At 66.3% G+C, this 54,550-nt stretch carries 43 protein-coding genes; 26 read left to right on the plus strand and 17 right to left on the minus strand.

Annotated features, from left to right (window positions below):
* Positions 1 to 184 precede the first annotated feature (184 nt).
* Positions 185 to 1,765, minus strand: coding sequence for an alkaline phosphatase D family protein (locus tag ACK4S9_RS17330; protein ID WP_409728120.1), 1,581 nt, complete (start codon positions 1,763 to 1,765; stop codon positions 185 to 187).
* Complete coding sequence (locus ACK4S9_RS17335) at positions 1,765 to 2,202, minus strand: acyl-CoA thioesterase (RefSeq protein WP_209587055.1); 438 nt, start codon at positions 2,200 to 2,202, stop codon at positions 1,765 to 1,767. Before ACK4S9_RS17335 ends, ACK4S9_RS17330 begins: the two co-directional genes overlap by 1 nt.
* A 62-nt stretch (positions 2,203 to 2,264) precedes the next feature.
* Between ACK4S9_RS17335 and ACK4S9_RS17340 the strand changes: the two genes are divergently transcribed.
* Complete coding sequence (locus tag ACK4S9_RS17340) at positions 2,265 to 4,112, plus strand: ABCB family ABC transporter ATP-binding protein/permease (RefSeq protein WP_409728123.1); 1,848 nt, start codon at positions 2,265 to 2,267, stop codon at positions 4,110 to 4,112.
* A gap of 171 nt (positions 4,113 to 4,283) precedes the next feature.
* On the opposite strand, the gene ACK4S9_RS17345 is transcribed toward ACK4S9_RS17340, so the two are convergent.
* The 3 genes from ACK4S9_RS17345 to ACK4S9_RS17355 all read right to left on the minus strand — a co-directional run bounded on the left by ACK4S9_RS17345 (position 4,284) and on the right by ACK4S9_RS17355 (position 8,027).
* Positions 4,284 to 5,363: a type II asparaginase gene (locus ACK4S9_RS17345; protein ID WP_409728126.1), complete on the minus strand. Its 1,080-nt coding sequence runs from the start codon at positions 5,361 to 5,363 to the stop codon at positions 4,284 to 4,286.
* A 24-nt stretch (positions 5,364 to 5,387) separates the two neighbouring features.
* Entirely contained in the window at positions 5,388 to 6,674 is a 1,287-nt protein-coding gene (locus ACK4S9_RS17350; RefSeq protein WP_409728130.1) for an amidohydrolase family protein, read from the minus strand.
* Positions 6,675 to 6,764: 90 nt separating this feature from the next.
* Positions 6,765 to 8,027, minus strand: a complete 1,263-nt coding sequence (locus ACK4S9_RS17355; protein WP_409728133.1) for a dicarboxylate/amino acid:cation symporter — start codon at positions 8,025 to 8,027, stop codon at positions 6,765 to 6,767.
* Between the two features lie 178 nt (positions 8,028 to 8,205).
* Here ACK4S9_RS17355 and ACK4S9_RS17360 point away from each other — a divergent pair, with 178 nt between their 5' ends.
* The 7 genes from ACK4S9_RS17360 (at position 8,206) to ACK4S9_RS17390 (ending at position 13,481) form a co-directional block, all read left to right on the plus strand.
* Positions 8,206 to 8,931: an amino acid ABC transporter ATP-binding protein gene (locus ACK4S9_RS17360; RefSeq protein ID WP_409728136.1), complete on the plus strand. Its 726-nt coding sequence runs from the start codon at positions 8,206 to 8,208 to the stop codon at positions 8,929 to 8,931.
* Between the two features lie 83 nt (positions 8,932 to 9,014).
* Positions 9,015 to 10,079 carry a dihydroorotase gene (gene pyrC / locus ACK4S9_RS17365; RefSeq protein ID WP_409728139.1) on the plus strand — a complete coding sequence of 355 codons (1,065 nt, stop codon included), beginning with the start codon at positions 9,015 to 9,017 and terminating at the stop codon, positions 10,077 to 10,079.
* A 6-nt stretch (positions 10,080 to 10,085) separates the two neighbouring features.
* On the plus strand, positions 10,086 to 10,889 hold the full coding sequence (locus ACK4S9_RS17370; protein ID WP_409728142.1) for a DUF3025 domain-containing protein: 804 nt from the start codon (positions 10,086 to 10,088) through the stop codon (positions 10,887 to 10,889).
* Between the two features lie 10 nt (positions 10,890 to 10,899).
* Entirely contained in the window at positions 10,900 to 11,916 is a 1,017-nt protein-coding gene (locus tag ACK4S9_RS17375; RefSeq protein ID WP_409728145.1) for a Gfo/Idh/MocA family protein, read from the plus strand.
* A gap of 67 nt (positions 11,917 to 11,983) precedes the next feature.
* Positions 11,984 to 12,322 carry a hypothetical protein gene (locus ACK4S9_RS17380; RefSeq protein WP_409728148.1) on the plus strand — a complete coding sequence of 113 codons (339 nt, stop codon included), beginning with the start codon at positions 11,984 to 11,986 and terminating at the stop codon, positions 12,320 to 12,322.
* A 1-nt stretch (position 12,323) separates the two neighbouring features.
* The gene (locus ACK4S9_RS17385; protein ID WP_409728151.1) at positions 12,324 to 12,689 is read left to right on the plus strand and encodes a glyoxalase superfamily protein; all 366 of its coding nucleotides are present in this window, start codon (positions 12,324 to 12,326) and stop codon (positions 12,687 to 12,689) included.
* A 36-nt stretch (positions 12,690 to 12,725) separates the two neighbouring features.
* Positions 12,726 to 13,481 (plus strand): NYN domain-containing protein, encoded by a 756-nt coding sequence (locus tag ACK4S9_RS17390; RefSeq protein WP_409728154.1) that lies wholly within the window; start codon positions 12,726 to 12,728, stop codon positions 13,479 to 13,481.
* Between the two features lie 14 nt (positions 13,482 to 13,495).
* On the opposite strand, the gene ACK4S9_RS17395 is transcribed toward ACK4S9_RS17390, so the two are convergent.
* Both ACK4S9_RS17395 and recG read right to left on the minus strand, forming a co-directional pair.
* Positions 13,496 to 14,236, minus strand: a complete 741-nt coding sequence (locus tag ACK4S9_RS17395) for a tetratricopeptide repeat protein (protein WP_409728157.1) — start codon at positions 14,234 to 14,236, stop codon at positions 13,496 to 13,498.
* 87 nt (positions 14,237 to 14,323) lie between these two features.
* Positions 14,324 to 16,387 (minus strand): ATP-dependent DNA helicase RecG, encoded by a 2,064-nt coding sequence (gene recG / locus ACK4S9_RS17400; protein ID WP_409728160.1) that lies wholly within the window; start codon positions 16,385 to 16,387, stop codon positions 14,324 to 14,326.
* A 105-nt stretch (positions 16,388 to 16,492) separates the two neighbouring features.
* On the opposite strand from recG, the gene queA reads away from it, so the two are divergent.
* The 5 genes from queA (at position 16,493) to secF (ending at position 22,259) form a co-directional block, all read left to right on the plus strand.
* Positions 16,493 to 17,515, plus strand: coding sequence for a tRNA preQ1(34) S-adenosylmethionine ribosyltransferase-isomerase QueA (gene queA / locus ACK4S9_RS17405; RefSeq protein ID WP_409728163.1), 1,023 nt, complete (start codon positions 16,493 to 16,495; stop codon positions 17,513 to 17,515).
* Between the two features lie 9 nt (positions 17,516 to 17,524).
* The gene (tgt, locus tag ACK4S9_RS17410; RefSeq protein WP_409728166.1) at positions 17,525 to 18,664 is read left to right on the plus strand and encodes a tRNA guanosine(34) transglycosylase Tgt; all 1,140 of its coding nucleotides are present in this window, start codon (positions 17,525 to 17,527) and stop codon (positions 18,662 to 18,664) included.
* A 271-nt stretch (positions 18,665 to 18,935) separates the two neighbouring features.
* Positions 18,936 to 19,268, plus strand: a complete 333-nt coding sequence (gene yajC / locus ACK4S9_RS17415) for a preprotein translocase subunit YajC (RefSeq protein ID WP_409728169.1) — start codon at positions 18,936 to 18,938, stop codon at positions 19,266 to 19,268.
* 67 nt (positions 19,269 to 19,335) lie between these two features.
* Positions 19,336 to 21,234, plus strand: a complete 1,899-nt coding sequence (gene secD / locus ACK4S9_RS17420; RefSeq protein WP_409728172.1) for a protein translocase subunit SecD — start codon at positions 19,336 to 19,338, stop codon at positions 21,232 to 21,234.
* 2 nt (positions 21,235 to 21,236) lie between these two features.
* The gene (gene secF, locus ACK4S9_RS17425; RefSeq protein ID WP_409728175.1) at positions 21,237 to 22,259 is read left to right on the plus strand and encodes a protein translocase subunit SecF; all 1,023 of its coding nucleotides are present in this window, start codon (positions 21,237 to 21,239) and stop codon (positions 22,257 to 22,259) included.
* Positions 22,260 to 22,470: 211 nt separating this feature from the next.
* On the opposite strand, the gene ACK4S9_RS17430 is transcribed toward secF, so the two are convergent.
* From ACK4S9_RS17430 to ACK4S9_RS17455, 6 genes are all read right to left on the minus strand, one after another.
* A complete protein-coding gene (locus tag ACK4S9_RS17430; RefSeq protein WP_409728179.1) occupies positions 22,471 to 23,883 on the minus strand; it encodes an FAD-binding protein in 1,413 nt (470 codons plus the stop codon).
* A 421-nt stretch (positions 23,884 to 24,304) separates the two neighbouring features.
* Positions 24,305 to 24,883: a PEP-CTERM sorting domain-containing protein gene (locus ACK4S9_RS17435; protein ID WP_409728182.1), complete on the minus strand. Its 579-nt coding sequence runs from the start codon at positions 24,881 to 24,883 to the stop codon at positions 24,305 to 24,307.
* A gap of 25 nt (positions 24,884 to 24,908) precedes the next feature.
* On the minus strand, positions 24,909 to 27,251 hold the full coding sequence (locus ACK4S9_RS17440) for a family 43 glycosylhydrolase (protein ID WP_409728185.1): 2,343 nt from the start codon (positions 27,249 to 27,251) through the stop codon (positions 24,909 to 24,911).
* 148 nt (positions 27,252 to 27,399) lie between these two features.
* On the minus strand, positions 27,400 to 28,245 hold the full coding sequence (locus ACK4S9_RS17445) for an HDOD domain-containing protein (RefSeq protein WP_409728188.1): 846 nt from the start codon (positions 28,243 to 28,245) through the stop codon (positions 27,400 to 27,402).
* A 76-nt stretch (positions 28,246 to 28,321) separates the two neighbouring features.
* Positions 28,322 to 28,603 carry a hypothetical protein gene (locus tag ACK4S9_RS17450; protein ID WP_409728190.1) on the minus strand — a complete coding sequence of 94 codons (282 nt, stop codon included), beginning with the start codon at positions 28,601 to 28,603 and terminating at the stop codon, positions 28,322 to 28,324.
* Positions 28,600 to 29,067 (minus strand): MarR family winged helix-turn-helix transcriptional regulator, encoded by a 468-nt coding sequence (locus ACK4S9_RS17455; protein ID WP_409728193.1) that lies wholly within the window; start codon positions 29,065 to 29,067, stop codon positions 28,600 to 28,602. The genes ACK4S9_RS17450 and ACK4S9_RS17455 overlap by 4 nt, the downstream gene beginning before the upstream one ends.
* A gap of 161 nt (positions 29,068 to 29,228) precedes the next feature.
* Between ACK4S9_RS17455 and ACK4S9_RS17460 the strand changes: the two genes are divergently transcribed.
* The 10 genes from ACK4S9_RS17460 (at position 29,229) to ACK4S9_RS17505 (ending at position 44,834) form a co-directional block, all read left to right on the plus strand.
* Complete coding sequence (locus ACK4S9_RS17460) at positions 29,229 to 30,167, plus strand: GlxA family transcriptional regulator (protein WP_409728196.1); 939 nt, start codon at positions 29,229 to 29,231, stop codon at positions 30,165 to 30,167.
* A 313-nt stretch (positions 30,168 to 30,480) separates the two neighbouring features.
* Positions 30,481 to 31,722: an acetylornithine/succinylornithine family transaminase gene (gene astC, locus ACK4S9_RS17465; RefSeq protein ID WP_409728199.1), complete on the plus strand. Its 1,242-nt coding sequence runs from the start codon at positions 30,481 to 30,483 to the stop codon at positions 31,720 to 31,722.
* 75 nt (positions 31,723 to 31,797) lie between these two features.
* Positions 31,798 to 32,829: an arginine N-succinyltransferase gene (locus ACK4S9_RS17470; RefSeq protein ID WP_409728202.1), complete on the plus strand. Its 1,032-nt coding sequence runs from the start codon at positions 31,798 to 31,800 to the stop codon at positions 32,827 to 32,829.
* A gap of 11 nt (positions 32,830 to 32,840) precedes the next feature.
* Positions 32,841 to 33,875, plus strand: coding sequence for an arginine N-succinyltransferase (gene astA / locus ACK4S9_RS17475; protein WP_409728205.1), 1,035 nt, complete (start codon positions 32,841 to 32,843; stop codon positions 33,873 to 33,875).
* Positions 33,868 to 35,349: a succinylglutamate-semialdehyde dehydrogenase gene (gene astD / locus ACK4S9_RS17480; RefSeq protein ID WP_409728208.1), complete on the plus strand. Its 1,482-nt coding sequence runs from the start codon at positions 33,868 to 33,870 to the stop codon at positions 35,347 to 35,349. The genes astA and astD overlap by 8 nt, the downstream gene beginning before the upstream one ends.
* 2 nt (positions 35,350 to 35,351) lie before the next feature.
* Positions 35,352 to 36,695, plus strand: a complete 1,344-nt coding sequence (astB, locus tag ACK4S9_RS17485) for an N-succinylarginine dihydrolase (RefSeq protein ID WP_409728211.1) — start codon at positions 35,352 to 35,354, stop codon at positions 36,693 to 36,695.
* A gap of 120 nt (positions 36,696 to 36,815) precedes the next feature.
* Complete coding sequence (locus ACK4S9_RS17490; RefSeq protein WP_409728213.1) at positions 36,816 to 41,537, plus strand: NAD-glutamate dehydrogenase domain-containing protein; 4,722 nt, start codon at positions 36,816 to 36,818, stop codon at positions 41,535 to 41,537.
* 4 nt (positions 41,538 to 41,541) lie between these two features.
* Positions 41,542 to 42,543: a succinylglutamate desuccinylase gene (locus ACK4S9_RS17495; protein ID WP_409728216.1), complete on the plus strand. Its 1,002-nt coding sequence runs from the start codon at positions 41,542 to 41,544 to the stop codon at positions 42,541 to 42,543.
* Positions 42,544 to 42,729: 186 nt separating this feature from the next.
* Positions 42,730 to 43,833, plus strand: coding sequence for an NADH:flavin oxidoreductase/NADH oxidase (locus tag ACK4S9_RS17500; RefSeq protein WP_409728219.1), 1,104 nt, complete (start codon positions 42,730 to 42,732; stop codon positions 43,831 to 43,833).
* Between the two features lie 125 nt (positions 43,834 to 43,958).
* The gene (locus tag ACK4S9_RS17505) at positions 43,959 to 44,834 is read left to right on the plus strand and encodes a head GIN domain-containing protein (protein ID WP_409728222.1); all 876 of its coding nucleotides are present in this window, start codon (positions 43,959 to 43,961) and stop codon (positions 44,832 to 44,834) included.
* Positions 44,835 to 44,989: 155 nt separating this feature from the next.
* Here ACK4S9_RS17505 and hmpA read toward each other — a convergent pair whose 3' ends face one another.
* A complete protein-coding gene (gene hmpA, locus ACK4S9_RS17510) occupies positions 44,990 to 46,177 on the minus strand; it encodes an NO-inducible flavohemoprotein (RefSeq protein WP_409728225.1) in 1,188 nt (395 codons plus the stop codon).
* A 225-nt stretch (positions 46,178 to 46,402) separates the two neighbouring features.
* On the opposite strand from hmpA, the gene ACK4S9_RS17515 reads away from it, so the two are divergent.
* Positions 46,403 to 47,866: an APC family permease gene (locus ACK4S9_RS17515; protein ID WP_409728228.1), complete on the plus strand. Its 1,464-nt coding sequence runs from the start codon at positions 46,403 to 46,405 to the stop codon at positions 47,864 to 47,866.
* The gene (locus tag ACK4S9_RS17520) at positions 47,867 to 48,505 is read left to right on the plus strand and encodes a CatA-like O-acetyltransferase (protein ID WP_409728230.1); all 639 of its coding nucleotides are present in this window, start codon (positions 47,867 to 47,869) and stop codon (positions 48,503 to 48,505) included.
* A 146-nt stretch (positions 48,506 to 48,651) separates the two neighbouring features.
* Here the strand turns inward: ACK4S9_RS17520 and ACK4S9_RS17525 are convergent, their stop codons facing one another.
* From ACK4S9_RS17525 to ACK4S9_RS17535, 3 genes are all read right to left on the minus strand, one after another.
* Positions 48,652 to 50,817, minus strand: a complete 2,166-nt coding sequence (locus ACK4S9_RS17525; protein ID WP_409728233.1) for a S46 family peptidase — start codon at positions 50,815 to 50,817, stop codon at positions 48,652 to 48,654.
* A gap of 131 nt (positions 50,818 to 50,948) precedes the next feature.
* Positions 50,949 to 52,235, minus strand: a complete 1,287-nt coding sequence (gene cls / locus ACK4S9_RS17530; RefSeq protein ID WP_409728235.1) for a cardiolipin synthase — start codon at positions 52,233 to 52,235, stop codon at positions 50,949 to 50,951.
* A gap of 82 nt (positions 52,236 to 52,317) precedes the next feature.
* The gene (locus tag ACK4S9_RS17535; RefSeq protein ID WP_036212790.1) at positions 52,318 to 52,587 is read right to left on the minus strand and encodes a GlsB/YeaQ/YmgE family stress response membrane protein; all 270 of its coding nucleotides are present in this window, start codon (positions 52,585 to 52,587) and stop codon (positions 52,318 to 52,320) included.
* Between the two features lie 282 nt (positions 52,588 to 52,869).
* Between ACK4S9_RS17535 and ACK4S9_RS17540 the strand changes: the two genes are divergently transcribed.
* Positions 52,870 to 54,381, plus strand: coding sequence for a hypothetical protein (locus tag ACK4S9_RS17540; protein WP_409728238.1), 1,512 nt, complete (start codon positions 52,870 to 52,872; stop codon positions 54,379 to 54,381).
* Positions 54,382 to 54,550: the final 169 nt, after the last annotated feature.

Here is a 54,550-nt window from a genome sequence, read left to right on the forward strand (position 1 = left end):
GTCTTGCGCTCTCGCCGGAAGTCGTAGGCGCCAGTGGCGCGTACGACGAGTTAGGTGCTTAAAGTTTGCTTGTTGGATACGCTTACACCGCCGCCGTTTCCCTAAACCCCTATTAATGTAGAGTTAGCGATTATCCCGGACAGCAGTGGGCCTGCGCCGGGACCCAAGTTCCGTATTGCAGCCGCTAGCCCACCCGCTCCGCGCCCGCCACCCCATCTGCCACGCGGAACGCAGCCAGTTCCGCGATGGCCGATTTTGCATCCCGCACGTCGTCCAGCCCCATGAAGTGCGCCACCGTGTGCTTCGGCGTCACCTCGAGCAGCATGTAGCCCCGCTTGTCGCTGCGCCCGTACAGCATGTGCGGATTGTTCTCCATGTGGGCCAGCGTGCGTTCCTGCGAGCGCGAACTGGAGGTCACCGAGGTTCCCACGAATTCCGTCGCCACCACCGCGTTCTGCTTCGACACCGGCTTCGAGAAATCCGGCCGCAGCGAGGTCGCATAGAAGGTGTGCACGTCGCCACCCAGCACCAGCGGATTGTGCGCGCCCTGCCTGACGATCGTGTCCAGCAGGCGCCGCCGGGCCGCCGGGTAGCCGTCCCAGCCGTCGGTCCAGAAGCGCCCGTCTTCCGGTTTGCGCACCGGCGCGCTGCTCGACTGCGCCATCAGGGTCTGCTGCGCCAGGATGTTCCATCGCGCGCGCGAGGTAGCCAGGCCTTGCTCCAGCCAGGCTTCCTGCTGCGCGCCCAGCATGGTGCGGCGCGGGTCGCGCAGGGCCGCGCAGGCGCGTGCGAACACGGCGTTCGAGCCGCCGCGGGTATCCGACTTGGTGCAGGCCTGCGGCGAGCGGTACTGGCGGTCGTCGAGCACGTGGAAGCGCGCCAGCCGGCCCCAGTCGACGCGCTGGAACAGCTCGACCTGCGCGAAGCCGTCGCGCCGCACGGCGGGCAGGCGCAGCGGCATGTGTTCGTAGAAGGCCTGGTAGGCCGCGGCGCGGCGGCTGGCGAAGTCCTGCGCCAGCCGCTCGTCGCGCAGGCCGGCGTAGTCGTTGGCCACCTCGTGGTCGTCCCAGGTCACGATCCAGGGCGCCGCCGCATGCGCGGCCTGCAGGTCCGGATCACTTTTATACTGCGCATAGCGCCGACGGTAGTCCGACAGCGTGAACGACTCGTCGCTGCGCACTGCGCGCGCGGGGTGGCGCAGCTGGTACGGTCCCCACTCGTAGATGTAGTCGCCCAGGAAGGCGACCAGGTCGGGACTGCTCGCCGCGATGTGGCGGTGCGCGGCATAGCTGCCGAACTCCCAGTGCTGGCAGGAGGCCACCGCCAGCTTGAGCTGGCCAGGCATCTCGTCGCGCGCGGGCGCGGTGCGGGTGCGTCCGACCGGGCTGACGGCGTCGCCCAGCATGAAGCGGTACCAGTACCAGCGGCCCGGCGCCAGGCCCTTCACGTCGACGTGCACGCTGTGGGCCAGCTCCGGCGTGGCCACCGCCGTGCCTTTGGCGGCGATGCTGCGGAAGCCCTCGTCGTGCGCGACTTCCCAGCGCAGCGTCATCGCCAGCGGCGGCGTAGCGTCAGGCTTGAGCGGGTCGCTCAGGATGCGCGTCCACAGGATGACGGAATCGGGCAGCGGCGAGCCCGAGGCGACGCCCAGGCTGAACGGGGAGGGACCTTTCGCGGACGAGGCGCAGGCGCTCAGGCTGGCGGCGGACAGCGCGGCCGAGAGCCGCGCCGCGTCGAGCAGGAACAGCCGGCGCCCGGAGGACATCAGTCGTGGCTGATCAGCGAGTCGAGCGGCGGCAGCTGGCGCGGCTTGCGGTCGGGGCCGGTAGCGACATAGGTCAGCTGCGCTTCGGTCACTTTCACGACGTCCGCCTGCAGGCGGTTGCGCTCGGCATAGACCTCGACGCAGACGGTGATCGAGGTATTGCCGACCTTGACGATCTCGGCATAGAAGGACAGCAGGTCGCCCACGAACACCGGCTGCTTGAACAGGAAGGAGTTCACGGCGATGGTGGCCACGCGTCCGTTCGCGCGGCGGGTGGCCGGCAGCGAGCCGGCGACGTCGACCTGGGCCATGATCCAGCCGCCGAACACGTCCCCATACACGTTGGCGTCGGACGGCGCGGGCATCACGCGCAGTTCGGGCATCTTGCCTTCAGGCAGGCGGGTTCGTGGAGCGGCGGCATTTTGTGGCGTGGTCATCTTGATTTCTCGGTAAAAGCTACAATCGTCCCGAATTGAACCATAAATCCCCCAGCCCTGCCATGCGACGCACTCCCGCCAGTAACCTACCTCTGCCGCCCGACGCCAAGGGCGTGCCCCGCAACGACTGGGCTACCTTGCGCACCCTGTTCCCCTATCTGTGGGTCTACAAATGGCGCGTGCTGGCGGCGCTCGCCGCGCTGGTGGGCGCCAAGATGGCCAACGTCGGCGTGCCGCTGGTGCTCAAGCAGCTGATCGACCAGCTTGCCATCGACCCGAAGGATCCGCACGCGCTGCTGGTGCTGCCGCTCGGCGCGCTGGTCGCCTATGGCCTGCTGCGCCTGTCCACCACGCTGTTCACCGAGCTGCGCGAATTCCTGTTCGCGCGCGTAACGCAGCGGGCGGTGCGGACCATCGCCCTGAAGGTGTTCCGCCACCTGCACGCGCTGTCGCTGCGCTTCCACCTGAACCGCCAGACCGGCGGCATGACGCGCGACATCGAGCGCGGAACGCGCGGCGTCAACTCTCTGATCTCCTACTCGCTGTTCAACGTGCTGCCGACGCTGGTGGAGATCACGCTGGTGCTCGGCTACCTGGTGCTGAACTACGACATCTGGTTCACCGTCATCACCGGCGTGGCGCTGGTCAGCTACATCGCCTTCACGGTGATCGTCACCGAGTGGCGCACGCACTTTCGCCGCACCATGAACGAGCTCGATTCCAAGGCCAATACCAAGGCCATCGATTCGCTGCTCAACTATGAAACGGTGAAGTACTTCGGCAACGAGGAATACGAAGCGAAGCGCTACGACCAGGGTCTGCAGAGCTTCGAGAACGCCGCGGTGCGTTCCCAGACCTCGCTTTCTTTCCTGAACACGGGCCAGTCCCTGATCATCGCCACCGCCGTCACCCTGATCCTGTGGCGCGCCACCGAAGGCGTGATCGCCGGCACCATGACCCTGGGCGACCTGGTGCTGGTGAACTCCTTCATGATCCAGCTGTACATCCCGCTGAACTTCCTGGGCGTGATCTACCGCGAGATCAAGCAGAGCCTGGCCGACATGGAGCGCCTGTTCTCGCTGCTCGACCAGAACCGTGAAGTGGCCGACAGCCCGGGCGCCCAGCCGCTGGTGACGCAGGGCGCCAGGGTCGAGTTCTCGCACGTGGAGTTCAGCTACGAAGCCAAGCGCCAGATCCTGTTCGACGTCGACTTCACGATTCCGGCCGGGACCACGACCGCGGTGGTGGGACACAGCGGCTCCGGCAAGTCGACCCTGTCGCGCCTGCTGTTCCGCTTCTACGACGTGAACGGCGGCGCGATCCGCATCGACGGCCAGGACCTGCGCAACATCACCCAGCAATCGCTGCGCGCATCGATCGGCATCGTGCCGCAGGACACGGTGCTGTTCAACGACAGCATCGAGTACAACATCGCCTATGGCCGGCCGGGCGCCTCGCACGCGGACATCGTGGCGGCTGCGCGGGCCGCCTCGATCCACGACTTCATCGAAAGCCTGCCGGACGGCTACAGGACCACCGTGGGCGAGCGCGGCCTGAAACTGTCGGGCGGCGAGAAGCAGCGCGTGGCGATCGCGCGCACCTTGCTGAAGAACCCGGCGATCCTGATCTTCGACGAGGCGACCTCCGCCCTGGACTCGAAGTCGGAGCAGGCGATCCAGGCGCAATTAAAGGAGATCGCGAAGGACCGCACGACCCTGGTGATCGCGCACCGGCTGTCGACCATCGCGGATGCGCAGCAGATCATCGTGCTGGACCACGGGCGCATCGTGGAGCGCGGCACGCACGGGTCGCTGCTGGCGGCGCGCGGCCTGTATGCGCAGATGTGGGAACGGCAGCTGGCGCGGCCGGATGAGGAGCTGGCGTCGCCGCCGCTGGAGATTGCGAAGTAGAAGTTGCGGTGCGCCGCAGCTTCTTTCATCGCTAGCCTCAGAACGTCATCCCGGCGCAGGCCGGGATCCGATTCCTTCGCATAGTGAGGACGCATGCAGTACCGCTGCGCATGCAACTTGGGTCCCGGCCTTCGCCGGGACGACGGTCTTGAGGCTGGTAGTACTACAAGATCAGTAGGTATAGAACATCCGCTGAATGTCCTTGGTATTGCTGGTCCTGGTCAGCGCCAGCATCAGGAGGATGCGCGCCTTCTGCGGGCTCAGCGTGTCCGCCACCACGAAGTCCAGCTGGTCGTCATTCGCCTCGCCATTGCGCGCCACGATGCCCTGGCCCACACGCGAGGAACGCACGATCACCACACCCTTCTCACGCGCAGCGGTCAAGGCCGGCTTCGTTCTAGCCGGCAGGCTGCCATTGCCCACGCCCGCGTGCACCAGGCCCTTGGCGCCGGCGGCCACCAGCGCCTTCACCGCCACGTCGCCCACGTTGGCATACGCGTAGGCCACGTCCACCTGCGGCAGCGCATCCAGCTTCGACACGTCGAACTCGGTCTCCGTGGTGTGCTTGCGCGTGACCTCACGGTAGAAGAAAGGCTTGCCGCCCTGGATGTAGCCGATCATGCCCAGCTCGGCCGCACGGAAGGTGTCGGCGGTGGTGGTGTTGGCCTTGGTGACGTCGCGCGCCGCGTGGATCTGGTCGTTCATCGCCACCAGCACGCCCTTGCCCGCCGCGCTTGGCGAGCCGGCCAGGTTGACCGCGTTGTACAGGTTGATCGGGCCGTCCGCCGACAGGGCGGTGGACGGGCGCATCGACCCGACCACCACCACCGGCTTCTTGCTTTTCACGACCAGGTTCAGGAAGTAGGCCGTCTCTTCCAGCGTGTCGGTGCCGTGCGTGATGACGATGCCGTCCACGTTCGGCTGTGCCAGCAGGGCGTTGACACGCTTGGCCAGGACCAGCCAGTGCTCGTTGCCCATGTTTTCGCTGGCGATCTGGAACACCTGCTCGCCGCTGACGTTGGCGACCCTGGTGATTTCCGGGACCGCCTGGATCAGCGCCTGCACGCCCACGGTGGCGGCGGTGTAGCCGACCGTGGTGGTGCTGCTGGCGCCGGTGCCGGCGATGGTGCCGCCGGTAGCGAGGATGGTCACGTTGGGCAGCCTGTTTGCCTGCGCCTGGGCCGCCGAGGCGAGCAGGAACAGGAAGGCGAACAGCGCCGCGCATGCACGGCTGGACTTCTGGAACAGCATGTACTTCTCCTTCGATAAAACTGCTTACGGCTTCTTGTAGACGACGCCGTCCTTCATCACGAACTTGACCTGCTCGAGCACCTTCACGTCGCGCAGCGGATCGCCCTCGACCGCGATGATGTCCGCGGCAAATCCCGGTTCGACCGAACCCAGGCGGTTGCCCTGGTCGAGCAGGGCGGCCGCATGCAGGGTCGCCGAACGAATTGCCTCGGCAGGCGACATGCCCGCCTCGACCATGTAGCCGAATTCCTTCGCGTTCTCGCCATGCGGGAACACGCCGGCATCGGTGCCGAAGGCGATCTTCACGCCGGCCTTGTGGGCGCGTGCGAAGGTGGCCTGCAGCTGCGGGCCGATCGCGGCCGCCTTCGGGCGCACCAGGGCAGAATAGTAGTCCGGAATCTTGGCCTTGTCCGCCACGTAGCGGCCTGCCGAGATGGTCGGCACGTACCAGTGGCCGGTCTTCTTGAACAGGGCGACGGTCTCGTCGTCCATCAGGGTGCCGTGCTCGATCGAGTCGACGCCGGCGCGCAGTGCGCGCTTCATGCCCTCGGCGCCGTGCGCGTGGGCCGCGACGCGGAAACCGTAGTCCTTGGCGGTGCTGACGATGGCCTTCAGCTCGTCCTCGGTGTACTGCGAGTTCTGGCCGTTGGCGGCCTGGCTCAGCACGCCGCCGGTGGCGGTGATCTTGATCAGGTCCGCGCCTTCCTTGTAGCGTTGGCGCACGGCCTGGCGGCCTTCTTCCGGGCTGTCGATCACGCCCTTCTCGGGACCGGGAGCGCCGAGTTTCTCGCTCAGGAAGTGCGACAGGTTGTTGGTCGGGTCGGCATGGCCGCCGGTGGTGGCGATCGACTTGCCGGCGGTGAACATGCGCGGGCCCGGGATCTCGCCGGCCGCGATGGCGCGCTTGAGCGAGACGTTCAGGCCGTCGGCCGCGCCGAGGTCGCGCACCGTGGTGAAGCCGGCCATCAGGGTGCGGTGGGCGTATTTCACCGAACGGAAAGCCATGTCCTGCGGGTCGGCGGTGAGGCGGTCGCGGTAGGCATCGACCACCGGCGCGGTCTCGCTGGTCAGGTGCACGTGCATGTCGATCAGGCCCGGCAGGCAGCTATGGCGCGACAGGTCGACGTTCCCTGCCGCCTGGGTCATCGGGCCGACGGACTTCACGACGCCGTTCTCGACCACGATGCTGACGCGCTCGCGCCAGGTGCCGCTCTTGACGTCGAGCAGGCGGCCGCAGTCGATGGTCTGGGTGGCGGCGTGGGCGCTGCCGAACGCGCCCAGCAGCAGGCTTGCCATGGTCAGTTGTTTCATGTCTCGCTCCTCATGTTGTTATAGGTAGTGATGGAAAAAAGGCCCTCCATCGCTGGAAGGCCTTCGGTACTGAAGATGATTCGCGCTGCTTTAGCGCAGCGGCGAGATGGCCGGATCCTTGTTCGGATCCGACAGGTCGCCTTCCCACTTCGCGACCACGGCGGTGGCGATGCCGTTGCCGATCACGTTGGTGGCCGAGCGGGCCATGTCCAGGAAGTGGTCGATGCCCAGCAGGAGCAGCAGGCCGGCTTCCGGAATGTTGAACTGGGCCAGGGTGGCGGCGATGACGACCAGCGAGGCGCGCGGCACGCCGGCCATGCCCTTCGAGGTCAGCATCAGGACCAGCATCATGGTCAGCTGGGTCGCCAGGTCGAGTTCGATGCCGTAGGCCTGGGCGATGAACACCGCCGCGAAGGTGCAGTACATCATCGAGCCGTCGAGGTTGAACGAGTAGCCGATCGGCAGCACGAAGGCGGCCAGGCGGTTCTTGACGCCGAAGCGCTCCAGGCCCTCCAGGGTCTTCGGGAAGGCCGCTTCCGACGAGGCGCAGGTGTAGGCCAGGATGGTCGGCTCCTTCAGTTCGGAGATCAGGCGCAGCACGCGGCGGCCGAGGAAGATCCCGCCGATCAGGATCAGCACCACCCACAGCAGGATGATGCCGAGGTAGAACTCGGCCATGAAGATGCCGTAGGTCGACAGCACGCCCAGGCCGCTCTTGGCAACCACGCCGGCCACCGCCGCGAACACGGCGATCGGCGCGAAGTTCATGACGTAGCCGGTGACCTTCAGCATGATGTGGGCGATGCCGTCCACCGCGTCGATCAGCGGGGTGGCGCGCGCGCCCACGGCGGCGGCCGCGGTGCCGAAGAAGACCGAGAACACCACGATCTGCAGGATCTCGTTCTTGGCCATGCCGTCGAAGATCGAGGTCGGGATCAGGTGGGTGATGAAGTCCTTCATGGACAGGCTGGAGGTCGTGATGCCCGACGAGGCGCCGATCGGCGGCACGGCGCCCGACAGGGCCATCGCGTCGCCCGGACGGAACAGGTTCACCAGGATCAGGCCCAGCGACAGCGAGATGACCGAAGCGATCACGAACCAGCCCAGCGCCTTGGCGCCGATGCGGCCCACTTCCTTGGCGTCGCCCATCTTGGCGATGCCGACCACCAGGGTCGAGAACACCAGCGGCGCGATGATCATCTTGATCAGGCGGAGGAACATGGTCGTGATCAGCGACATCGTCTCGGCGAAGCCGGCCGGGTCCTCGAAGCTGGTGTTGGCCACGTAGCCGACGACGATCCCGAGCACGAGGCCGACCAGGATGTAGGTTGTCAGGCGGTTCTTTTTATCCATAATGCTTCCTGTCTCGTGGACCTGTGCATAACCCGCGGCAGGGATGGCACTGTCGCAAGGCGAATTGTTGGGTATTTTTATCGTAGGAGAACGGTGATTCGTTCTGGTGGGTAAGGCAAGTTCCGAAGTATCCTTGTGGCTAGAAATGCTGTCAAGCACGCTTACACGAGTACAACAGATGATCGAAATCGAGAACGTCAGCAAGTGGTATGGCAACTTCCAGGTGCTGCGCGCATGCAGCACCCGGGTGGAGCGCGGCGACGTGGTGGTGGTGTGCGGACCCTCCGGCTCGGGCAAATCCACCCTGATCAAGACTGTCAACGGGCTGGAGCCCTTCCAGGAGGGAATCGTGCGGGTAGACGGGATCTCGGTGGGCGACCCCAAGACGAAGCTGTCGCAACTGCGCGCCCGCATCGGCATGGTGTTCCAGAACTTCGAGCTGTTCCCGCACCTGTCGGTACGCGAGAATCTGACACTGGCCCAGGTCAAGGTGCTGGGCCGCAGCAAGGACGAAGCGCTGGCGCGCGGCCTGGCATACCTCGACCGGGTCGGCCTGCTGGCCCACAAGGACAAGTACCCGGGCCAGCTCTCGGGCGGCCAGCAGCAGCGCGTGGCGATCGCGCGCGCCCTGGCGATGGACCCGGTGGCGATGCTGTTCGACGAGCCCACTTCCGCGCTCGACCCGGAGATGATCGGCGAGGTGCTCGACGTGATGGTGGGCCTGGCGCAGGAGGGCATGACCATGATGGTGGTGACCCACGAGATGGGCTTCGCGCGCAAGGTGGCGGACCGGATCGTCTTCATGGACCAAGGCAGCATCGTCGAGGACACCCCGGCCGACGATTTCTTCGCCGCCCCGCGCTCCGAGCGGGCGCGCGAGTTCCTGGCCCGTATTATTCATTAGTTAATCACTGGCCCCGGCGCGCTGTCCGGGCGGCGCTGCGGGTAAAATGTCGCGATCTGAACCCGCGCAATCCGAGAGCTGCCATGTCCCCCATCGACACCCCTGACACCATCACCATCACCCGCCCCGACGACTGGCACCTGCACCTGCGCGACGGCGCGGCCTTGTCCAGCGTGCTGCCGCACAGCGCGCGCCAGTTCGCGCGTGCGATCGTGATGCCTAACCTGAAGCCGCCGGTCACCACCACCGCCATGGCTGCCGCCTACCGCGAGCGCATCCTGGCGGCGCTGCCTGAGGACATGGCCCGGCCGGCGCCCCGGTTCGAGCCGCTGATGACGCTGTACCTGACCGACAACACCGATCCGGACGAGATCCGCCGCGCCCAGGATTCCGGCTTCGTCCACGCGGTCAAGCTGTATCCGGCCGGCGCCACCACCAATTCCGATGCCGGCGTCACCGACCTGAAGAAGTGCTACAAAACGCTGGAAGTCATGCAGGAAGTCGGCATGCCGCTCCTGGTGCACGGCGAAGTGACCGACAACGAGATCGACCTGTTCGACCGCGAAGCCGTGTTCATCGAGCGCGTCATGCGCCCGCTGCGCAGCGCCATGCCGGTCCTGAAGGTGGTGTTCGAGCACATCACCACCAAGGAAGCGGCCCAGTACGTGGCCGAGGCCGAAGGGCCGATCGCGGCGACTATCACCGCCCACCACCTGCTGTACAACCGCAACGAGATCTTCCGCGGCGGCATCCGCCCGCACTACTACTGCCTGCCGGTGCTCAAGCGCGAGGAACACCGCCTGGCGCTGGTCACGGCCGCCACCAGCGGCGACGAGCGCTTCTTCCTCGGCACCGACTCCGCGCCGCACGCGGTGCACACCAAGTACGCCGCCTGCGGCTGCGCCGGCTGCTACACCGCGCTGCACGCGATGGAGATGTACACCGAAGCCTTCGCCCAGGCCGGCGCGCTCGACAAGCTCGAAGCCTTCGCCAGCCTGAACGGCCCGGCCTTCTACGGCCTGCCGGTCAACGAAGGGACGATCACGCTCAAGCGCGAGTCCTGGACCCTGCCGGACACCGTGCCCTTCGGCGAACATTCGCTGGTGCCGCTCAACGCCGGCGAGACCATCCACTGGAAGATGGTGTAAGCCTGCATGCTGTCGCAGATCGACTGGTCGCGCCCGTGGTATGACGCGGTGCGGCCGGCCTGGCTGGAAGTCGCGCGCCTGGGTCTGGACGGCGACGACTTCCTCGACGCCTTCAACCGCAACGCGGCACGGCTCGGCCTGCGCAACCACGCCGGACTGCCGCTGCGCTTCGTGCCGCAGTCCGCGCTGCCGGAGGGGACTGCCTACGAGGAATTCATCGGCGCCACCGGCCAGGTCCCGACCCGCGACAACCTGCACGACTTCTTCAATGGCCTGGTGTGGCAGACCTTCCCGCTCATCAAGCGCCAGTTGAACGCCCTGCAGGCCGCCCAGATCGCCCAGGCCGGCATCGGCAAGTCGCGCGGGCCGGCGCGCGATGCCGCCACCATTTTCGACGAGAACGCCGCGCTGCTGATGGTGCGCGAGGGAAGGTGCGGACGGGCGCTGGTGGACGAACTGCGGGCCCACGGCTGGCTGTCCGCCCTTCATGACAAGCGCGCTGTCTTTGCAAGCGATGTGCGAATCTGGCTGTTTGGCCACGCGCTGATGGAAAAGCTGGTGGCGCCGCGCAAGGCGATCACCGCCCATACGCGCGTCGTCTTCGCCAGCGACGATGTGCTGGCGCTGGCCCCTGGCGACCAGCGTGCCTGGCTCGACGCCCACGTGGCGGACGAGCTGGCGCGCGACGGCTTGACGACCGCCGGCTTCACGCCGCTGCCGGTGCTCGGCGTGCCCGGCTGGTGGCCCGGGCAGGACCGCGACTTTTATCTCGACACGACCGTCTTCCGTCCAAAACGGCGGACGACCTGAAAGGAATACGATGGCAAACGCAGTATGCTGGGGCATCCTCGGCACGGGCAAGATCGCGCGCGCCTTCGCCAATGCGTTGAAAGATGTGCCGGACGCCGTGCTGGCGGCGGTTGCCTCGCGCAGCCTCGACAAGGCCCAGGCCTTCGTGCAGGAATTCGGCGGCAATGCCGCGGCCTATGGCAGCTACCAGGAGCTGCTTGACGCTTCCGGCATCGACCTGGTCTACGTCGCCACCCCGCATCCCCGGCACGCCGACAACGCCCTGATGGCGCTGCGCGCCGGCAAGGGCGTGCTGGTCGAAAAACCCTTCGCCATGAACCTGCGCGAAGCCGAGCAGGTGGTCACGCTGGCGCGCTCGCGCCGCCTGTTCCTGATGGAAGCCATGTGGACGCGCTACTTGCCGGCCTTCGACGAAGTGCGGCGCATCATCGCCTCGGGCGAGATCGGCGCGGTGCGCCAGGTGGTGGCGGACTTCGGCATCGCCCCGGATGCCGGCCCCGAACACCGCCTCTACAATCCGGAACTCGGCGGCGGCGCGCTGCTCGACCTGGGCATCTATCCGCTGTCGATCGCCACCGCGCTGCTCGGCCCGGTTGCCGAGATCAAGGCCCAGGCCATGCTCGGAGACACCGGCGTCGACGTGCAGACCGGCTTCACCTTGCGGCACGAGGGCGGCGGCCTGTCGGTGTGCAGCTGCTCCTTCCAGGCGCGCACGCCCTGTGAGCTGACGGTGTCGGGCGCGCGCGGCCATGTGCGCATGAACACCATGTTCCACCGCGCGACGAGCGTCACCGTCAGCCTCGAGGACGGCAGCACACGCACGGTCGATACGCCTTACCTCGGCAACGGCTACGTGCACGAAGTGATCGAGGCGCAACGCTGCTTCAACGCAGGCTTGCCGGAGAGCCCGGGCATGAGGCTCGAAGAGACGCTGGCGCTGATGGGCGTGATGGACGAGATCCGGCGCCAGGTCGGCCTGGCTTACGAGAGCGACCGCAGGAGCCTGCGGCCCGTGCATGCGGCCTGAATTGACAAGCCGGAGCGCTGCGCGAATACTGGAGCGGTATTGACCACCATTCCAGCGGAGTCCCTCCATGCGCAAGCTTGCATCCCTCGTCCTGGCCGCCGGCCTGCTGTCCAATAGCGCGGCCTGGGCCGATCCGGTACCGCTAGATAAAATGGACTACGTCGGCAACTGGCAGGGCAAGGACATGCAGCTGTCGCTGTCGAAGGAAGGCAAGGTCGAATACAAGCGCGGCAGGCCGAACGACCAGGTCAACCTGAGCATCGACCTGAAGGGCTTCAAAGGGAACAGCTTCGAGGCCGGCGTCGCCTTCGTGCGCACCACTTTCGTGGTCAGCAAGCCGCCGCAGCGCGAGGGCGGAAAGTGGAAGATGACGGTCGATGGCGTCGAGCTGACCAGGGTCGACTGAGATGCTGCGCGCCATCGCACCCATCCTGCGCATCTTCGACGAAGCGAAAGCCCGCGAGTTCTACGTGAGCTTCCTCGGTTTCCAGGTCGACTGGGAGCACCGCTTCGAGCCCGGCCTGCCGCTCTACCTGCAGGTCTCGCGCGACGGCTGCGTGCTGCACCTGAGCGAACACCACGGTGATTGCTGCCCTGGCGCCGCGATGCGCATCGAGGTCGACGACATCGATGCCCTGCACGCGGAGCTGTCGGCGAAACAGTACGGCTACGCCCGGCCGGACATCGACGACACGCCCTGGGGCTCGCGCGACATGTCGGTGAAGGACCCGTTCGGGAACCGGCTGACCTTTACCAACGCCATCAGTACCTGATGTAACTGTCCTTGCCTTCCACTGGGAGAGCCGAGTTTGCATACTGATCAACGCGTCGCGGTCCTGATCGATTGCGATAACGCGAACCCCTCCGTACTCGATTACGCCATGCAGTGTGCCGCTGAATGCGGGCGCGTGGTGCTCAAGCGGGCGTATGGCAACCACACCACCCTGGCCAATCGGTGGAAGGAGTCGCTCCTGCCGATGGGCTTCGCCCCCTACCTCCAATTACAGTATGCGACCGGCAAGAACACGGCCGATATCGCGTTGGCGCTGGATGCGCTGGAAGCTTTGCTGGACGGCCGTGTCGACTGTTTTCTTGTCGTGACCAGCGACTCTGACTTCGTGCACCTTTGTCACAAGCTGCGCGAACGCGGCGCTGCCGTGCATGTTGTCGGCGAGGCCAAGACGCCGGGTGCGCTGCGCGGCGCCTGTGACCGCTTTTTCAGATTCGTCCCGGCAGAAGCGGCTTCGCCGGCGCCGCATTCCCTGCCTGCGTCCCCTGCACCAGTGCCGGCGATTACGACAGCGTCTTCTGTGGCGAAAAAGCACCCCAATTTCGTCATCGACGCCATCGCTCAGTTATCGCCAGGGGCCCCAGGCGGCAGGGTGCACTTGGGTGCCTTGGGCAACCATCTCGACAAGGTTGTGCCGGGGTTCAAGTCGAAGCAGTACGGTTATCCGAAGCTGATCGAGATGCTGCGGGCGTACCCGTCACTGGAAGTTCACGATCAGGGAGGCCAGGCTTGGACCGTCCGCCTCGTGCAGGGTTCTAGCCGGAAGGCTGCCTGATACGCAATCCTGCTTCAGGAACGCGCGGCATCCAGCCTGTGCAGCAGCTCGCGGTGCAAGTCCAGCGTGTACTTGCTCATATGCCGGCGCGCGTGCTCGATCTCCTTCAGCTCGCGCTGCGCCACCGCCTCGTCGCGGTTGGCAAGCGCCCACAGCGCCAGTTCCACCCGCGCCTCGATGCTACCGAAGCGTTCCACAAGCGCTGAGAACTGGGCGCCGGCTTCTGCCTGCCGTCCGGTGGCGGCATAGGCGCGGCCCAGCGCCAGTCCGACTTCCTCGGGCCGGTAGCCCGGCTGTTTTGCCTGCAGCGGCGCCAGGAGGCCGATTGCCGCGTCGAGCTCACCGTTCGCCGCTTTCGCACGCGCCGCTCCCAGGATCACCTCGGCGTCATTGGCGAACGGCCCCTGCAGGCAGGCGTCGAATTGCGCCGCCGCTTCCGCGGCCTGTCCCGCTTCGAGCAGCGCACTGGCCAGGCGCATCTGGTTGTGCGCTGTCGGGGTCAGGTCGAAGGCTTGCCGGGCTTCGCGCACGGCGCGGCCCGGGTCGAGCTTCTTCTGCAGTGCGTGCCCGGCCGTCCTGGCCCGGCGCTCCAGGCGCGAATGCGGCAGGAAGACGGCCGCGAAGTAGACCAGGCTGCCGAGCAGGGGGAAGGCGAACAGGATCAGCAGCCAGTACAACTGCCGCCCGGTGCGCACGGCATGGACGGCGAAGAAGACGGCGACGATCAGGTGAAGTCCGAGTCCGAGAATGGGCATGGCCGTACGTGGGTGGTGGGCAAGCCGCCACGATAGCCCGGTTCGGTGGCCCGATGTCTATCGGATTGTCACGGCTTGCGCTGATCCCTAGACCTTGAGGAATTCCTCGCGCCCGCCCAGCCAGCGCGTCAGGTGGGCATCGACGACCGCCATGTATTCGGGCCGCTCGCCGTTGTCCAGCAGGTACTGCGCCACGTCGCGCGCCTTGTCCACGATCCACTGGTCGGTCTCCAGGTCGGCGAAGCGCAGCATCGCCTCGCCCGACTGGCGCGCGCCCAGGAATTCGCCGGGGCCGCGGATTTCCAGGTCGCGCCGCGCGATCTCGAAGCCGTCGGTGGTCTCGCGCATCGTCATCAGGCGCTGCTTGGCCACCTGGCCCAGCGGGCTCTGGTAGAGAAGCAGGCACACGCTCGCGGCCGAGCCCCGGCCCACGCGGCCGCGCAGCTGGTGCAGCTGCGACAGGCCGAAGCGCTCGGCGTGCTCGATCACCATCAAGGAGGCGTTCGGCACGTCGACGCCGACCTCGATCACGGTGGTCGCCACCAGCACGTGGATGTCGCCTGCAATGAAGGCGTCCATGATCACCTGTTTTTCCGCCGGTTTCAGGCGACCGTGCACCAGGCCCACCTGCAAGTCGGGCAGGGCTTCGGCCAGGGTCTCGTAGGTCTCGGTCGCGGTCTGCAGCTGCAGCACCTCGGATTCCTCGATCAGCGGGCAGACCCAGTACACCTGGCGCCCCTCCTGCGCGGCGGCGTGGACGCGCTCGATCACCTCGTCGCGCCGGTTCTGGTCGATGGCGCGCGTGACGATCGGGCTGCGCCCCGGCGGCAGCTCGTCGATCACCGAGACCTCGAGGTCGGCGTAATAGGTCATGGCCAGGGTGCGCGGGATCGGCGTGGCCGACATCATGAGCTGGTGCGGCACCAGGCCGTCGCTGCCCTTGTTGCGTAGCGTCAGGCGCTGGCCGACGCCGAAGCGGTGCTGCTCGTCGACGATGACGAGGCCCAGGCGCGCGAACTGCACCGTGTCCTGGATCAGGGCGTGGGTGCCGATCACCAGCTTGGCTTCGCCGGATTCGATCAGCTCCTTGGCCGCGTCCTTTTCCTTTTTCTTCAGGCTGCCGGTCAGCCAGGCCACCTTCACGCCGAGCGGCTCCATCCAGGCCGCGATCTTGCGGAAGTGCTGCTCGGCCAGGATCTCGGTGGGCGCCATCAGCGCCGCCTGGTAGCCGCTGTCGATCGCCTGGGCGGCGGCCAGCGCCGACACCACGGTCTTGCCGCTGCCGACGTCGCCCTGCAGCAGGCGCTGCATCGGATACGCCTCGCGCAGGTCGGCGCCGATCTCCCGCACCACGCGCTGCTGCGCACCGGTGAGCTCGAAGGGCAGGGCGGTCAGGAAGGACGCGGACAGTTCTCCGACCGCCAGCAGCTGCGGCGCGCCTTTCTCGCGGCGCGCGCGCTGTGCCCGTTTCAGCGACAGCTGCTGGGCCAGCAGCTCGTCGAATTTCATGCGGGTCCAGGCCGGGTGGCTGCGCTCGGTGAGCGCGTATTCGTCCACGTCCGCCGGCGGGTAGTGCAGCAGGCGCACCGAGGGCTCGAAATCCCACAGCTGCAGGCGCGAGAGGAAGGCGTTGGGCAGGGTGTCGCGCCAGTCGACCCGCTTCATGGCGTCGGCGATGGCGCGCCGCAGCACCGTCTGCGACAGGCCCTCGCCGGCCGGATACACCGGCGTGAGCGAGGTAGGCAGGGGCGCGCCCTCGTTGATCACCTTGTAGGTGGGGTGCACCATCTCGGCCCCGAAGAAGCCGTGTTTCAGTTCGCCCCGGGCGCGCACCCTCACGCCTTCGGACAATTGCTTGACCTGGCTGCCGTAGAAATTCATGAAGCGCAGCTGCAGCTCGCCCGTGTCGTCGGAGATCTGTACCAGCAGCTGGCGCCGCGGCTTGTACGTGATTTCGTTCCTGAGCACGACCCCTTCGACCTGCCAGGTCTGCAGGCCGCGCATGCTGGCTTCGCGGATGGAGACGACCTTGGTCTCGTCCTCGTAGCGCATGGGCAGGTGCAGCACCAGGTCCATGTCGGTGCGCAGGCCCAGCCGGGCCAGCCTGGATTCGAGGGTTTTCGGGGCGGATGTGGTTTTTGGGGCGGGCATATTGCGGCATTCAGGCAGATGCTGGCGTAAAATAGAGGGTTCGCCGCACGCATTGCAGCCTCTATTGTAAGGCTGTCAGCATCCATTTTCCCAGAATTGACAACAATGTACTCGCTTTCCGATTTCGATTTCGACCTGCCGCCAGAGCGGATCGCGCAGCATCCGCTGCCTGACCGGAGCGCCTCGCGCCTGCTGCAGCTCGATGGCGACCAGATCACCGACCGCCATTTCGCGGACATCGTCGACCAGCTCCAGCCGGGCGACCTCCTGGTGATGAACAATACGCGCGTGCTCAAGGCGCGCTTCTTCGGCGTCAAGGAAACCGGCGGCCAGGTGGAAGTGCTGGTCGAGCGCGTGCTGGACAACCGCACGGTGCTGGCGCAGGTGCGCGCATCGAAGTCGCCCAAGCCGGGCAACCGCATCCGCCTGGCCGACGCCTTCGACGTCACGGTCGGCGAGCGCGCCGGCGAGTTCTTCACCCTCATTTTCGAGGGCGACGTGTTCGAGCTGATCGAGGCCCACGGCCGCCTGCCGCTGCCGCCCTACATCGAGCACAACGCCGACGAGTTCGACGAGCAGCGCTACCAGACCGTGTATTCGAAGGAACCCGGGGCGGTGGCCGCGCCGACCGCCGGCCTGCACTTCGACCAGCCTTTGCTGGACCGCCTGGCCGAGAAAGGAATCAAGCTGGCGTACGTGACCCTGCACGTGGGCGCCGGCACCTTCCAGCCGGTGCGGGTCGAGGACCTGTCGGCGCACCAGATGCATTCCGAGTGGTACACGATCCCGCAAGAGACGGTGGATGCGGTGCGCGCGGCCAAGGCGGCGGGACGCGACGTGGTGGCGGTCGGCACCACCTCCTTGCGGGCGCTGGAATCGGCTTCGCAGTCGGGCAAGTTGAAGGGCGGCAGCGACGACACGGCGCTGTTCATCACGCCGGGCTATGCCTTCAAGACGGTGACCCGCCTGATCACCAACTTCCACCTGCCCAAGTCGACCCTGATGATGCTGGTGTCGGCCTTTGCCGGCTACCACGAGATCCGCAAGGCCTATGCCCATGCGATCGCCAACGAATACCGCTTCTTCAGCTATGGCGACGCCATGCTGCTGACGACGACCTCACGTTAAACCATACCGATGCTCGAATTTACCCTTCTTAAAAAAGACACCAGCGGCCTGTCGCACGCGCGCCGCGGCCGCTTGACGCTCAACCACGGCACCATCGAAACCCCGATCTTCATGCCGGTCGGGACCTACGGCTCGGTCAAGGCGATGTCGCCGGTCGAGCTGAAGGAAGTCGGTTCGCAGATCATCCTGGGCAACACCTTCCACCTGTGGCTGCGCCCGGGCACGGCGGTGCTCGACAAGTTCGGCGGCCTGCACAAGTTCATGGGCTGGGACGGCCCGATCCTGACCGATTCGGGGGGATTTCAGGTGTTCTCGCTGGGCGCGATGCGCAAGATCACGGAAGAGGGCGTCAAGTTCGCCTCGCCGATCGACGGCTCGCGCCAGTTCCTGTCGCCTGAAGTGTCGATGCAGATCCAGCGCTCGCTGAACTCGGACATCGTGATGCAGTTCGACGAGTGCACCCCCTACGAAATAGATGGGAGACCCGCGACGGCCGAAGAGGCGGCCAAGTCGATGCGCATGTCGTTGCGCTGGGCCCAGCGCTCGATGAACGAATTCAAGCGCGGCGAGAACCCGAACGCGCTGTTCGGCATCGTCCAGGGCGGCATGTACGAGCACCTGCGCGACGAATCGCTGGCGGGTCTGGAAGATATTAATTTTCCTGGCCTGGCGATCGGCGGCCTGTCGGTGGGCGAGCCGAAGGAAGACATGCAGCGCATCCTGGCCCACGTCGGCCCGCGCCTGCCGGAAAACAAGCCGCACTACCTGATGGGCGTCGGCACCCCGGAAGACCTGGTCGAAGGCGTCGCCAATGGCGTCGACATGTTCGACTGCGTCATGCCGACCCGCAATGCGCGCAATGGCTGGCTGTTCACCCGCTTTGGCGACGTCAAGATCAAGAACGCGCGCTACAAGGATGACGAGGCGCCGCTGGACGAGTCGTGCGATTGCTATTGCTGCAAGAATTTCTCGCGGGCGTATCTGCACCACCTGCACCGCTCGAACGAGATCCTGGGCGCGCGCCTGAACACCATCCACAACCTGCACTTCTATCTGAAGATCATGCAGGAGATGCGCGATGCGATCGATGCGGACAGGTTCAATGAGTTCCGGATCCAGTTCCGGGCTGACCGCTCACGCGGGGTGTAAGCGGGCGCTTACTACTGAGTTTGTAGGGGGCGGCTCTGCCGACCGCGCGTTCACATCCTGCATGCCCTGTGGCTGCTCATCACCGAGTTGGCCGCGCGGACGGCGCAGCGTGATCTGGTTCACCGGACCAGATCACGCCTACAGAAATTAAATTTCCAGCAATATCTTGCAATTGGGAATTGCAAACCTACATACCCTCAGATTGTCCCCGGCCCCACCGCCGGTGCTAGAATATACCGCTTATTTTTTAATCCTCACAATCGGAGTCCTTGTGTTCATTTCCAACGCGTACGCGCAAACGACGGCTGCAGCCGATCCTGGCCTGATGGGTAGCCTGACCACCTTCCTGCCGCTGATCCTGATGTTCGTGGTCATGTATTTCCTCATGATCCGTCCTCAGCAAAAACGCCAGCGCGAGCTGAAAGCAATGATGGACGCACTGGCCAAGGGCGACGAAGTGGCGACCGCCGGCGGCATCCTGGGCCGCGTCGTCAAGGTGGCCGACACCACCGTGACCCTGGAAATCGCCACCGGCACCGAGATCGTGGTCCAGAAGAACGCAGTGGTGACGCTGCTGCCGAAAGGCACCCTGAAGGCACTGTAAGGCCAGTCAAGCACCACCAGCGGCCCCCGGGGGCCGCATCGTGCCCAACATTGAACGCTGGAACACTATGAATCGCTATCCCGTCTGGAAATATCTATTGATCGCCGTCGCGCTCCTGCTGGGCGCGCTGTACACGGCGCCGAACTACTTCGGCGAATCGCCGGCACTGCAGGTTACCACCGGTAAAACGACGGTCAATATCACCAGCGCCACCGTCGGCCTGGTCGAAGATACCCTCAAGCGCAATGGTGTTCCGGCTACCGCCATCGCCCTGGAAGGCACCGGCAACAGCACCGCGGTACGCGCGCGCTTTGCCAGCACCGATGACCAGTTCAGGGCCAAGCTGGCGCTCGAGCGCGACATGAATCGCGACCGCGAAAATCCCGACTACATCGTCACCGTCAACCTGGCGAAGAATACCCCGGCCTGGATGGAAGCCATCGGCGCCAAGCCCATGAACCTGGGCCTGGACCTGCGCGGCGGCGTGCACTTCCTGCTGCAGATCGACAGCAAGGCCGTGCTCGACACGAAGGTGAAGGGCCTGCAGGCCAGCGTGCGCAGCCAGCTGCGCGACGCCAACATCCGCCACGCCGGCATCGAGCGCGTCGGCAACAGCATCGAAGTGCGCTTCCGCGAGGCCGCCACCCGCACCGACGCCCGCAATACCCTGGCCAAGCAGTCGCAAGACCTGCTGTTCACCGATGCCGCCGACGGCACCGAGCTGAAACTGGTCGTCTCCCTCAAGCCGGAAGCGGTGCGCCGCACTGTCGAAGAAGGCGTGAAGCAGAACATCTCCACCCTGTCCAAGCGCATCAACGAACTGGGCACCACCGAACCGCTGATCCAGCAGCAGGGCGCCGACCGCATCATCGTCCAGCTGCCGGGCGTGCAGGACGTGGCGCGCGCCAAGGACATCATCGGCCGCACCGCCACCCTGGAACTGCGCATGGTCGACCACACCGTGACGCCGGGCACCGAACTGACCGCCGCGATTCCGCTGAACTCGGAACTGTTCACCGAGGGCCGCGGCGCCCCGGTGGTGGTATCCAAGGACATCATCCTGACCGGCGACTACATCTCGAGCGCCGTCGCAAGCTTCGATTCGAACCAGCAGCCGGCCGTCTCGATCGACCTGAACGGCGACGGCGGCCGCCGCATGCGCCTGGCCACCCGCGAAAACGTCGGCAAGCGCCTGGCGGTCCTGCTCAAGGAAAAAGGCCAGTACAGCGTGCCGACGGCCCCGGTCATCAACCAGGAACTGGGTTCGACCTTCCAGATCACCGGCATCGGCAGCATCGAAGACGCCAACGAGCTGGCGCTGCTGCTGCGCTCGGGCGCACTGTCGGCGCCGATGGAATTCATCGAGGAGCGCGTGATCGGCCCGCAACTGGGCGCCGAGAACATCGAGCGCGGCCTGAATTCGACCCTGTGGGGCTTCGTGGCGATCGCGGTCTTCATGGTCATCTACTACCACCTGGTGGGTACGGTCAGCGCGATCGCGCTGGCGGCCAACGTGCTGCTCCTGCTGGCCTTGCTGTCGATGCTGCAGGTCACATTGACCTTGCCGGGTATTGCCGCAATCGCGCTCACGCTCGGCATGGCGATCGACTCCAACGTGCTGGTCAACGAGCGCATCCGCGAGGAGTTGCGCGCGGGCGCCACGCCGCAGGTGGCGATCAATGCCGGCTACAAGCACGCCTGGGACACGATTTTCGACTCCAACGTCACCGCCCTGATCGTCGGCCTGGCGCTCCTGATCTTCGGTTCCGGTCCGGTGCGCGGCTTCGCCGTGGTGCACTGCCTGGGCATCCTGACCTCGATGTTCTCGGCCGTGTTCCTGTCCCGTGGCCTGATCAACCTCTGGTATGGCCGCAAGAAGAAACTGACGCACATCTCGATCGGCACGGTCTGGAAAGAAGGTTTTACGCCTAACAAGCAAAACGCGACTCAGGGAGCGCAGGACTAAACATGGAATTTTTCAAGATTAAACGGGATATCCCGTTCATGCGTCACGCCATGATCCTCAATGTGATCTCGGTGGTGACTTTCCTGGCAGCCGTGTTCTTCCTGGTGACCAAGGGCCTGCACTGGTCGGTCGAGTTCACCGGCGGTACCGTGATGGAGCTGCACTACCCGCATGCCGCGGACCAGGAAAAGATCCGCGGCACGCTGCGCGGCATCGGCTATGAAGCGCCCGAGGTGACCAGCTTCGGCACCGCCCAGAGCGTCCTGCTGCGCCTGCCGATCGTCGAAGGCCAGGACCAGGCCGGCACCTCGGGCCGCGTCTTCAACGCGATCTGCGCTTCGGAGCAGGGCAAGCCGACGGTCGCCCAGGTCACGACCGACAAGGGCGAGCAGGTCAACCGCACCGCCTGCGTGACCGCGGACAACAAGGAATTGATCAGCCTGCAGCGCGTCGAGTTCGTCGGCCCGGCGGTCGGCGAAGAGCTGGCGCAGAACGGCCTGAACGCGCTGATCATGGTGGTGATCGGCGTGGTCATCTACCTGTCGGTCCGCTTCGAGTGGAAGTTCGCGGTCTCGGCGATCATCGCCAACCTGCACGACGTGGTCATCATCCTGGGCTTCTTCGCCTTCTTCGAGCTGGAGTTCTCGCTGACGGTGCTGGCGGCGATCCTGGCGGTGCTGGGCTACTCGGTCAACGAATCGGTCGTCATCTTCGACCGAATCCGCGAGATGTTCCGCAAGCAGCGCAAGATGAGCGTGACGGAAGTGATCGACCACGCGATTACCAGCACCATTTCGCGTACCATCATCACCCACGGCTCGACCCAGATCATGGTCCTGTCGATGCTGCTGTTCGGCGGCCACGCGCTGCACAACTTCGCCATCGCGCTGACCATCGGCATCTGCTTCGGCATTTATTCCTCGGTGTTCGTTGCGGCGGCACTGGCGATGTGGCTCGGCATCAAGCGCGAAGACCTGGTCAAGCCGGTCAAGGAGAAGGACGAAACCGACGGCGCCGTGGTGTAAACGCACGCTTTCTCCCCAAAAATGCCGCCCAGGCCTTGCCTCGGCGGCATTTTTTACATCTAGATCAAGCCGGTGTGACAATTAGGCAGTTTATGTGCGGTAACGCACGGAAGGCCGCAGAGGCGCTCCCTATAGTGGACCTGTCTCTTTCAGGACATCCCTAGTTTTGGACTTCACCCGCTCCCCAACCGGAGCGGGTTTTTTTTTGCCGCTACAGGTATTTGGCCCACATTTCGTTGGTGAAGCGGCCGTCGGGATCGACGCTGCGTTTGATCGCGCGCAAGGCTTCAGCCTCGGGATAGGCGCGGTCGAACTGGGCGCGGGTGGCATGCAGCTGGTAGGGCAGGTAGTAGCGTCCGCCGAAGGCAAGCGCGGTGTCGATCATCGCGCGCGTCCACTCGGCCGCCCGGCGCCGTGCCGCGGCATGGGTACGCTGCTTGTAGTACACCACGAAGGAAAACACCTCTTCTTTTGCCCAGGGCAGCAGGGAGCTGGCGTCGGCCGGCGAATGGCGCACCGACACATTCAGGACCTGGGCCTCGTGCTGGCGGATGGTTGCCGCCATGGCGCGCGCATAGGCGGCGAAGTGCCGCACCGGGATGAAATATTCTTGCAGCACATAGGTCGAGACCAGGCGCGTGCGCGGCTCCAGTTCCGCCACGTCGAGGCTGGCTTCGTGGTTGCGCCACTTCACGCTGGGGCGGGCCAGCAGCAGCGGGTGAATCAGTTTGCTGCGGATCAAATCGCCGCGCGGCAGTTCGGTCATGGCGAACAATGCATTCTGCTCGAGGCCGTAGGACTGGCCGCGCGGGACCAGCCGGGCCGTCTCGGTCAGAGCCTTGTCGGTCCTGCGCCAGGACACGGCCACCGGCGCATCGAACATCGGCGGCAGCAGGTCGGCGTTGTGGAAAATGCAGTCGCCGGCCCCGTGCAGGCGCCCGAACCAGGCAGGGTAGTCATCGAGCGCCACCGATTCGACGCTGCGCTCGATGCGGGTATTCTGCGCCAGGTCGAGCTCGACTTCGGTGATGATGCCTACCGCGCCATAGCCGCCGGCGGCGGCGGCGAACAATCCGGCGTTGCGGGTGCGCGTCGCTTCCACCACCGTGCCGTCGGCCAGCACCAGCTGCAGGGCGCGTACCGAGTTCACCACCGGCCCATTGCCGACGTAGCGCCCATGGGCATTGACCGATACGGCGCCGCCCACGGTGAAATTCGAAAAGCTTTGCATGGTGTGCACGGCCAGGTCCAGCGGGTCGAGGGCATCCTGCAGGTCGCGCCAGCGCATGCCCGCCTGGACCCGGGCCACGCGTGCGTCCGCATCGAGCCGGACCAGCCGGTTCATGGCGCGCATGTCGAGGTGCAGGCCGCCGGTGATGGCGACCTGGCCGCCCATGCTGTAGCGGCCGCCGCCGACCGCGATCCTGCCGGGCCAGGCGCGCACGGCCTGCGCGACCTCCTCGGTGCTGCGGGGCGCGGCGACGCGGGCGACTTCCACCGGGTACAGCCCGGTGACGTTGGGAATGGCGATTCCTGGGGCGGCCAGGACCTGGGGCGGCGACAGGGCCAGCAGGCCGGCCCCGGCCATGGCCTGGGCGAGGAAGCGGCGGCGTGGTGGATGCATGGGTTCTCGTGCAAAAGGCTTGGGCCGGAAGTGGCGAACCCGGAGCATCCGGCATCGGCTGCTGGCCTGGCAAGCAGCCGATGCGCCGGTAGCACGGCGCGATACCGCACGTATCGTGTAGACATGCCGACAATCTGCTCGCGTAAGTGAATCAGCGCACGGAGCGGATCGAGGCGAAGCCCTAAAGTGGAAGCGTCTCTTTCAGGACATCCCTAGTTTTGGACTTCACCCGCTCCCCAACCGGAGCGGGTTTTTTTTTGCCGCGCCAGGTCGCGGCGACGGTGCGACGGTCTGTGTGAGCCAGCGTACGGAAGCGGCCTCGTGCGCCGCTTATAGTGGAAGCGTCTCTTTCAGGACATCCCTAGTTTTGGACTTTGCCCGCTCTTCGAAGCGGGCATTTTTTTTGTACGTGTGCGCCGGTTCAGGCGGGGATGTTTTCCGTGCCCAGGACCTTCCTTCTGCGCTTGCGCGACAGTGCCAGCCCGCCCAGGGCCGTGCCGAACAGGGCGAGCGAAGCCGGTTCCGGCACGGTGAAGTCATCCATGGCCCATTGCGTGCCGCTGCTGTTGTAGATGACGAGCGTATCGATGTCCTGCCATCCGAGCCCGATCCACAAGGGCGTGGCCGTATCGATCACATAGGACACGGCGGTCGAATAGACCAGGCGGCCGTCGCGCCAGCCGTCGAAGGCGAGTTCCTGCTCGAGCCAGGCGGAAGTGAAAAAGGCGCCGACGAAGTCGAATCCGCCTGCCTTCGACACCGCCGCGATGCCGCCGTCGCGGTTGAAGGCGGTATTCGCGAACGAGACCGTGCCGGCGGCGTAGCCGCTGCCGGGATAGGCATCCGCCCGGATCGCGCCCAGGGTGTCCCAGTCGAAGCCCTGGTAGCCGTTGGCGATCGGCGCGCTTTCGTCGCCCGGCAGATCGTCGAAGCCGATCACGCCGGCGGAAGCGCCGGCCGACGCCAGCAGGAGCAGCAGGGAGAAGATGCTGTGTTTCATGTTCGTATTCCTCATGCTTGGGTGATCAGCGGGCCAGGGCCGCGATATCGGCATCGCTAAGGGCCGCGCCATAGATGCGCAGCTCGTCCATCGCGCCCTTGTAGGGCGTGTCCCACCGGTTCACGCCCAGCGCGAACACGCCGCCCGTGGTGGTGAACACGTTGGGGAAGTTGCTGCCGCTGAAGCGCTTCACGCCATCGACGTAGACATGGACGGCGCCGTTCCTGACGCTGAAGGCCACATGGGACCAGCGTCCGACCGGCAGGTTCATGCCCAGTCCCGCGTCGTACCAGGCCGTCCCCGACCACAGCATGGAGGCGCCGTTCACGAAGCCATGCCCCATCGGCAGGAAGCTGATCCAGGCGTCGGTGGTGCGGGCGCCGAAGAAGGTGGTGCTCAAGGCCGTCAGTTGGGCCGGCTTGAGCCAGAGCGCGACCGTATAGGTATTGGTCGAGATCAGGCCGTTCGGCAGGCGGATGCCGCTGGCGCCGTTGAAGACGGCGGCCTGGCCCTTCACGCCTGCTTCATAGCCGATGCTGCCGCCGGCGACGTCGAGCCTGGCCCCGACCACGGTGCCGGGCGCCGAGGCGCCATTGGTGTCGGACAGGTTGCCGTCGAAGGCGTAATGCGCCAGCAGCCCCCCGGCCTTGCGCACCGTGACCGTAAATGGCTTGGTGGCGCTGGCCGTCCCTTTGCCGATGCGGGCAGTCAGGGTCACGGTGACGTCGGTGGCGGCCGGGGTGACGACGCCGCTGTTGCTCACGACGGCGGGATGCGACGAGTTCCAGGCGATGGTCGCGCCGCGCGTCGCCGTGGTCGGCAGGTTCAGGTTGGCGCTCACGGCCGCCGTATTGCCCAGGCTGAGCTCGGCGTGGATGGCATTCACCACCTGCGCATCGGTGCGCGGGACCAGGCGGCTGCCGAACACGGCCACCCCTTCGCGCGACAGGGCCGACAGGGTCATCACATAGCTTTTCGAGGTCTCGTCCCACTGGCTCAGGAAGATGCCCTTGTAGGGCGAGGGCGAGCCCGCCAGGCGCAGCTCGACGCCGTTCGCACCGGAGAGCAGCCAGCTCCCCGTCACCGCGCCGCTCACGGCGCCGTCGCTGCCCAGCGTGACCGACTGCGATTTCTTGAGCGCGGCGGAGATGTCCTTGCCGTGGTTGACGAGCAGGTAGTCGCCGATCACGAACTCGCGCCGCACCGCCGTCGCAGTCTCCTTCGCGTAGCGGTAGGGCGCGACGACCGGCCAGCCGTCGGCATTCATGAACATCTGGTGGACGCGGACTTCGTGCTGCTCGCCGCGCTCGGGAAAGCGCGCATGGAAGACCAGGAAATGCCTGCCCGTCGCGGCATCGTAGTAGGCCGAGTTGTGGCCGGGCGAGACGTAGCCGGTGCCGATGCCGGTGCCCGGCTCGCCCAGCTTGCGCTCGAACAGGAAGTTCCCCATCAGCTTGACGCCGTAGGGCGCGATCGAGGCATCGTCGAACAAGGGCTTGTTCGGATCCGAGCGGACCTTGGCCATGTCATTGCCCTGGGCGTCCAGGTAGGGGCCATCGGGCCGGAGCGAGCGCGCCACGCGCATGTTGTAGCCGCCGTTGGCGTCCAGCCCGCCGAACGAGGTGAACAGGTAGTAGTAGGAGGTGGCCGGGCTGTACATCACGAAGGCGCCTTCGATGCGGCTGTGGTTGCCGCCCATCAGGCGCTTGCCGTAGCCCTGGCCAGGCAGGGGCATGCCGTTGGTCGGGTTCATCTGCATGATGAAGATGCCGCCCGAATACGAGCCGTAGATCATCCATAGCCGGCCCGCATTGTCGAAGAACACGTGGGGATCGACGGCATTCGGGTGCTTCAGCGCGTCGTAGACGGTGCCGTCATGGCTGGGCTGTCCCCACATGCCGGAGCGCAGGATGATGCCCTTGTCGACATAGGGTCCCTCGATGCGGTCGGCCACCGCGATGCCCAGGGCGGAGCGGGGCGAGTCGCCCTTGCAGGCGTTGTAGTACATGTAGAACCTGCCGTCCGCCAACTGCCTGACGTCCGCCGCCCACAGGGTGCTCGACTCCGCCCAGCTGAAGGCTTCGGACAGTTCGGTGAACACGTTGGCGGTTCCGTTCAGGAACAGCGGATTGGTCGCGCTGACGCCGTCGGTCAGCTGCTGCCAGTTCAGCAGGTCGGTGGACTTGGCGGCAGCGAGGTGGGAACCGAACACGTACCAGGTGTCGCCCGACTTCACGATCGAAGGATCGTGGACGGAGGCGTTCTTGAAGCTGATCGGCGTGAATCCGGCCTGGGCGGCGGCATCCGCGGCGAGCAGGGACGAGGCCAATAGCGCCCCCAGCCCCCATAGCGAAAGGGTGTTCTTCATTGCATGTCTCCGTGATCGTATTGTCGTGATGCCGGCGCATGCAAGATTGAAGAAGTCTTTGCCTTTTTACTAATGAGATTAATGCGGCGGCCGATACCCGTATCGGTATCGGCCGCCGTGGCAGCAGGGAAGTGCTGGCGCAGCCTGCTTACAGCAGGGCCGCGGTGAGGCTCTTCACTTCGTCGGCCGATTCGGCCAGCACTTGGGCCAGGGTGCCTTCGCCGATGGTGAAATCGATGGTGGCGGCCGAATCCATGCTGGTCGCGCCGGGGCGCGCGTGCAGCGGGGAAGGGAAGGGGGCCAGGTCCTTGGCCAGCAGCAGGGTGTCGCCCAGGGTTTCCGGCGGCAGGGCGCGCATGCCGTTCCACAGCGCCTCGATGGCGCCCATGACGGGCACCGGCACGCCGAGCTTGAGCAGCACGCCGCGGCCGATCGCCACTTCGCCATGCTCGATCCACTCCGCGGCGCTGTCGCCGCTGGCATCGTCGAGCAGGCCGGGGAAGTCGGCGGCGCGCGAGAGCAGGTAGAAGCCGCCCACCTCGTGCACGATGCCCGCGAACAGCGCGGTTTCCGGGTCGACGAAGGAGACGCGGCGCGCGATCACCTGCGCCAGCGCGGCCACGTGGGCCGAGTGGATCCACAGGGCGTCGGCCTTGGCGCGCAGGCCGGGGTCGACGATTTCGCTGGCCAGCTGGCGCACGATGACCGAGGCGGCCAGCGCCCCCAGGGTACGAAAGCCGACCCGCTGCACCGCCGCGCGGACATTGGTGACGTCATGGCCGGCGCGGTTGTAGGCGACCGAATTGGCGATCGCCACGGTGCGCGCGGCGAGCAGGGGCTCGGCCTGCACCAGGCGCGCCGCCATCTCGGTGTGGCAGTCGGGCTCGTTCAGGGCGCGCTGCAGCTTGAGCGTCGCGTCGACGTTCGTAGGAAAGCTGAGCTCGCCGCGGCTGGCCTGGGCGGCGATGCTCTTGAGTGCGGAGAGTCGGTCCATCGAAAAATTATACCCCTATCGCTCTGTCCAGCTTAGAAAAATTGCTCTAGGGAATTATTTCGATGTTTGATTTACATCAAGGCTCGCTGAAGATGGCGTCGCAGCCTTCCTTCTGCTCTTCGAGGTCCTGCAGTTCGTCGACCAGGCCGAGGTCGAGCAGTTCTTCGGTCGCGTTCATGAAGCTGTTGAGCTTGGTTGCACCGATGAGGCGGTAGATCTCGCCGGCTTCGTTGCGCACGCCGATCAGCATCGCTTCCTGGCGGACTTCGTCGAGGGGAGCGACGTCCAGCAGGATGTTACCGATGATGTGCTTGTCGAAATGGGCAGGCTTCTTGCCTTCGATCAGGGATGTTTTCAAGGCAATTCCTTTGCTTGTAGTGGGTGGGGAGGAAGACTGCCGGCGTCGATCTGGTCGCGCAGCTTGCGCAGCACGTTTTCCAGGGCATCGAAATCGGCGTCGCCGTAGCTCGAAAACAGCTGCTTGCCATGCGCGATTACCCGCGGAAACACATCGCGGAACACACCGTCGCCGGCGGGCGTGAGGCGCACGAAGTAGGAGCGCTTGTCGTCGCTGCTGCGTTCGCGCACCACCAGGCCCTTCTGCTCCAGGCGCTCGATCACGCCGGTGAGCGTGCCCTTGGTGATCAGGGTGCGTTCGCCGAGTTCCTTGTAGCTCATGCCGGCAGTGTTACCCAGCGTGGCAATGATATCGAACTGCGCGTGCGTCAACCCGTGCTGGCGCACCGATTCGCCGGAAAAACGCTCGAAGCCTTGCATGCACTCGGCCAGCAGCCGGACGCTCTTTAAATATCGTTCCCCCATGGGCAGGATTATAGCTGGCCGCGGAGGTTTTTCCGGAACGGCATCGAACCGGCGCAAGGGCAGAGATTGCTCGCCGTTCAGGCATCTCCGGTATCATTAGGCCGATTTCGACCGCCGGGTCCCACGCCCGTTTCCCTTGATGACATCGCCCGTCCGTTCCGATGCAGCCAGTTGACCTGTCCACCCTGGCACAGGAGCGTCCGCTGCGCGTATTGCTGGTGAACGCCGGCGAGCCGGACATGCTGACCTGGTCCGGCCTGGTGCAGCCGCTGCGCCTGGCCGCCAAGCTGCTGGGGCCCGAGCTGCTGCACGTCGACGTGCGCAGTCCCGACAAGTTCAGCGACTCGCAGCGCCACTGGCACCTGGTGCTGCTGGTGGCCGACGAGGCCGAGGCCGCCCTCAGGCCGGCCAACTGCCGCGCCCTGGTCGATCGCTGCCGCGCCGCGCCGTTCTGGGGCGGGGTGGGGGCCGGCGTGCTGTGGCTGGCCGATGCCGGCGCCCTGCACGGCGTGCGCACCGCCTTGCCCTGGGCGCTGTATCCCGACACCAATGCGCTGGCCGAGCAGGCCCTGTTCACCCCCAACCTGTACGAATTCGACCGCAACCGCCTGACCTGCTGCGGCGGCGCGGCCAGCATCGACTTCGCCCTGACCCTGGTCGAGATGCTGTTCGGCGCCGGCCTGCAGGCCCAGGTGAAGGAAATCCTGTGCGTGGACCGGGTGCGCGGCAAGGACGAGCGCCAGCGGGTGGCGCTGCAGGCGCGCTTCGGCAACCTGCAGCCGAAGCTGACCGAGGCCGTGGCGCTGATGGAGGCCAACATCGAAGAACCCCTGTCCACCGACGAGATCGCGCAACTGGTCGGCATCTCGCGGCGCCAGCTGGAGCGCCTGTTCAAGCAATATCTCGGCAGCCTGCCCTCGCGCTACTACCTCGAGCTGCGCCTGCAGCGGGCGCGCAAGCTGCTGCTGGAGACGAACTACTCGATCGTGCAGGTGGGGCTGATGTGCGGCTTCTCGTCGGGCTCGCATTTTTCGACGGCCTTCGGGGCCTTGTTCGGGAATACGCCGCGCGAGGAGCGGCAGAGGAAGCTGGGGCAGTAGAGCCGGAACGCCGCAACCTTCTTTCGGCAACCTGCTCCAAAACGTCATCCCGGCGCAGGCCGGGATCCAATTCCTACGTGCAGTGAGACCGCAAGCAGTACCTGAAGGCAAGCAAAATTGGATACCGGCCTGCGCCGGTACGACGTACTAAGGCCGCGTACTGGCGGCCCTTGTCATTCCCATAATGTTTCCCGACCAAAAACGAAAATCCCTGTCGCACTTCTGTAAGAACTTGTCAGGGTGGCTTTCTATAATGGCTTGAACCTGCGCGGCAATGGGCCCGCGTACAACGATCATCCATGAGGAAGAAGCCATGAACGCAAACCTTGACTCCGGTGTCACCACGCGGCCTGTCACCCGGCAGACCTTCGACGAAGTCCTCGTCCCGACCTACGCCCCGGCCGCCATGGTGCCGGTGCGCGCCAAGGGGCTGGACGTGTGGGACCAGGAAGGCAAGCGTTACCTGGACTTCACCTCGGGCATCGCGGTCTCGAGCCTGGGCCACTGCCACCCGGAGCTGGTCGCGGCCGTGACCGAACAGGTGGGTACCCTCTGGCACCTCGGCAACGGCTACACCAACGAGCCGGTGCTGCGCCTGGGCCGCGCCCTGACCGAAGCCACCTTCGCCGACCGCGCTTTCTTCTGCAACTCGGGCGCCGAAGCCAATGAAGCGGCCCTGAAACTGGCGCGTAAATATGCGCACACCAAGTTCGGCCCGCACAAGTCGCGCATCGTGTCCTGCCTGTCGTCCTTCCACGGCCGCACCCTGTTCACCGTCTCGGTGGGCGGCCAGCCGAAGTACACCGAAGGCTTCGAGCCGCTGCCGCCGGAATTGAGCCACATCCCGTACAACGACATCGAGGCCGCGCGCGCCGCCATCACCGACGACGTCGCCGCCGTGATCGTCGAGCCGATCCAGGGCGAGGGCGGCGTGATCCCGGGCGACCATGCCTACCTGAAGGCCCTGCGCGAGCTGTGCGACCAGACCGGCGCGCTGCTGGTGTTCGACGAAGTGCAGTCGGGCGTCGGCCGCACCGGCGCCTTCTACGCCTACATGGACACCGGCGTCACCCCGGACATCCTGACCTCGGCCAAGGCCCTGGGCAACGGCTACCCGATCGGCGCCATGCTGACCACCGAGGAAATCGGCATGCACCTCAACGTCGGCTCGCACGGCACCACCTACGGCGGCAACCCGCTGGCCGGCACCGTCGGCCTGAAGGTCGTCGAGACCATCAACACCCCAGGCTTCCTGGCGCGTGTGAAGGAAGCGAGCAGCAAGATCTTCGCCAACCTCGAGAAGCTCGCCGCCGATTACCCGCAGGTGTTCGGCAAGCCGCGCGGCCTGGGCCTCCTGATCGGCCTGCCGATGGCCGCCGACTACAAGGGCCGCTCCAAGGACTACACCAAGATCTGCGAAAAGATGGGCCTGATGCTCCTGATCGCTGGCCCGGACGTGGTGCGCCTGGCGCCGGCCCTGGTGGTGTCGGACGAGCAGATCGCGGAAGCCGACCGCATCATGCGCGAAGCGGTCGAGGCATTTATTGCAGGCTGATCCACCGCAGGCATCCGGCCGGCGTACTTTTCGGGGTGCGCCGGCTTCGCTGTTTGATCTCTTCCAGGAGTTCGCATGTTTGTAGTCCGACCGGTTGAACGCGCGGATATCGGGGCCCTCGAGGCCATGGCTGGGGTCACGATCCCCGGCGTGCACACGCTGCCGCGCACGCGCGAAGCCATCGTCGCGGCGGTCGAGCGCTCCATTGCCTCGTTCGCGGCCCACGTCGACATCCCGAGCGAGGAGTCCTACCAGTTCGTGCTGGAAGACCTGCGCACGCGCGAGGTGGTCGGCACCGCCTCGATCCACGCCTCGGCCGGCTCGAACGGCACCTATTTCGCGTTCCGCAACGACGTGATCCAGCAGGTCTCGCGCGACCTGAACATCAGCCACAGCGTGCACGCGCTGACCCTGTGTTCGGAACTGACGGCCTATTCGCACCTGTCGGGCTTTTATATCCGCAACCGCGACGGCGCCGGCCCCGAGGCCGCGCTGCTGTCGCGCGCGCGCCTGCTGTACGCCGTGCTGGCGCCGCACCGCTTCGGCGACCGCTTCTTCGTGCCGCTGGCCGGCGTCACCGACGGCGAGGGCCAGTCGCCGTTCTGGAATGCGCTGGGCCGCAAGTTCTTCAAGATGGACTTCCTCGACGCCGAGCGCGTCATCGACGGGGCTAGAAACCGCACCCTGATCGTCGAGCTGATGCCGCACTATCCGGTCTATGTGCCGCTGCTGCCGGGCGACGCCCAGGCCGCCCTCGGCCAGATCCACCCGAGCGGCCAGCTGGCCTTCCAGCTGCTCACGCAGGAAGGCTTCGAGGCCGACGAGTACATCGACATCTTCGACGGCGGCCCGATCCTGCAGGCCCACAGGAAGGCGCTGCGCTCCTTCTGCGCCTCGCATGTGCGCCAGGTCGAGAGCGCGGGCCGCGCCGCCGCCGGCGGCGACGAACTCGTGACCTATGCCGTGGCCAGCAGCGAACAGAACTTCCGCGCCGTCATCACCGCCTGCCCGCCGGCCGAATCCAGCCAGGTGGTCTGCCTGTCGCGCGACGCCCAGCAGGCGCTCGGCGTGGCGCCCGGCGACAGCGTCACCTGCGTGCGCATCTGAGAGAGGAACCGATGCTCGTAATCCGTGCAGTAAACACCGACGACCTGGACGCCCTGATCGAGATGGCGCGCCAGGCCGGCAGCGGCATGACCACGCTGAAACCCGACCGCAAGATGCTGGGCGACCGCGTCGCGACCGCGGTGGCCTCGTTCAACGAAAGCATTCCGCCCGAACAGCGCGACTACATGTTCGTGCTCGAGCACACCGAGGACGGCCGCATCGCCGGCGTGTGCGCGATCAAGGGCGCGGTCGGCCTCACCGAACCTTTCTACAACTACCGCATCGGCACCCTGGTGCACTGCAGCCGCGAACTGAACGTGTTCACGCGGATGGAGACCCTGTACCTGTCGAACGACCTGACCGGCTCGTCCGAGCTGTGCTCGCTGTTCCTGCTGCCGCAGTACCGCGCCGGCTTCAACGGCAAGTGGCTGTCGAAAAGCCGCTTCCTGTTCATCGCCCAGTTCCAGCACCTGTTCACCGAGAAGATCATCGCCGAGATGCGCGGCTACCAGGCCGAGGATGGCACTTCCCCTTTCTACGAAGGCCTGGGCCGCCACTTCTTCAAGATGGACTTCGACCACGTCGACGGCCTGACCGCGATCGGCAAGAAGTCCTTCATCGCCGAGCTGATGCCGCGCCAGCCGCTCTACGTGGACTATCTGCCGGAGTCGGCGCGCGAAGTCATCGGCAAGGTCCATACCTCGACCCAGCCGGCGCGCAAGCTCCTCGAAAACGAAGGCATGCACTACGAAGGCTACGTCGACATCTTCGATGCCGGCCCGGTGCTGCAGGGCCGCGTGTCCGAGCTGCGCGCGGTGCGCGACAGCGTGCTGGCGCAGGCGGTCGAAGGCGCCCACGAGGACGAGACCGAACACCTGCTGGTGTCGAACACCAGGCTCACCGATTTCCGCATGATCCTGACCCGCGGCGTGCCGGGCGCCGCCCGCATCGCCCTGTCGGCCCAGGAACTGTCGCAGCTGCGCGTGCAGGAAGGCGACGACGTCCGCACGCTGCCCCTCAACACAAGGAAGAACGCGAATGCCTAATCTCTCGAATTACATCGACGGCGAATGGCTCGCCGGCAGCGGCCCCGAGCTGGCCACCATCGACCCTTCGACCGGGCGCCAGACCTGGACCAGCAATGCCTCCACCACCGAGGACGTGGCGCGCGCCGCCGCCGCCGCCCGCAACGCCTTCGAAGCCTGGGCCTTGAGGCCGATTGACGAGCGCATCGCCGTCTGCACGCGTTTCCGCGACCTGCTCAAGGAACACAGCGAGGAACTGGCCTCGATCATCGCCGAGGAAGTGGGCAAGCCCCTGTGGGAAGCGCGCACCGAAGTGACCACCATGGCCAACAAGATCGACATCTCGGTCCAGTCCTACGGCGCGCGCACCGGCGAAACGGCCTCGAAGGTCGCCGACGGCAATGCCGTGCTGCGCCACCGCCCGCACGGCGTGTTCGCGGTCTATGGCCCGTACAACTTCCCCGGCCACCTGCCGAACGGCCACATCGTGCCGGCCCTGATCGCCGGGAACACCGTGGTGTTCAAGCCGAGCGAGTACGCGCCGCGCACCGCGGTGAAGACCGTGCAGCTGTGGGAGCAGGCCGGCCTGCCCAAGGGCGTGCTGAACCTGGTCAACGGCGGCCGCGACACCGGCGTGGCGCTCGGCCAGCACGCGGACATCGACGGCATCCTGTTCACCGGCAGCAGCCAGACCGGCACCGCCCTGCACAAGGCTTTCGGCGGCAAGCCGGGCAAGATGCTGGCGCTGGAAATGGGCGGTAACAATCCGCTGGTGGTGTGGGACATCCCGGAAGATCCGAAAGCCATCGACGCCGCCGTGCACCACACCGTGATGTCGGCCTTCATCTCGGCCGGCCAGCGCTGCACCTGCGCGCGCCGCCTGATCATCCAGGACACGCCGCAAGCCCGGGCATTTCTTGACCGTTTGGTAAAAGTCGCATCGACCCTGCAGCCCGGTCCCTCGAAGGCCGATCCGCAGCCCTTCATGGGTCCGGTGGTGTCGAGCGCGGTCGCCGCGCGCCTGGTCGAGGCGCAGGCCGACATGGCCGCCAAAGGCGGCAAGGTGCTGCTGCCGATGAAGCAGCTCGACCCGAACGCCGGTTTCGTCACCGCCGGCATCGTCGACAGCACCGACGCGCAAGGCATCCCGGACGAAGAGTGGTTCGGCCCGCTGCTGCAGGTGATCCGCGTGAAGGACTTCGACGAGGCCCTGCGCGTGGCCAACGCCACGGAGTACGGCCTGGCCGCGGCCCTGTTGTCGCCATCGGAAGAGCTGTGGAAGCGCTTCTCGGTGCGCGCCAGGGCCGGTATCGTCAACTGGAACCGCCCGACCACCGGCGCGGCCAGCTCGGCCCCGTTCGGCGGCGTCGGCAAGTCGGGCAACCACCGCCCGAGCGCCTACTATGCCGCCGATTACTGCGCCTACCCGGTCGCCTCGATCGAGACGGCGGAACTCGAATTGCCGGCCAAGCTGTCGCCGGGACTGGCTTTCTGATCATGCGTAGCGCTCGCGAATACAACTTCGACGGCCTGGTCGGGCCGTCCCACAACTACGCCGGCCTTTCGTTCGGCAACGTCGCCTCGTTCAGCAACGTGCGCAGCGCCTCGAACCCGCGCCAGGCCGCCCTGCAGGGCCTGGCCAAGATGCGCGAACTAGCCGCGCGCGGCTTCGCCCAGGCCGTGATGCCGCCGCAGGCACGCCCGAACTTCCGCCTGCTGCGCCGCATCGGATTTTCCGGCACCGATGCCGACGTGCTGGCGCGCGCGTGGCGCGAAGCGCCGGTGATCCTGGCCTGCGCCTACTCGGCCGCGCCGATGTGGACGGCCAACGCCGCCACCGTCAGCCCCTCCGCCGACACGCTGGACGGGCGCGTGCACTTCACCCCGGCGAACCTGAACAACAAGCTGCACCGTTCGGAAGAATACCTGCAGGCCACGCGCACCCTGCGCGCCATTTTTGGGGATTCGAGCCGCTTCGTGGTGCACGACGCGCTCCCCGCCGTGCCGGCCTTCGGCGACGAGGGCGCCGCCAACCATACCCGTTTCGCCGCCGCACATGGCGCGGCCGGGGTGGAGTTCTTCGTCTACGGCCGTGCCGAATTCGACCCTGCCGCCCCGGCGCCCAAGAAATACCCGGCACGCCAGACCCTGGAAGCCTCGCAGGCGGTCGCGCGCCTGCACGGCCTGGATCCGGCGCGCACCGTGTTCGCCTCGCAGAACCCGGACGTGATCGACCAGGGCGTGTTCCACAACGACGTGATCGCGGTCGGCAACGGCAACGTGCTGTTCTACCACGAGCAGGCCTTCTTCGACGAAGCCGCCACCATCGATGCGCTGCGCGGCGCGCTGGGCAGCGTCGACACCGACCTGGTGCCGGTGCGCGTGGCCAGCGCCCAGGTGCCGGTGGCCGACGCGGTGGCCAGCTACCTGTTCAACAGCCAGCTGCTCACCAAGCCGGATGGCCGCATGGCGCTGGTGGTGCCGCACGAATGCCGCGAGAACGACGCGGTCTCACGTTACCTGGCCGCCATGGTTGCCGGCGGCGGCCCGATCGACGAGCTGCTCGAGTTCGACCTGCGCCAGAGCATGCGCAACGGCGGCGGACCGGCATGCCTGCGCCTGCGCGTGGCCCTGACCAACGACGAGGCGCAGGCCATGCACGGCGGCGTCATCATGACCGACACGCTGTATGGCCTCCTGGTGGCCTGGGTCGAGAAGCACTACCGCGACCGGGTCGAGCCGAAGGACCTGGCCGATCCGCAGCTGGCGATCGAATGCACCACCGCGCTCGAGGAACTCGAGCGCATCCTCGGCCTGCCGGGCCTGTACGACCTGTCGTAAGGCCTGGTGGCCATGTTCTAATAACGGATTCGGACGGGACACCCCCGTCCATATAAAGCCCGGGTGGCGCGAAGCCACAAGCAAGAGCGCACCCGGGCACACAAACTTTGGAGAAGCAACATGAAAGACATGCCTCAAGATTTGCGCAGCCAGACCCTCAACCTGGTCAACGCAAACCAGTCCGCCGCCGGCGCCAACGCGCAGGTAGGGGCGCTCATCAGCGCCTGGCTCGGATCGCTCGACGACGAAGACCTGGCCGGCACCGCGCCCGAAAGCCTGGCCCCGGTGCTGTGGGAAGGATTCTCGCAGCTGGCCCAGCGCAGCGGCCCCGGCTGCCAGATCGCCACGATGCGCTCTTCCGACGGCCGCGGCGGCATGGCGACTGCCCTGCTGATCCTGAACGACGACATGCCTTACCTGGTCGATTCCTTCGTCATGGCCCTGCGCAAGGAGCGCCAGACCGCATCCGGCGTGATGAACGCCGTGCTGCCGGTGCGCCGTGACGCCAATGGCCTGGCGACCGCGGTCGGCGAAGCCGGCGCGCCGCTGGAATCGATCGTCCTGATCCTGATGAGCGACGAGCTCGAATTCTCCGAACTGGACGCCCTGACCGCGCGCATCCGCATGGTCGCCAACGACGCCGCCACCGTGCACCGCGACGCCCTCAAGATGGCCGACCGCATGACCGCGGTGGCCGCGGCGGCAGCCCAGGCCGGCAGCGCCGAAGGCCAGGAAGTGGCCGCCTTCCTCGAGTGGGCCAAGAACGAAGGCTTCGAGCCCTTCGGCTACGCCTACTACATGGTGAAGGACGGCGCCCGCGAACTCGAGCGCGACATCCCGAGCCGCATCGGCGTGCTGGCCGACACCGCCCACCCGGTCTACGGCACCTGCCTGGCCAACATCCCGGGCGACTTCGAAACCCTGTCGCGCCGCGCCGACACCCTGTCGATCGTCAAGGCCGACGTCGAGGGCACCCTGCACCGCGACCAGCCGCTCGACTTCATCGGTGTGCGCAACACCGATGCCCAGGGCAAGATCCTGGGCGAGCACTGCTTCGTCGGCCTGTTCACCCGCGCCGCCACCTCGACCCCGCTGGCGCGCCTGCCGTTCGCGCGCGGCCGCGTCGCCAAGGTGCTGTCGATCGCCGGCGTGCGCCAGGAAGGCTTCCGCGCCGAGAAGTTCGTCGAGATCCTCGAGTCGCTGCCGCGCACCGAAGCGCTGGAAGCCGATCCGGAATGGCTGGCCCAGGTGTGCTCCTCGGTCGTGTCGATGTACAAGCAGCCGCGCCCGAAGGTCTTCGCGCGCCGCGACGTGTATGCGCGCCACCTGAACGTGCTGGTCTACCTGCCGCGCGAGCGCTACAGCGCCGCCGTCGCCGCCAGCCTGGCTTCGGCCCTGAAGGACAGCTCGGGCGCCCGCGACGTACGCGTCCAGACCCTGGTGGCCGACGGCCCGCTGGCCCGCGTCTACCTGATCGCGCACGCCGCCCGCTATCCGCTCGACCTCGAAACCGACATCCAGCAGCCGCTGCTGGCGGTGCTGGACGGCTGGCATGACCGCTTCGCCGCGTCCACCAACACCATCGAAGACGCCGGCCTGCGCAGCAGCCTGCGCAAGCTCGGCGCCAACCTGCCGGTCTCTTTTGTCACCAACACCGCGCCGGAAACCGCCTTCCGCGACCTGCAGGCCCTGCTGAAGAACGGCCCGGGCGACGGCCAGAACCAGCGCGTCGCCGTGCGCGTGGAGCCGGGCGACGCCGCCAACGGCATCGACGCCTCGATCCGCCTGTACTCGGGCGAAGTCGTGCCTTCGCTGTCGCGCATCCTGCCGGCCCTGCAGAACGCCGGCATCGCCGTCGACCGCGAGCAGACCTGGACCTTCAAGACCGCCGACGGCGCCGTGCACAACGTGACCGCGCTGGCCGTGGACGACGAAAGCGGCGCCAAGCTGGTCAAGCCGGGCATCATCCCGGTGGCCGAGGAACTGTTCACCGCGCTGTTCAACAACGAAGCCGAAGACGGCCGCATGAACGGCCTGACCATCGAAGGCGGCCTGTCGATGCGCGAAGTGCAGCTGGTGCGCGCCTACATCAGCTACTGGCGCCAGCTGGGCTCGAAGTTCTCGGTGCGCTACATGGCCGAAACCCTGCGCACCCAGCCGGCCCTGGTGAAGGAATTCGTCAGCGCCTTCGTGATGCGCTTCGACCCGAAGCTGGGCGAGTCCGAGCATAGCGCCGGCACCGCCAAGCTGTCCGCGTTGAAGGCCGGCCTGTCGACCGTGAACCACGCCGACACCGAAGAGATCATGGCGGCCCTGGTCGACCTGGCCCTGGCCACGGTGCGCACCAATTACTTCCAGAACGCCGGCGAGAAGATGATCTTCAAGGTCGACACCAGCAACCTGGCGCTGGCTCCGGAACCGCGTCCGTACCGCGAGATCTACGTGTTCTCGCGCCGCTTCGAAGGCGTGCACCTGCGTGGCGGCCCGGTCGCCCGCGGCGGCCTGCGCTGGTCGGACCGCATGGAAGACTACCGCACCGAAGTGCTGGGCCTGGTGAAGGCGCAGATGGTCAAGAACGCCGTCATCGTGCCGGCCGGCTCGAAGGGCGGTTTCGTGTGCAAGCAGATGCCGCAGGGGGCCCCGCGTGAAGTGGTGGCGCTCGAGGGCGAAACCTGCTACCGCGAATTCATCTCCAGCCTGCTGGAAGTGACCGACAACCGCGTGCGCGGCGAAATCGTCCCGCCGGAAAACACCGTGCGCCATGACCAGGACGACCCATACCTGGTGGTGGCCGCCGACAAGGGCACCGCGACCTTCTCGGACATCGCCAACAGCATCGCCGTCAAGCGCGGCTTCTGGCTGGGCGACGCTTTTGCCTCGGGCGGCTCGAACGGCTACGACCACAAGAAGATGGGCATCACCGCCAAGGGCGCGTTCGAAGCGGTCAAGCGCCACTTCTTTGAACTGGGCCACGACATGAACACCACCCCGGTGACCATGGTCGGCGTGGGCGACATGTCGGGCGACGTGTTCGGCAACGGCGTGCTGCTGTCGCGCCAGCTCAAGCTGGTGGCGGCTTTTGATCACCGCCACATCTTCCTGGACCCGAACCCGGACACCGAAGTCTCGTTCAAGGAACGCCAGCGCATGTTCGCGCTGCCGCGCTCGTCGTGGGAAGACTACGATAAATCGCTGATCTCGCAGGGTGGCGGCGTGTTCCCGCGCACCGCGCGCTCGATCGAGCTGAGCCCGGAAGTGCGTGCCGTGCTCGACATCAAGGAAACCTCGCTGTCGCCTGAAGAGCTGATGCACCGCATCCTGCTGGCGCCGGTCGACCTGTTCTACAACGGCGGCATCGGCACCTACATCAAGTCCTCGAACGAGACCCATGCCCAGGTGAAGGACCGCGCCAACGACCGCATCCGCGTCAACGGCGGCGAAATGCGCTGCAAGGTGGTGGGCGAGGGCGGCAACCTGGGCGCGACCCAGGCCGGCCGTATCGAGTTCGCCCTGAACGGCGGCCGCATCTTCACCGATGCGATCGACAACTCGGCGGGCGTGGACTGCTCGGACCACGAAGTGAACATCAAGATCTGGCTGGATACCGAAGTCAAGGCCGGCGAGCTGCCGGAAGCCGACCGTAACCGCATCCTGAACGAGATGACCGGTGCGGTGGAAGAGCTGGTCCTGCGCGACAACAAGCAGCAGACCCACCTCTTGACCCGCGAAGCGCAGGCCCAGGCCACCGCCTCCGTGGTGGACGGCTATGCGGCATTGATCACCAACCTGGAATCGGAAGGCGCCGTCAACCGTGAGCTGGAGCAGCTGCCGACCGACGCCGAACTGGCCCGCCGCAAGGCCCTCGGCCTGGGCCTGGTCACGCCGGAACTGGCGGTGGTCATCGCCAACGTCAAGAACCGCTTCAAGCGCACCCTGCTGGCGCTGCCGCTGGTCGAGGAGCCGTGGGCCGAATCGCTGCTGCGCCCGTACTTCCCGGCGCAGATGGTCGCCACCCGCAACCCGCTGAACCACCCGCTGGCCAACGCCATCCTGGCGACCGTGCTGGCCAACGAAGCGGTGAACCGCTGCGGTCCGCTGATGCTGCGCGACCTGGCGGCCGAGCATCGCGTCGACGAGACCGAAGTGGTGAAGGCCTGGGCGCGCGCCTGGTCGGCGCTGCACCTGGCTCCGGTGTTCGACGCGCTCGACGCCGATGCGCTGAAGGTGCCGCGTGACGTCTCGATGGCGGTCGACATGCGCACCCGTGCGCTGATGCGCGCCGTGATCGAAGGCGTGCTGTCCTTGCCGGCCGGCACCGACGGCATGGCCGAGCTCTCGAGCCTGTTCGGCCAGGCCGACCAGTTGCGTGTTCTGAGCCCGGCCCGTTCGGAAGCCGACGGCCACAGCGGCCTGCCGGCATCCTTCACCGCGGCCTGGAAGGCGGTCGAGACCATCGAGTCGCTGGCCACCTTCCTGTTCGCGGCGGTGTCGGTGCAGCGTCCGGGCGGCATGAGCCTGGCCCAGTTCCTGCAGGTCGGCATGGCGCTGCGCCAGCAGGCCGGCATCGACATGCTCGAGCGCGGCCTGAAGCTGCCGGCCCAGAGCAAGGCCCAGGAACAGCTGCGCAACTACGCGATGCAGGCCCTGCGCCGCACCCAGCAGCGCCTGCTGCTGCAGGTGATCGAGCGTGCCGCCCAGGGCGGCGACGCGCTGGCGGCCGTCAAGGAAGTCACCGAGGCGCGCGGCCTGACCGGCTTCGCACAGCCGGTCGAGCTCGAGCAGGCCATGCTGGACGTCTGGGCGCTGTCGGAAGGTTCGAGCCCGGACCGCTTGGCGGGCTGAGCGGATGAGCGCGAACCTGGGTTCCGCGCTGCCGGAAGCGGTGCGCGCACTGGCCGAAGCGGATTTCGCTTCGGTCGCGCAGCGTTTTTCAAGCGCCGGCTTCGCGGTCGCGCTGCCGGCGCCCGGCATCCTGACCGTGAAAGCGGCGACGCTTGACCCGGCACGCGCGAGCGTGCTGGTGTCGGTGGGCGTGCATGGCGACGAGACCGGGCCGATCGAGATGGTGGCCTGGCTGATCGAAGCGCTGTCGCGCACCCCAGCGGCGCTGGCGGTGGACCTGATGCTGTGCGTCGGGAACATCGACGCCATCGCCCAGGGCAAGCGTTTCATCGACGCCGACCTGAACCGCATGTTCCGTGCGGACCGCGGGTCGCTCGCCGGTACCGCCGAAGCGGCGCGCGCCGATGCGCTGATTGCCGCCACCTGCGCCTTCTTCGAAGGCGCGGGGGCGCAGCGCTGGCACCTCGACCTGCACACGGCGATCCGGCCCTCGCACTATCCGATGTTCGCGATCGTGCCCGAGATCATTGCCGATGAACCGCGCAAGGCGCTCATCGACTGGCTGGGACAGGCGGCGATCGGGGCGGTCATCATGAACCCGAAGTCGGTCGGCACCTACAGCTACTACTCGAGCGAGCACCATGGCGCCGCCGGCAGCACCGTCGAGCTGGGGCGGGTCGGCACGCTGGGGCAGAACGACCTGTCGCAGTTCGCCGATGCGTCCCAGGCGCTGGACCGCCTGCTGCGCGGGCAGCCCGGCGTGGCCGCCAGGGCGGCGCCGCACGTGTTCGCGACGGCGCGCCAGGTGATCAAGCTGTCGGACGCCTTTGCCATGTCGGTGGGACGCGAGACCTGGAATTTCACGCCGATGAAGAAGGGCGATGTCATCGCCACCGATGGCGAGACCGTGTACCGCGTGGAGCATGACGAGGAGCTGGTGGTGTTTCCGAACCCGGACGTGCGGGTCGGCTTGCGCGCGGGGCTGATGGTCACGCGTATCGGCTGATCTTGCAAACTTGGATTCCCGCCTGCGCGGGAACGACGTGTTTATTGTGTTGGCCGTAAAACCGTCATGCGCGCCACTGGCGCCCATGACTCCCGGCGCAGGCCGGGATCCAAGTTCCCTTCCAACGCCGCAGCATCAAACCCGCCGCCAAGCTAAACTGAAGCCTTTGCCCCAAGCGGAGGCCTCATGAGCAGCATGCTTTTCTCCCCAGTCAGCCTGGGTCCCCTGCAACTGTCGAACCGCATCGCGATCGCCCCGATGTGCCAGTATTCAAGCGTCGATGGCCTGCCGACCGACTGGCACACCATTCACCTCGGCAGCCTGGCGCTGTCCGGCGCCGGCCTCCTGATCATCGAAGCGACGGCGGTCACGCCCGAGGGCCGCATTTCTCCGGACGACCTGGGGTTGTGGTCGCAGGCCCATCAGGAGGCCTTGGAACCCGTGATCCGCGCGATGCGCCGCCATTCCCCCATCAAGATCGCCATCCAGCTGGCCCACGCCGGCCGCAAGGCCTCGACCGAGGTGCCCTGGGAGGGCGGCGCCCAGATCGCGCCCGACCGGCCGCGCGGCTGGCAAACCGTGGCGCCCTCCAGCCTGGCGCATGCGGACGGTGAGGTGCCGCCGCTGGCGCTCGACGACGACGGCTTGGCGCGGGTCAAGCAAGGTTTCGTCGACGCCGCCCGGCGCGCGCATGCTCTGGGCCTGGACGGCATCGAGCTGCACGCCGCCCACGGCTACCTGATGCACCAGTTCCTGTCGCCGCTGTCGAACCGGCGCGCGGACGCATACGGCGGTTCCCTGGAAAACCGCATGCGCTTCCCGCTCGAGGTCTTCGATGCCGTGCGCGCTGCGGTCCCGCAAGACATGGCGGTGGGCGTGCGCATCTCGGCCACCGATTGGGTCGAGGGCGGCTGGGAGATCGAGCAAAGCCTGCATTTCGCCCGGGAGCTGAAAGCACGCGGCTGCGACTTCATCCACGTCTCGACCGGCGGCCTGTCGCCGCAGCAGAAGATCCCCGTGGGGCCGGGCTACCAGGTCGAGTTCGCGCAGCGCATCAAGGAGGAGACTGGCATGCCGACCATCGGCGTGGGATTGATCACGGAGGCGCAGCATGCGGAAAGCATCCTGCAGCAGGGCCAGGCCGACCTCATCGGCCTGGCGCGCGCCATGCTGTACGACCCGCGCTGGCCGTGGCACGCGGCGGCCCAGCTGGGCGAGCAGGTGTTCGCGCCGCCCCAGTATTGGCGCTCGCAGCCGCGTGAATACAAGGAGCTGTTCGGCAGTAAGTAAGGCATACGCCGGCGGCGCGCAGCTGCAGTTCAGGCAGCGATTCCTGCAGCCTGTCGCACGGGGCGGGCGAAGGGGCGAGGCGCTTGTTAAAGTCGCATCCGTCAACAACCACAGAGGATTTCGCCATGCGTCTCATCGCCCTTGCCGCCATTGCCGCCGCCGTCGCTTCCCTGAGCGGCTGCGCCATCATCGTGTCGCCCAACGACGGCGACGTGCGCATGCGCTCGGTGTTCAGCGACGGCGCGCTCGAGGGCGATGGGGTCGCCGCGCGCGACCAGCGCCAGGTGGCGGCGCACGGCGTGCTGGATGTCAGCGGGTCGATGCAGGTCGAGGTGCAGGTGCGCCCGGGCCAGGCGCCCTCGCTGCTGGTCGAAGCCGACGCCAACCTGCTGCCCTACATCCGCACCGAGGCGCAGGGCAATACCTTGAAGATCGCCAACGAGCGCCAGCTGCGCAGCAAGACGCCGGTACGCATCGTCTACACCACGCCGCGCCTGACCGAGGTGCGCGCCGCCGGCTCCGGCCAGGTGGTCGTGCGCGACCTGAACGGCGCGCCGCTGGAAGTGCGCAAGAGCGGTTCCGGGACGGTAGCCCTGGCCGGCAAGGTCGACAGCCTGCATGCGCGCGTGAGCGGCTCGGGCGTCCTCGATGCGGGCGAACTGAAGAGCGCCAGCGCCGACCTCAGCCTGGCCGGTTCGGGCCGCATGAACATCGGCGAGATTCGCGGCGACTATGTGCGCGCCAGCGTGGCCGGTTCCGGCGTGCTGCAGGCCGGCGGCGCGGTGCGTTCGCTCAATGCCCGTGTTGCCGGCTCGGGCAGCGTGGACCTGGCCGCGCTGTCGACGCAGGATGCCGACCTGGCGGCGGATGGTTCGGGCGGGATTCGCGCCACCGTGAAGCAGTCGCTGGTGGCGCACGGCGGCGGCTCGGGCGGGATCCGGGTGTATGGCCGCCCGGCGCAGCGCAGCGTCACTGGCCGTAACGTGCACTTGCTGGATTGAGAAATGACCTGGCGCGGCAAACGCTCGCCGGATGAATTCGTAGGGTGGTCGGCTTTGCCGACCGCGCGTTCAGCTATCGGATGCATTCAGGCACGGCATGCACTAGCTGTACGCGCGGACGGCGTAGCCGTCCACCCTACAAAAACCGGTCCCGCTTACAGCAGGTTGTCCAGCAGGTCCGGCCCGAACACCTCGCGGTGCAGGCGGCTGGCCGGGGCGTCGGCCGCCAGCAGGGCATTCCACTGCGCCTGCATGAAGGGCAGCGGGCCGCACATGTAGACGTCGGTCTCGCCGCGCGGCCACGAAGGCAGGCGCGCCAGTTCCATCTGGCCCTTGAGGGCGCCGCTCGCCTCTTCCTCTTCATAGAACGTGACCACGTGCAGGTGCGGCATGCGCGCTTTTGCCGCGGCGACGTCGCGCTGGTGCGCGTGCTGCGCCGCGTCGCGCGCGGCGTGGGCGAAGATCACACGGCGCTCCGGGTTGACCATCGCGATGCGGTTCAGGGCCGCGATCATCGGCGTGATGCCGACCCCGGCCGACAGCAGCACGACCGGTTCGTTCGATTCGGTATCCGGCAGGAAGTCGCCGAACGGGTGGATCACGTTCAGCAGGTCGCCCACGTTCGCGTTGTCGTGCAGCCAGGTCGACACCTCGCCTCTAGGTGCGGCGCCGCCATCCTCGCGCTTGACCGAGATGCGCAGGCTGTCCTTGCCCGGCGCGTCGGACAGGCTGTACTGGCGCAACTGGCGGCGGCCGTCCTTGAAGTCCACGGCCACGCTCAGGTACTGGCCCGCCTTGAAGGGCGGCAGGGGTCCTCCGTCCGCAGGAATGAAGCGGATCGAGATCACCTTGTCGCTCTCGCGCACGACTTCGGTCACGCGCATCGGGCGCGTCGCGCCCGGCTGCACGCCGGCTTCCTCGTACATCTTCGCTTCCGCATCGATCAGGAGGCGCGCCAGCGAGGTATAGGCTTCTTCCCAGGCCTTGAGCAGCGGTTCGGTGGCGGCGTCACCCAGCACCGTCTTGATGGCGCCGAGCAGGTGGTGGCCGACGATCGGGTAGTGATCGGCACGGATGCCCACCGCGGCGTGCTTGTGCACGATACGGCTCACCACCGGGCCGAGCGCCGCGGCGTTGCCGATGTTGGCCGCGTAGGCGAACACCGCCGAGGCCAGCGAGGCCTGCTGCGCGCCGCTGGCCTGGTTACCCATGTTGAACAGGTTCTTCAGCTCAGGATGGGCCTCGAACATGCTGCGGTAGAAGGTGGTCGTGATGGCCAGGCCGTGCTCGCGCAGGACGGGGACGGAAGCGTCGATGTACGGACGCGAAGCGCTCGAGATCATGGTGGTTTCCTCTAATGATGCATTAACTATAAATGTTTATGGCCAAAAAATTGGCCCGGACGCGATGGGAAAATCGGTGCGGACGCAGCCATTCTATCAAAAGGTGCTGAGCAAATACATCTTTGAGAAAACAATTTAATTGAGAGAACATAACTACCCCTATAATCGCAGGTTTTAGCGGACGCTCGACCGAAGCGTCCAAAGCTTCCACACAAAGGACACGTCGTGAATCTGACCCTTGGCCAAAAGCTGATCCGCACGAAAACAGCTGAACGACACCATGACGAGAACAGCGGCAGCGGCGGCCTCCAGCGATCGCTCGGCCTGTTCCCGCTGACCATGATCGGCGTCGGCGCCACCGTCGGCACCGGGATCTTCTTCACGATGGTCGAGGCGGTGCCGAAGGCGGGGCCGGCCGTGATCCTCTCCTTCTTGCTGGCCGCCGTCACCGCCGGCCTGACCGCCCTGTGCTACGCCGAACTGGCCGGCCGCGTGCCCGCCGCCGGCTCCTCGTATTCCTTCGCCTATGCGACCGTGGGCGAGTTCGCCGCCTTCATCGTGGCGGCCTGCCTGCTGCTCGAATACGGCCTGGCGGGAAGCGCGGTGGCGATCGGCTGGTCCGACTACCTGAACAACTTCCTGTCGAATGCCTTCGGATGGGAGATTCCTGCCCACCTGCGCTCGCCGATGTTCGTGTCGGACCACCATAACGTCCACTTCAACCCGGGCAACTTCAACCTGCCGCCGGTGATCCTGGTGGCGATGTGCTGCATCCTCCTGATCCGCGGCACCAAGGAATCCGCAACCACCAATTCCATCATGGTGCTGGTCAAGCTGGCCATCCTGATTTTCTTCGTCGTGATCGCCTTTACCGGCTTCGATAGCGCCAACTTCACGCCTTTCTTCAGCCCCGACCCCGACAGCGGCTACGTGGGCATGGCCGGCGTGACCGCCGCCGCCGGCACCGTGTTCTTCTCCTTCATCGGCCTGGACACCATCGCCACCGCCGGCGAAGAGGTGAACAACCCGCGCCGCAACGTGCCGATCGGGATCCTGACCGCGCTCCTGATCGTGACCGTCTTCTACCTGCTGGTGGCGGTGGCCGCCACGGGCGCCCAGCCGGCCCGCATGTTCGCGGGCCAGGAAGCCGGCCTGTCGGTGATCCTGCAGAACGTCACCGGCCAGGCCTGGCCGGCGCTGGTGCTGTCGGCCGGCGCCGTGGTGTCGGTGTTCTCGGTGACCCTGGTGACGATCTACGGCCAGACGCGCATCCTGTACGCCATCAGCCGCGACGGCCTGATCCCGAAGACCTTCCAGAAAGTGGACAAGCGTACCCTGGCGCCGGTCAGCAACACCATCATCGTCTGCGTGGTGGTGGGCGCGGTGGCCGGCCTGGTCGACGCCACCTTCCTGTGGGACATGGTGAGCATGGGCACGCTGACCGCCTTCATCGTGGTGTCGATCGCCGTGCCGGTGATCCGCGCCAAGCAGGGCCCCGGCGAGCCGGGCGCCTTCCGGGTGCCCTTCGGTCCCTACGTGATACCGGGCCTGTCGGTGCTGGCCTGCCTGTACATCATGAAGGACCTGTCGCCGTCCACCTTCCGCGTGTTCTTCATCTGGATGGGCGTGGCGGTGGCGACCTACTTCCTGTACAGCGTGCGCCACAGCCGCCTGAACAAGGCCCAGTAAGTGGAAGTATTCGAAAGGCGGCGCGACCGCTTCGCGCTGTTCGATGCAATGGACAGCGCCGCGGTCAACATCTGCTTCCCGCTCGAGTTGCCGGACTTTCGTCCCTGGTGCCGGGAAGCGGGCCTGGCGCCCTTCCACGTGCTCCTGTGCGCCGTGCTGCGCTCGGTACTCAAGGTCGAGAACTTCCGCTACCGGGTGCTGGACGGCGAAGTGATCCGCATCGAGCGCCTGATCCCGTCCTTCACGGTGGTCAACCAGCACAACGACCTGAATTTCGCCCAGTTCGACTGGTCCGACGACCTGCGTGAATTCGTCGCGCGCGGCATCGCGGCGCGCGAGCAGGCGGGCAGCATGGCTGCCCTGAACATGGAGTATGCGGCGCGCACGCCGCTACAGGCCAAGGAACAGGTGTTCGTGACCTGCATTCCCTGGCTGGCCTTCACCTCCATCCAGCATCCGATCGCTTCGCTGAAGCAGCCGGACATCCCGTCCTTCGCCTGGGGCAAATACCGCGACGCCCCGAACGGCCGCCTGGAGCTGCCGTTCTCGGTGCAGGCGCACCACGGCTTCGTCGACGGCTTTCATATCCATCAGCTGGCGCAGCAGATCGCTGCCGAGCTGGAAGCGATCATGCGCTGATCCGGCGCTGACGGTAACGAGAAGCTGACACGTTATTGAGGTAGGGTGGACGGCAAAGCCGTCTACCCTACAAAAACAAAAGCCACGCGGCTTTGCGGCCGCGTGGCTTTCTCATGCATGGCGCCCCGAGGGCGCCAGCAGGACGCTTATTGCACGCCCATTTCCTTCAGCAGGTTGTCGGCCTTGTCCACGTGCTTCATGTTCCACAGCATGTAGCGGCTGTCGACCTGGATCGAGCGGGTCATGTCCTTGTTGAAGTCCCAGTCCGAGATGATCGAATCCAGGGTGCCGTCGAAGGCCAGGCCGATCAGTTCGCCCTTCGAGTTCAGCGCGGCCGAACCCGAGTTGCCGCCGGTGATGTCCAGCGTGGCCAGGAAGTTGACCGGCACGGTCTTCAGCTTCGGATCGACGTACTTGCCGAATTCCTTGGCCTGGATCGCCGCCAGCTGGGCTGCCGGTGCGTTGAACTCGCCTTCGCCGGTGTGCTTGGCCACGATGCCCTTCGGGGTCGTGAACGCGGTCCAGGAGCCGGTGCCGTCGGCGCCGACGTCACGGCCCATCACCTTGCCGAAGGTAACGCGCAGGGTGCCGTTGGCGTCCGGGTAGACGGCCTGGCCCTTGCTGTTCATGTAGGCGATCTTGGCGCGCATGTAGTTGCCGTAGGCTTGCTGGATCTTGCCTGCCAGTTCCTCTTCCTTGGCTTCATCCTTCAGGCTCGCGTCGTACATCGCGACGGCGGCCTTGATGAAGCTGTCGTTCGAAGCCTGGAATTCGGCCGGCGACTTCTTCAGCCATGCGCTGCGCTCGGCTGCGTCGGCCAGCTTGGAACCGGCATAGATGCGGTCCAGTGCGGCCTTCAGCTCGGCTTCGCTCATGCCCGGCTTGATGCCGAGGGCGGCGTCGAAGGCGGCGTCGTGCTCGGCTGCCGGCTGCGCGTTGTACTTGGTCAGGAAGTTCAGCACCAGCGCCTTGTCGACCTTTTCGTCGTAGGTGCGGTCCTGGCCGGCGATGATCGCGTTCCAGCGCTGCATGTCGCGTTCCTGGAAGCCGGTCTTGCGCTCGGCGTCCGGCTTGGTGCGCTCGTTGGCCAGGCGGTACAGCGAACGTGCCGAGGACAGGAACTTCGGCTGGGCGTACGACAGGTAGAAGCCCTTCTTGGCGTTGGCGTCGCGCTCGGCGATCAGCTTCTCGGCCTGCTCGATGTCGGCGGCGTACTGCGCCTTGCGGGCAGGGTTGGCGTTGACCCAGGCCTTCAGGGCGTTGTGCTCGGCCGTCTTACGCTGCAGGAAATCGCTGTTCGCGTACGAAGTCAGCATGCCCTTGCGGTTCTTGTAGTAGTTGTTGACGCCGGCGATCTGGCCTGCGTACTTGAGCTTGGCGGCCGGGTCGTTCTTGGTCTCGCGCTCGATGATCGCCAGGGTCTCGCCCGATGCCTGCACGAAGGCCGGGTAGTTCCAGGTGAAGGTCGATTCGACTTCCGACGGCAGGCGGTGGCGGTTGGTGCGGCCCGGGTAGCCCAGCACCATGACGAAGTCGCCTTCCTTGGCGCTGGCGCTCGGATCGGCGATCTTCAGCACGTGCTTCGGCTTGTACGGCACGTTGTCCTGCGAGAACTCGGCGGACTTGCCGTCCTTGCTCACGTAGGCGCGGTAGAAGCCGTAGTCGCCGGTATGGCGCGGCCACATCCAGTTGTCGGTGTCGCCGCCGAACTTGCCGACGCCGGCCGGCGGTGCGTGCACCAGGCGCACGTCGCGGATCTCGAGCTGCTTCAGGCGGTAGAAGTCCAGGCCGCCGTAGAAGCTGGCCACGGTGCAGCGGTAGCCGGCCGACTGTTCGCACTCGGCCACCAGCTTCTTCTGGTTCTTCTCGATGGCGTCGATGCGTGCCTTGCCGCTCAGCTTGGCAACCTCGGGGGTGATGATCTGGTCGGTGACCTTCGCCACTTCCTCGGTCACGTAGACGCGGCTGCCCGGGGCGGCCGGCAGTTCTTCGGCGAAGGTCTTGGCCAGGAAACCGTTGGCCAGCAGGTCGCGCTCCGGCTTGGAGTTGACCGCGATGCTGTTGTAGATGCAGTGGTGGTTGGTGACGACCAGGCCCTGCGGCGAGACGAACGAGGCCGAGCAGCCGCCCAGGCTCACGATGGCGCCCATCGGGAACTCGGTCAGCTTGGTCAGGGTGGACGGATCCAGCTTGAGGCCGGCGGCTTTCAGTTGCTTGGCTACTTGTGGCAGCTGCTGCGGCATCCACATGCCTTCGTCCGCATGTGCGGCGAAGCTGGTCAGGATGGCCAGCGAGAGGAGGGTCTTTTTCATTCGCGTCTGTCTTGTTAAGGATGGGAACACTCGGGCTCCGCGGAGCATCCAAGAGTATCCGTAATCCCTATATGCATCGTCAACCAATATTTCGTACAGACAAACGCCTAGTTTTTTAGTGGAAACTTGTCCTACAACTGCGCGCTGAACAGCGAGGCCAGGCTCGTGCTGAGGCGCTGCCACCACGGCCGTTCGCGGTGTTCCGCTTTCGTCACCGGGCTCGAACGCCGCCAGTCGTCCTCGAAGATGGCGGTCTGCTCGCGCGCGAAGCCCTCGTGCAGGATGTTGAGGTTGGCCTCGTCGTTGATGCTGAACGAGCGGTTGTCGAAGTTGGTCGAGCCGACCGACACCAGCAGATTGTCGACGATCAGGGCTTTCACGTGGTACATCGTGGGCTGGTACTCGGCCAGTTTCACGCCCGCGGCCAGCAGTTCGCCCCAGCGCTCGCGCGAGGCGGCCTTGACCAGGTCGGAATCGATGATCTCGCCCGGCATCAGGATGCGCACCCGCACGCCGCGTTTCGCCGCCTCGATCAGGGTGCGGATGGTGAGGTCGTCGGGCACGAAGTAGGCCGCCGACAGGTCGATGGTCTTGCGCGCCGAGGTGATCGCCATCAGGTACATCAGGTGCATCGACTCGGCGCCGCCGGTCGGCGAGCTCGAAAACATCTGGGCCGGCATGTCGCCCACGTGCTGCAGGGCCGGGAAGTAATCGGCGCCGTCGAGCACGGTGCCGGTGGCCTTGGTCCAGTTGTCGTTGAATACGGCCTGCACCTGGCCGACCACCGGTCCTTCGATGCGGAAGTGGGTGTCGCGCCAGTGATCCTTGTCCTGGGCGTTGCCGCGCCACTGGTCGGCGATGCCGACCCCGCCGGTGAAGCCGACCTTGCCGTCGACCACCAGCAGCTTGCGGTGGGTGCGGTTGTTCAGGCGCGCCAGCTTCCACCATACCGGCTTGTGGTAGCGCTGTACCTGCACGCCGGCCCCTTTCATGGCGTCGATCTGGGCCAGGTCGAGCTTGAGGCTGCCCATGAAATCGAGCATCACGTGCACCTTGACGCCGGCGCGGGCGCGCTCGATCAGGGCGTCGGTGAATTCCTTGCCGATCGAGCCGGACCAGTAGATATAGGTTTCGAAGGTGATGGTCTTCTCGGCCGCGCGGATCGCTTCCAGCATGGCCGGGAAGATCTGGTCGCCGTTGAGCAGGACCTCGACTTTATTTCCTTCGAGAATGGGTGGGCCGAGCAGGACGCCGAGCGAGCGGCGGAACTGCGGGTCGTTGGTGTCGTACTGCCGGGTCAGGCGGGTTTCGATTTGCGTTTCGCTCGGCATGAAATTGAGCGCGAGCACCCCGCCGACCAGCGTGAGGGCGGCCGTGACGAGGATGGTCCAGAATCGTTTGGGTGATAGTAAGGACATACGGAAAGACGGATCGAACTGCGGGCGTAAAAAAACCAACGCATGAAGCGTTGGTTTTTAGGTAGGGCTACCCGATTGCTGATTAACGAACACGGCCGCGACGCAGCAGGTTCACGATTGCCAGCAGGATGACAGCACCCAGGAACGACACCAGCAGCGACGACACGCTGAAGTCATCGGAGTTGATGGTGCCGGTGCCGAACAGCGGCGACAGCAGCCAGCCGCCCAGGAAGGCGCCGACGATACCAACCACGACGTTGAGAATCATGCCTTGTTCTGCGTCGGTTTTCATGACCATGCTGGCCAGCCAGCCCAGAATGCCACCGACAACGATCCAAATGATGAATAACATGGTGTACCTCCTTCAAAGTAAGAAAACATACCCCCAGGCCCTTGAATTGCCGTGGCCATGGAGAAAAGTCTAGAGACCAGTCCCCTTCAGGTCGGTGCGGCAACGAACGTTAGACGGCGAATCTGCAAGCCTGTTCTGGCGCCGTGAACTGTCGAGCGAAAAGAACCGGGTAGGGTGCGTCAGCGAACAGAAGAGGTCTTGTACCGGGCATAAGGTTTCAACACTTGCAAGATCGATTTTGTCTGCAGGACCCAGCACCTGAACCTTCTGAAAGGATTCGCCATGAGCAACTACGATTCGAATACCCAGAACACCCAGAATTCCCGCATGGTCACTGGCCTGTTCCCCGACCGTGCCAGCGCAGAACGTGCCTATTCCTCGATCTCGACTCGCGGCTATACCAAGGACGACGTCAACCTGATGATGTCGGACGATGCCCGCAAGACCCATTTCAAAGATGCCGACACTGAACTGGGCAGCAAGGCTGCCGAAGGCGCCGGCATCGGCGCCGGCATCGGCGGCACCATCGGCGCCGTGCTGGCAGGCATTGCCGCCGTCGGCACCACCCTGGTGCTGCCGGGCGTTGGCCTGGTCGTCGCAGGCCCGCTGGCAGCGGCCCTGGCCGGCGCCGGCGCCGGCGGCATCACTGGCGGCCTGATCGGCGCGCTGATCGGCGCCGGCATCCCGGAAGACCGTGCTGCCCACTATGAAGAAGGCATCAAGCGCGGCGGCATCGTGATGGGCGTGAATGCCCGTTCGGACGAAGACGCACGCCACATCCAGCAGTCGTGGACCGACAGCGGCGGCACCCACATCATCGGCACCGGCGTCGGCGCCCTGGGCGGCGCGGCGGCAGGCGCCGCGATCGGCTCGGCAGCCGGCCCGGTCGGCACCGTGGCCGGCGCCGCCATCGGCGCGGTCACCGGCGGCATGGCCGGCAAGGGCGTGGGCGAAGTCGTCAACCCGAAAGCGGGCGACGACCTGTCGGAGCACTACCTGGCCAAGGGCGTGGGCGCCAGCAGCGGCGCGGCCGTGGGCGCGATGGCCGGCGCGGCGGCTGGCCCGGTCGGCATGGCTGCCGGTGCGGTGGTCGGCGGCCTGGCGGGCGGCGCGGCCGGACGCGGTGCCGGCGAAGTCGTCAACCCGAAAGCGGACGATGACCTGAACGACCATAACCTGGCGCAGGGTGTCGGCGGCGCCGGTGGCGCGGCAATGGGCGCCGCTGCCGGGTCGGTGGCGGGCCCGATCGGTACCGCCGCGGGCGCCGTGATCGGCGGCCTGGCTGGCGGCGCAGCCGGCAAGGGCACCGGCGAAGTCGTCAACCCGAAGCCGGGCGACGAGCTGCGTGACCACCACCTGGGCACCGGCGTCGGCGCGGCCGGCGGCGCTGCGGTCGGCGGTGCGGTGCTGGGCGGCGCAGTGGGCGGCCCGGTCGGCGCGGTGGCCGGCGCCGGCATCGGCGCGGCCGTCGGCGGCATGGCCGGCAAGGGCGTGGCCAAGATGGTCAACCCGCAGGAAGAAGACGCCCACTGGCGCAACCAGTACCAGACCCAGCCGTACTACACCCCGGGCTACACCTACGACGACTACGCGCCGGCCTATGCGCTGGGCTACAACTCGGCAGGCCGCTACCCGGGCGGCTACGACATGCACGAGAACGAGCTGTCGACCGAATGGGAACGCACCAAGGGCAATTCGCGCCTGAGCTGGGACCAGGCCAAGCACGCCTCGCGCGCCGCATGGCACAAGGTCGAGCGCGCCATCCCGGGTGACGCGGACCGCGACGGCCGCTGATCGCTGACGGCGTCCTGGCGTAAAAAAGCCTCGGTTCCTTGTGGGACCTGAACTGAACCCCAAAAGTTGGACACCAACTTTTGGGGTTTTTTCATGACGAAGTACGATGAGCGCTTCAAGCTCTCGATAGTGCAGCAATACCTCGATGGCAAAGGCGGCTACACGACGC

Origin of the sequence: Massilia sp. (genome assembly GCF_046293535.1) — a bacterium.
Taxonomy (GTDB): Bacteria; Pseudomonadota; Gammaproteobacteria; order Burkholderiales; family Burkholderiaceae_D; genus Telluria.

Bases quoted from the DNA above. Each gene is read 5' to 3' on its own strand.
- ACK4S9_RS17330 (WP_409728120.1), bottom strand. From the start codon at position 1,765: ATGTCCTCCGGGCGCCGGCTGTTCCTGCTCGACGCGGCGCGGCTCTCG.
- ACK4S9_RS17335 (WP_209587055.1), bottom strand. From the start codon at position 2,202: ATGACCACGCCACAAAATGCCGCCGCTCCACGAACCCGCCTGCCTGAA.
- ACK4S9_RS17340 (WP_409728123.1), top strand. From the start codon at position 2,265: ATGCGACGCACTCCCGCCAGTAACCTACCTCTGCCGCCCGACGCCAAG.
- ACK4S9_RS17345 (WP_409728126.1), bottom strand. From the start codon at position 5,363: ATGCTGTTCCAGAAGTCCAGCCGTGCATGCGCGGCGCTGTTCGCCTTC.
- ACK4S9_RS17350 (WP_409728130.1), bottom strand. From the start codon at position 6,674: ATGAAACAACTGACCATGGCAAGCCTGCTGCTGGGCGCGTTCGGCAGC.
- ACK4S9_RS17355 (WP_409728133.1), bottom strand. From the start codon at position 8,027: ATGGATAAAAAGAACCGCCTGACAACCTACATCCTGGTCGGCCTCGTG.
- ACK4S9_RS17360 (WP_409728136.1), top strand. From the start codon at position 8,206: ATGATCGAAATCGAGAACGTCAGCAAGTGGTATGGCAACTTCCAGGTG.
- pyrC (WP_409728139.1), top strand. From the start codon at position 9,015: ATGTCCCCCATCGACACCCCTGACACCATCACCATCACCCGCCCCGAC.
- ACK4S9_RS17370 (WP_409728142.1), top strand. From the start codon at position 10,086: ATGCTGTCGCAGATCGACTGGTCGCGCCCGTGGTATGACGCGGTGCGG.
- ACK4S9_RS17375 (WP_409728145.1), top strand. From the start codon at position 10,900: ATGGCAAACGCAGTATGCTGGGGCATCCTCGGCACGGGCAAGATCGCG.
- ACK4S9_RS17380 (WP_409728148.1), top strand. From the start codon at position 11,984: ATGCGCAAGCTTGCATCCCTCGTCCTGGCCGCCGGCCTGCTGTCCAAT.
- ACK4S9_RS17385 (WP_409728151.1), top strand. From the start codon at position 12,324: ATGCTGCGCGCCATCGCACCCATCCTGCGCATCTTCGACGAAGCGAAA.
- ACK4S9_RS17395 (WP_409728157.1), bottom strand. From the start codon at position 14,236: ATGCCCATTCTCGGACTCGGACTTCACCTGATCGTCGCCGTCTTCTTC.
- recG (WP_409728160.1), bottom strand. From the start codon at position 16,387: ATGCCCGCCCCAAAAACCACATCCGCCCCGAAAACCCTCGAATCCAGG.
- queA (WP_409728163.1), top strand. From the start codon at position 16,493: ATGTACTCGCTTTCCGATTTCGATTTCGACCTGCCGCCAGAGCGGATC.
- tgt (WP_409728166.1), top strand. From the start codon at position 17,525: ATGCTCGAATTTACCCTTCTTAAAAAAGACACCAGCGGCCTGTCGCAC.
- secD (WP_409728172.1), top strand. From the start codon at position 19,336: ATGAATCGCTATCCCGTCTGGAAATATCTATTGATCGCCGTCGCGCTC.
- secF (WP_409728175.1), top strand. From the start codon at position 21,237: ATGGAATTTTTCAAGATTAAACGGGATATCCCGTTCATGCGTCACGCC.
- ACK4S9_RS17430 (WP_409728179.1), bottom strand. From the start codon at position 23,883: ATGCATCCACCACGCCGCCGCTTCCTCGCCCAGGCCATGGCCGGGGCC.
- ACK4S9_RS17435 (WP_409728182.1), bottom strand. From the start codon at position 24,883: ATGAAACACAGCATCTTCTCCCTGCTGCTCCTGCTGGCGTCGGCCGGC.
- ACK4S9_RS17440 (WP_409728185.1), bottom strand. From the start codon at position 27,251: ATGAAGAACACCCTTTCGCTATGGGGGCTGGGGGCGCTATTGGCCTCG.
- ACK4S9_RS17445 (WP_409728188.1), bottom strand. From the start codon at position 28,245: ATGGACCGACTCTCCGCACTCAAGAGCATCGCCGCCCAGGCCAGCCGC.
- ACK4S9_RS17455 (WP_409728193.1), bottom strand. From the start codon at position 29,067: ATGGGGGAACGATATTTAAAGAGCGTCCGGCTGCTGGCCGAGTGCATG.
- ACK4S9_RS17460 (WP_409728196.1), top strand. From the start codon at position 29,229: ATGCAGCCAGTTGACCTGTCCACCCTGGCACAGGAGCGTCCGCTGCGC.
- astC (WP_409728199.1), top strand. From the start codon at position 30,481: ATGAACGCAAACCTTGACTCCGGTGTCACCACGCGGCCTGTCACCCGG.
- ACK4S9_RS17470 (WP_409728202.1), top strand. From the start codon at position 31,798: ATGTTTGTAGTCCGACCGGTTGAACGCGCGGATATCGGGGCCCTCGAG.
- astA (WP_409728205.1), top strand. From the start codon at position 32,841: ATGCTCGTAATCCGTGCAGTAAACACCGACGACCTGGACGCCCTGATC.
- astD (WP_409728208.1), top strand. From the start codon at position 33,868: ATGCCTAATCTCTCGAATTACATCGACGGCGAATGGCTCGCCGGCAGC.
- astB (WP_409728211.1), top strand. From the start codon at position 35,352: ATGCGTAGCGCTCGCGAATACAACTTCGACGGCCTGGTCGGGCCGTCC.
- ACK4S9_RS17490 (WP_409728213.1), top strand. From the start codon at position 36,816: ATGAAAGACATGCCTCAAGATTTGCGCAGCCAGACCCTCAACCTGGTC.
- ACK4S9_RS17495 (WP_409728216.1), top strand. From the start codon at position 41,542: ATGAGCGCGAACCTGGGTTCCGCGCTGCCGGAAGCGGTGCGCGCACTG.
- ACK4S9_RS17500 (WP_409728219.1), top strand. From the start codon at position 42,730: ATGAGCAGCATGCTTTTCTCCCCAGTCAGCCTGGGTCCCCTGCAACTG.
- ACK4S9_RS17505 (WP_409728222.1), top strand. From the start codon at position 43,959: ATGCGTCTCATCGCCCTTGCCGCCATTGCCGCCGCCGTCGCTTCCCTG.
- hmpA (WP_409728225.1), bottom strand. From the start codon at position 46,177: ATGATCTCGAGCGCTTCGCGTCCGTACATCGACGCTTCCGTCCCCGTC.
- ACK4S9_RS17525 (WP_409728233.1), bottom strand. From the start codon at position 50,817: ATGAAAAAGACCCTCCTCTCGCTGGCCATCCTGACCAGCTTCGCCGCA.
- cls (WP_409728235.1), bottom strand. From the start codon at position 52,235: ATGTCCTTACTATCACCCAAACGATTCTGGACCATCCTCGTCACGGCC.
- ACK4S9_RS17535 (WP_036212790.1), bottom strand. From the start codon at position 52,587: ATGTTATTCATCATTTGGATCGTTGTCGGTGGCATTCTGGGCTGGCTG.
- ACK4S9_RS17540 (WP_409728238.1), top strand. From the start codon at position 52,870: ATGAGCAACTACGATTCGAATACCCAGAACACCCAGAATTCCCGCATG.